This window comes from Micromonospora sp. NPDC049101 (assembly GCF_040648675.1).
Taxonomy (GTDB): domain Bacteria; phylum Actinomycetota; class Actinomycetes; order Mycobacteriales; family Micromonosporaceae; genus Micromonospora.
Genome location: NZ_JBEZED010000007.1, coordinates 1 through 56,450, shown reverse-complemented (window position 1 = coordinate 56,450; position 56,450 = coordinate 1). Strand labels below are relative to the sequence as shown.

53 protein-coding genes (1 of these 53 running past the window's edge) are annotated in these 56,450 nt (G+C 71.8%); 20 read left to right on the top strand and 33 right to left on the bottom strand.

The window, feature by feature from the left end:
* The 3 genes from AB0B57_RS11650 to AB0B57_RS11640 all read right to left on the bottom strand — a co-directional run.
* Nucleotides 1–56, bottom strand: partial view of a type III polyketide synthase gene (locus AB0B57_RS11650; protein ID WP_357067993.1) — the 5' end (the start) only. 994 nt of this gene lie to the left of the window's left edge; 56 of the gene's 1,050 nt are visible here — the first part of the coding sequence; it begins with the start codon at nt 54–56; the stop codon falls past the left edge of the window.
* Between the two features lie 94 nt (nt 57–150).
* Nucleotides 151–1,317 (bottom strand): acyl-CoA dehydrogenase family protein, encoded by a 1,167-nt coding sequence (locus tag AB0B57_RS11645; protein ID WP_357067991.1) that lies wholly within the window; start codon nt 1,315–1,317, stop codon nt 151–153.
* Nucleotides 1,318–1,359: 42 nt separating this feature from the next.
* A complete protein-coding gene (locus AB0B57_RS11640) occupies nt 1,360–2,130 on the bottom strand; it encodes a methyltransferase domain-containing protein (protein WP_357067989.1) in 771 nt (256 codons plus the stop codon).
* A 46-nt stretch (nt 2,131–2,176) separates the two neighbouring features.
* Here AB0B57_RS11640 and AB0B57_RS11635 point away from each other — a divergent pair, with 46 nt between their 5' ends.
* The 4 genes from AB0B57_RS11635 (at nt 2,177) to disA (ending at nt 6,817) form a co-directional block, all read left to right on the top strand.
* Complete coding sequence (locus AB0B57_RS11635) at nt 2,177–3,016, top strand: UbiA family prenyltransferase (RefSeq protein WP_357067987.1); 840 nt, start codon at nt 2,177–2,179, stop codon at nt 3,014–3,016.
* A gap of 140 nt (nt 3,017–3,156) precedes the next feature.
* Nucleotides 3,157–3,957 (top strand): hypothetical protein, encoded by an 801-nt coding sequence (locus AB0B57_RS11630; protein ID WP_357067985.1) that lies wholly within the window; start codon nt 3,157–3,159, stop codon nt 3,955–3,957.
* Between the two features lie 85 nt (nt 3,958–4,042).
* Nucleotides 4,043–5,500 (top strand): DNA repair protein RadA, encoded by a 1,458-nt coding sequence (gene radA / locus AB0B57_RS11625; protein ID WP_357067983.1) that lies wholly within the window; start codon nt 4,043–4,045, stop codon nt 5,498–5,500.
* A 132-nt stretch (nt 5,501–5,632) separates the two neighbouring features.
* Entirely contained in the window at nt 5,633–6,817 is a 1,185-nt protein-coding gene (disA, locus tag AB0B57_RS11620; RefSeq protein ID WP_124772010.1) for a DNA integrity scanning diadenylate cyclase DisA, read from the top strand.
* Nucleotides 6,818–6,823: 6 nt separating this feature from the next.
* Here disA and AB0B57_RS11615 read toward each other — a convergent pair whose 3' ends face one another.
* The 3 genes from AB0B57_RS11615 to AB0B57_RS11605 form a co-directional block, all read right to left on the bottom strand.
* Nucleotides 6,824–7,540 (bottom strand): hypothetical protein, encoded by a 717-nt coding sequence (locus AB0B57_RS11615; RefSeq protein WP_357067980.1) that lies wholly within the window; start codon nt 7,538–7,540, stop codon nt 6,824–6,826.
* 118 nt (nt 7,541–7,658) lie between these two features.
* Nucleotides 7,659–8,225 (bottom strand): peptide deformylase, encoded by a 567-nt coding sequence (locus tag AB0B57_RS11610; RefSeq protein WP_357068429.1) that lies wholly within the window; start codon nt 8,223–8,225, stop codon nt 7,659–7,661.
* A 14-nt stretch (nt 8,226–8,239) separates the two neighbouring features.
* A complete protein-coding gene (locus tag AB0B57_RS11605; protein WP_357067978.1) occupies nt 8,240–8,752 on the bottom strand; it encodes an ACT domain-containing protein in 513 nt (170 codons plus the stop codon).
* 96 nt (nt 8,753–8,848) lie between these two features.
* Between AB0B57_RS11605 and AB0B57_RS11600 the strand changes: the two genes are divergently transcribed.
* Entirely contained in the window at nt 8,849–9,760 is a 912-nt protein-coding gene (locus AB0B57_RS11600; protein ID WP_357067976.1) for an A/G-specific adenine glycosylase, read from the top strand.
* Nucleotides 9,761–10,516: 756 nt separating this feature from the next.
* On the opposite strand, the gene AB0B57_RS11595 is transcribed toward AB0B57_RS11600, so the two are convergent.
* The 3 genes from AB0B57_RS11595 to lysS all read right to left on the bottom strand — a co-directional run bounded on the left by AB0B57_RS11595 (nt 10,517) and on the right by lysS (nt 15,583).
* On the bottom strand, nt 10,517–13,060 hold the full coding sequence (locus AB0B57_RS11595; protein WP_357067974.1) for an ATP-dependent Clp protease ATP-binding subunit: 2,544 nt from the start codon (nt 13,058–13,060) through the stop codon (nt 10,517–10,519).
* 558 nt (nt 13,061–13,618) lie between these two features.
* A complete protein-coding gene (locus AB0B57_RS11590; protein ID WP_110563841.1) occupies nt 13,619–13,963 on the bottom strand; it encodes an Lsr2 family protein in 345 nt (114 codons plus the stop codon).
* 111 nt (nt 13,964–14,074) lie between these two features.
* Nucleotides 14,075–15,583, bottom strand: coding sequence for a lysine--tRNA ligase (gene lysS, locus AB0B57_RS11585; protein WP_357067971.1), 1,509 nt, complete (start codon nt 15,581–15,583; stop codon nt 14,075–14,077).
* 88 nt (nt 15,584–15,671) lie between these two features.
* Between lysS and AB0B57_RS11580 the strand changes: the two genes are divergently transcribed.
* Nucleotides 15,672–16,409 (top strand): class I SAM-dependent methyltransferase, encoded by a 738-nt coding sequence (locus AB0B57_RS11580; protein WP_357067969.1) that lies wholly within the window; start codon nt 15,672–15,674, stop codon nt 16,407–16,409.
* Between the two features lie 3 nt (nt 16,410–16,412).
* On the opposite strand, the gene AB0B57_RS11575 is transcribed toward AB0B57_RS11580, so the two are convergent.
* From AB0B57_RS11575 to AB0B57_RS11540, 8 genes are all read right to left on the bottom strand, one after another.
* The gene (locus AB0B57_RS11575; protein WP_357067967.1) at nt 16,413–17,171 is read right to left on the bottom strand and encodes a type III pantothenate kinase; all 759 of its coding nucleotides are present in this window, start codon (nt 17,169–17,171) and stop codon (nt 16,413–16,415) included.
* 62 nt (nt 17,172–17,233) lie between these two features.
* Complete coding sequence (nadC, locus tag AB0B57_RS11570) at nt 17,234–18,130, bottom strand: carboxylating nicotinate-nucleotide diphosphorylase (RefSeq protein WP_357067965.1); 897 nt, start codon at nt 18,128–18,130, stop codon at nt 17,234–17,236.
* Nucleotides 18,131–18,183: 53 nt separating this feature from the next.
* The gene (locus AB0B57_RS11565) at nt 18,184–19,881 is read right to left on the bottom strand and encodes an L-aspartate oxidase (protein ID WP_357067963.1); all 1,698 of its coding nucleotides are present in this window, start codon (nt 19,879–19,881) and stop codon (nt 18,184–18,186) included.
* Between the two features lie 99 nt (nt 19,882–19,980).
* On the bottom strand, nt 19,981–20,877 hold the full coding sequence (locus AB0B57_RS11560; protein WP_357067961.1) for a septum formation family protein: 897 nt from the start codon (nt 20,875–20,877) through the stop codon (nt 19,981–19,983).
* Between the two features lie 98 nt (nt 20,878–20,975).
* Nucleotides 20,976–21,404: an aspartate 1-decarboxylase gene (gene panD / locus AB0B57_RS11555; protein ID WP_357067958.1), complete on the bottom strand. Its 429-nt coding sequence runs from the start codon at nt 21,402–21,404 to the stop codon at nt 20,976–20,978.
* A gap of 41 nt (nt 21,405–21,445) precedes the next feature.
* A complete protein-coding gene (panC, locus tag AB0B57_RS11550; protein WP_357067956.1) occupies nt 21,446–22,294 on the bottom strand; it encodes a pantoate--beta-alanine ligase in 849 nt (282 codons plus the stop codon).
* On the bottom strand, nt 22,291–23,247 hold the full coding sequence (locus AB0B57_RS11545) for a Rossmann-like and DUF2520 domain-containing protein (protein ID WP_357067954.1): 957 nt from the start codon (nt 23,245–23,247) through the stop codon (nt 22,291–22,293). Before AB0B57_RS11545 ends, panC begins: the two co-directional genes overlap by 4 nt.
* Nucleotides 23,248–23,372: 125 nt before the next feature.
* Nucleotides 23,373–23,942, bottom strand: a complete 570-nt coding sequence (locus tag AB0B57_RS11540; protein ID WP_357067952.1) for a TetR family transcriptional regulator — start codon at nt 23,940–23,942, stop codon at nt 23,373–23,375.
* A gap of 120 nt (nt 23,943–24,062) precedes the next feature.
* Between AB0B57_RS11540 and AB0B57_RS11535 the strand changes: the two genes are divergently transcribed.
* The 3 genes from AB0B57_RS11535 (at nt 24,063) to AB0B57_RS11525 (ending at nt 27,601) form a co-directional block, all read left to right on the top strand.
* A complete protein-coding gene (locus tag AB0B57_RS11535; RefSeq protein WP_357067950.1) occupies nt 24,063–24,971 on the top strand; it encodes an SDR family oxidoreductase in 909 nt (302 codons plus the stop codon).
* 156 nt (nt 24,972–25,127) lie between these two features.
* Complete coding sequence (locus AB0B57_RS11530; protein ID WP_357067948.1) at nt 25,128–26,417, top strand: SAM-dependent methyltransferase; 1,290 nt, start codon at nt 25,128–25,130, stop codon at nt 26,415–26,417.
* Complete coding sequence (locus AB0B57_RS11525) at nt 26,414–27,601, top strand: NADH-quinone oxidoreductase subunit D (RefSeq protein ID WP_357067946.1); 1,188 nt, start codon at nt 26,414–26,416, stop codon at nt 27,599–27,601. The genes AB0B57_RS11530 and AB0B57_RS11525 overlap by 4 nt, the downstream gene beginning before the upstream one ends.
* Before the next feature lie 18 nt (nt 27,602–27,619).
* Here the strand turns inward: AB0B57_RS11525 and AB0B57_RS11520 are convergent, their stop codons facing one another.
* The 4 genes from AB0B57_RS11520 to AB0B57_RS11505 form a co-directional block, all read right to left on the bottom strand.
* A complete protein-coding gene (locus AB0B57_RS11520; protein WP_357067944.1) occupies nt 27,620–29,575 on the bottom strand; it encodes a hypothetical protein in 1,956 nt (651 codons plus the stop codon).
* Nucleotides 29,576–29,683: 108 nt separating this feature from the next.
* On the bottom strand, nt 29,684–30,688 hold the full coding sequence (locus tag AB0B57_RS11515; protein ID WP_357067942.1) for a glycine betaine ABC transporter substrate-binding protein: 1,005 nt from the start codon (nt 30,686–30,688) through the stop codon (nt 29,684–29,686).
* 201 nt (nt 30,689–30,889) lie between these two features.
* Nucleotides 30,890–31,630, bottom strand: coding sequence for an ABC transporter permease (locus tag AB0B57_RS11510; protein WP_357067940.1), 741 nt, complete (start codon nt 31,628–31,630; stop codon nt 30,890–30,892).
* On the bottom strand, nt 31,627–32,313 hold the full coding sequence (locus AB0B57_RS11505) for an ABC transporter permease (RefSeq protein ID WP_357067938.1): 687 nt from the start codon (nt 32,311–32,313) through the stop codon (nt 31,627–31,629). The genes AB0B57_RS11510 and AB0B57_RS11505 overlap by 4 nt, the downstream gene beginning before the upstream one ends.
* A gap of 29 nt (nt 32,314–32,342) precedes the next feature.
* Between AB0B57_RS11505 and AB0B57_RS11500 the strand changes: the two genes are divergently transcribed.
* A complete protein-coding gene (locus AB0B57_RS11500) occupies nt 32,343–33,320 on the top strand; it encodes an ATP-binding cassette domain-containing protein (RefSeq protein ID WP_357067936.1) in 978 nt (325 codons plus the stop codon).
* Between the two features lie 127 nt (nt 33,321–33,447).
* On the opposite strand, the gene AB0B57_RS11495 is transcribed toward AB0B57_RS11500, so the two are convergent.
* From AB0B57_RS11495 to folP, 7 genes are all read right to left on the bottom strand, one after another.
* Nucleotides 33,448–33,951: a hypothetical protein gene (locus AB0B57_RS11495; RefSeq protein ID WP_357067934.1), complete on the bottom strand. Its 504-nt coding sequence runs from the start codon at nt 33,949–33,951 to the stop codon at nt 33,448–33,450.
* A 53-nt stretch (nt 33,952–34,004) separates the two neighbouring features.
* Nucleotides 34,005–34,313 (bottom strand): hypothetical protein, encoded by a 309-nt coding sequence (locus AB0B57_RS11490; RefSeq protein ID WP_030489956.1) that lies wholly within the window; start codon nt 34,311–34,313, stop codon nt 34,005–34,007.
* Nucleotides 34,314–34,366: 53 nt separating this feature from the next.
* Nucleotides 34,367–35,581, bottom strand: coding sequence for an ABC transporter permease (locus tag AB0B57_RS11485; protein WP_357067931.1), 1,215 nt, complete (start codon nt 35,579–35,581; stop codon nt 34,367–34,369).
* Nucleotides 35,582–35,701: 120 nt separating this feature from the next.
* Nucleotides 35,702–36,241, bottom strand: coding sequence for a DUF3180 domain-containing protein (locus tag AB0B57_RS11480; RefSeq protein WP_357067929.1), 540 nt, complete (start codon nt 36,239–36,241; stop codon nt 35,702–35,704).
* 19 nt (nt 36,242–36,260) lie between these two features.
* The gene (gene folK, locus AB0B57_RS11475; protein WP_357067927.1) at nt 36,261–36,788 is read right to left on the bottom strand and encodes a 2-amino-4-hydroxy-6-hydroxymethyldihydropteridine diphosphokinase; all 528 of its coding nucleotides are present in this window, start codon (nt 36,786–36,788) and stop codon (nt 36,261–36,263) included.
* Nucleotides 36,785–37,153, bottom strand: coding sequence for a dihydroneopterin aldolase (folB, locus tag AB0B57_RS11470; RefSeq protein ID WP_357067925.1), 369 nt, complete (start codon nt 37,151–37,153; stop codon nt 36,785–36,787). Before folB ends, folK begins: the two co-directional genes overlap by 4 nt.
* Nucleotides 37,150–38,046, bottom strand: a complete 897-nt coding sequence (gene folP / locus AB0B57_RS11465) for a dihydropteroate synthase (RefSeq protein ID WP_357067923.1) — start codon at nt 38,044–38,046, stop codon at nt 37,150–37,152. Before folP ends, folB begins: the two co-directional genes overlap by 4 nt.
* 354 nt (nt 38,047–38,400) lie before the next feature.
* Here folP and AB0B57_RS11460 point away from each other — a divergent pair, with 354 nt between their 5' ends.
* The 7 genes from AB0B57_RS11460 (at nt 38,401) to AB0B57_RS11430 (ending at nt 47,077) form a co-directional block, all read left to right on the top strand.
* Nucleotides 38,401–38,715, top strand: a complete 315-nt coding sequence (locus AB0B57_RS11460) for a hypothetical protein (protein WP_074315118.1) — start codon at nt 38,401–38,403, stop codon at nt 38,713–38,715.
* 13 nt (nt 38,716–38,728) lie between these two features.
* Nucleotides 38,729–39,091 carry a hypothetical protein gene (locus AB0B57_RS11455; protein WP_007466101.1) on the top strand — a complete coding sequence of 121 codons (363 nt, stop codon included), beginning with the start codon at nt 38,729–38,731 and terminating at the stop codon, nt 39,089–39,091.
* Nucleotides 39,092–39,302: 211 nt separating this feature from the next.
* A complete protein-coding gene (locus AB0B57_RS11450) occupies nt 39,303–42,782 on the top strand; it encodes an ATP-binding protein (protein ID WP_357067921.1) in 3,480 nt (1,159 codons plus the stop codon).
* Nucleotide 42,783: 1 nt separating this feature from the next.
* Complete coding sequence (locus AB0B57_RS11445; protein WP_357067919.1) at nt 42,784–44,739, top strand: MFS transporter; 1,956 nt, start codon at nt 42,784–42,786, stop codon at nt 44,737–44,739.
* Nucleotides 44,740–44,743: 4 nt separating this feature from the next.
* The gene (locus tag AB0B57_RS11440; protein WP_357067917.1) at nt 44,744–45,292 is read left to right on the top strand and encodes a hypothetical protein; all 549 of its coding nucleotides are present in this window, start codon (nt 44,744–44,746) and stop codon (nt 45,290–45,292) included.
* A gap of 68 nt (nt 45,293–45,360) precedes the next feature.
* Nucleotides 45,361–46,464 carry a M23 family metallopeptidase gene (locus AB0B57_RS11435; protein WP_357067915.1) on the top strand — a complete coding sequence of 368 codons (1,104 nt, stop codon included), beginning with the start codon at nt 45,361–45,363 and terminating at the stop codon, nt 46,462–46,464.
* 13 nt (nt 46,465–46,477) lie between these two features.
* Complete coding sequence (locus tag AB0B57_RS11430) at nt 46,478–47,077, top strand: hypothetical protein (RefSeq protein WP_357067913.1); 600 nt, start codon at nt 46,478–46,480, stop codon at nt 47,075–47,077.
* Nucleotides 47,078–47,083: 6 nt separating this feature from the next.
* On the opposite strand, the gene AB0B57_RS11425 is transcribed toward AB0B57_RS11430, so the two are convergent.
* Complete coding sequence (locus AB0B57_RS11425; RefSeq protein WP_357068427.1) at nt 47,084–47,638, bottom strand: hypothetical protein; 555 nt, start codon at nt 47,636–47,638, stop codon at nt 47,084–47,086.
* 195 nt (nt 47,639–47,833) lie between these two features.
* Between AB0B57_RS11425 and AB0B57_RS11420 the strand changes: the two genes are divergently transcribed.
* Entirely contained in the window at nt 47,834–50,395 is a 2,562-nt protein-coding gene (locus AB0B57_RS11420) for an FtsK/SpoIIIE domain-containing protein (protein ID WP_357067911.1), read from the top strand.
* Between the two features lie 28 nt (nt 50,396–50,423).
* Entirely contained in the window at nt 50,424–51,143 is a 720-nt protein-coding gene (locus tag AB0B57_RS11415) for a hypothetical protein (RefSeq protein ID WP_357067909.1), read from the top strand.
* Between the two features lie 128 nt (nt 51,144–51,271).
* Here AB0B57_RS11415 and folE read toward each other — a convergent pair whose 3' ends face one another.
* From folE to AB0B57_RS11395, 4 genes are all read right to left on the bottom strand, one after another.
* Nucleotides 51,272–51,937, bottom strand: a complete 666-nt coding sequence (folE, locus tag AB0B57_RS11410; RefSeq protein ID WP_357068425.1) for a GTP cyclohydrolase I FolE — start codon at nt 51,935–51,937, stop codon at nt 51,272–51,274.
* A 35-nt stretch (nt 51,938–51,972) separates the two neighbouring features.
* On the bottom strand, nt 51,973–53,991 hold the full coding sequence (ftsH, locus tag AB0B57_RS11405) for an ATP-dependent zinc metalloprotease FtsH (RefSeq protein WP_357067907.1): 2,019 nt from the start codon (nt 53,989–53,991) through the stop codon (nt 51,973–51,975).
* A 475-nt stretch (nt 53,992–54,466) separates the two neighbouring features.
* Nucleotides 54,467–55,042, bottom strand: coding sequence for a hypoxanthine phosphoribosyltransferase (gene hpt / locus AB0B57_RS11400; RefSeq protein ID WP_179781302.1), 576 nt, complete (start codon nt 55,040–55,042; stop codon nt 54,467–54,469).
* A 100-nt stretch (nt 55,043–55,142) separates the two neighbouring features.
* Entirely contained in the window at nt 55,143–55,331 is a 189-nt protein-coding gene (locus AB0B57_RS11395) for a hypothetical protein (protein ID WP_357068465.1), read from the bottom strand.
* 99 nt (nt 55,332–55,430) lie between these two features.
* Between AB0B57_RS11395 and AB0B57_RS11390 the strand changes: the two genes are divergently transcribed.
* Nucleotides 55,431–56,393 carry a helix-turn-helix domain-containing protein gene (locus AB0B57_RS11390; RefSeq protein ID WP_357067905.1) on the top strand — a complete coding sequence of 321 codons (963 nt, stop codon included), beginning with the start codon at nt 55,431–55,433 and terminating at the stop codon, nt 56,391–56,393.
* Nucleotides 56,394–56,450 lie beyond the last annotated feature (57 nt).

Below are 56,450 nucleotides of genomic sequence, written 5' to 3'. Positions count from 1 at the left end.
TGCGAAGCGGACGGCGGCTGCGCAGTCCCGAGCCCCGCGATCACTGGTACGGACACGATCCCCACCTCTCGTCAGATGCTGTCCTCCCCCTGGCCGTCCCACCAGCCACCTCGGCTGGCCGTTCTTTCCTGCGTGCCGCGTGCGGTCGGCTCACCAACGCGGTGCCGATCCGTCACGATCCGGGTCGCCGCCCAACGCGGCGATGCCGAGCCAGTCGGCGCAGACATCCGACGTGGCCGGGTGCAGTGAGCCGCAGCGGGCATCCCGGTAGAGCCGCTCCAACGGGTGACCACGGCGGGTCGCCGAGGTGCCCGCCGCCTCCAGCACCGACGCGGCCACCTCCGCCGCCGTGGTGCCGGCGAGCAGCTTCGCCCGCCACACCCAGCGGTTGGTCTCCTCGTCGCCGGGCGCCTCGTCCACCCGACGGGCCGCCTCGGCGACCACCAGCTGGGCGGCAGCGGTCGTGGCGTCCGCTCGCCCCAGCCGGGCCCGCACCGCCGGCAGGCCGGCCAGGTTGCGGGCGTTGAGATGCTCCGCCGCCGCGTCGATCGCCGCGCGGGCGACCCCCACGTAGACGGCCGCGTAGCTGGCCACCAGCCAGTGCGGCATCAGCTGGGCGACCACCAGCGCCAACCCCTCCACGCCACCGAGCAGCCGGTCGGCCGGCACGCTGACGTCCAGGTGCAGGTCGTGTGAGGAGGTGGCCCGCATGCCGAGCGCGTCCCAGGTCGACTCCACGGTCAGCCCGTCGCCGGCCGGCACCAGGAACTGCGAGACCACCGACTGGTCGGCCGCGCTGCGCGCCGCCACCAGGTAGCCGTCGGCGTGCCCGGCACCGGAACAGAAGGTCTTGCTGCCCTTGAGATGCCAGCCCTCGTCGGTCGCCTCGTAGACAGTGCTCAGTTGGGACAGCCGGGCGCCGGCGCCACGCTCGCTCATCGCGACCGCGTACCAGGAGCCACCCGCGGCGGCGGTGAGCAGTCGGTCCCGGGCGGCCAGCGCCTCGTCCGGCACACCCAACGCCTCGGCCAACTCCTCGGTGACCGCACCCAGCGCGCCGGTCACCGAGGCGTGCATGTTGAACACCAGGGCGGTCGCCCCGTTGCCCCGGGCAAGCTCAGTGGCCACTGCGGTGTACTCGGCGAAGGTAGCTCCCATGCCTCCCAGCGCGCGGGGCACCAGCAACCCGAACAGGCCGGCCTCCCGCAGATCACGGAAGTCGTCCACCGGAAAGGAACCGTCCCGGTCGTGCTGGGCCGCCCGCGCGGCGAACCGGGGCGCCAACCGGCGGGCCGCCTCAAGCGCGTGCACCGTCATCTCGTCTCCTCCACTCCAGTGCCGTACCCCGCCACGGCCCGACTATCCGTTTCGGACTCCCCAGCCCTGGTAGAGCACGGCGGTGGACCTGGTGGGCACGATGCGCGGAACGGGGCCGGCTGGCGTCGCACCCGACCGGTTTGCCCGGGCGCGTCGCAGCAGCCAGGCGACCAGGCCGCCGGCCTGCGGGCGGATGCCGCGCACCCGCAGGTCGACGCCGTGTCGAGCACACTCGGCGACCAACGCCCGAGCATCCACGAACAACCGTGGATCGTGGATGCCGCGCGGCACCGTCGGCAGTCGCTCGGCGATCCGTACCGCGACGAGCCGGGCCAGCGCCGTGTCGTTCAGCGTGTCCAACACCAGCAGGCCGCCCGGACGCAGCAGCCGGCACGCCTCGGCCACCACGCGCGGCCAGGCCGGCACGTGCTCCAGCAACTCGCCAGCGGAGACCACGTCGGCACAGCCGTCCGGGAGCGGCACGGCTGTCGCGTCACCCTGGACGACGCGCACCCCGTGCTCGGCCGCCTGGACCAGCGCCGAGCGGGTCAGATCCACACCGACGTGGCGGTAACCCCTGCCGGTCAGGTGCGGCGCGAGCAGGCCGGCACCGCAGCCCAGGTCCACGAGCAACGCGCCGGGGCGGGTCGCCGGTGGCACCAGCGCCGCGCGGGCCGCGGCAAGCCAGTGCAGCATCGCGAACGCGCCATCCGGCCGCCACCACTCACCGGCCAGGTCGTCGTACTGGCGCGGGTCGTTACGCGGCAACACCCTCGGGCCGGCGGGCGCCGCGGCCGCAGCCACGTCTCGCATGGCACCGAGCGTGGCACGACTGCTCGGTAACGACCAGACTTCCCTTATGTCGTCGAGGGTGTTAGGGCTGGTCAGAGCGAGCCATCCAGAACCGGCCGCAGCGGTGACCACGGTCGCCGGTCTGCTGGCGTGGGGAGTGGGCCACCGGGCGTCCGGAATCGTCTCGGTGGTGCTCGCCGTGCTGGCCAGTCAGCTCGCCGTCGGGTGGACCAACGACGCCCTGGACGCCGAGCGGGACGCCACTGTGGGGCGTACCGACAAACCGGTCGCCGCCGGCGCGGTCGGCCGGCGCGCCACGGCCTGGGCGGCGGCGGTGGCCGCGGTCGCCTGCCCGCTGCTGGCGCTGACCACGAACCCGACGGCGGCGTTCTGGCTGACCGTCGCCCTGGTCTCCGCGCTGCTCTACGACTGGCCGCTCAAGGCCACCGCCTTCTCGGTGCTGCCGTACGCCGTCTCGTTCGGCGCCCTGCCCGCCTTCGTGGTGCTGGCGCTGCCCGGCCAGCCGACCCCACCGCTCTGGTTGGTGACGGCGGCGGCCTGCCTGGGAGCCGGGGCGCACTTCGCCAACGTGCTGCCCGACCTGGCCGACGACGCCCGGACCGGGGTGCGCGGCCTGCCCCACCGGCTGGGGGCCGCCGGCAGCCGGGCGGCGGCGGCCGGCCTGCTGCTCGCGGCGACCGCGACCCTGGTCCTCGGACCACCCGGGCCGCCGTCGGCCATCGGGCTGGCGGCGGTCGGCACGGCCGCCGTGGTGCCGGCACTGAGCTGGTACGCCGGACGCTCGGCGGTCCGGGCGGGCCGGCGGCCGGTGGCGGCCTTCCGGGCGGTGATGCTGGTGGCCCTGATCGACGTGGTCCTGCTGGTGGCGAGCGGTCGGGTGGTCTGAGCGGCACCCGGCCAGGTGGCATTGCCGGGTCCGCGTGCGGGCCTCGATCAGCCCCAACTACCCTGGAGCGCGGTCTGCGCGGGTATGGCCACCGTGCCCGGCATGCGGTCCGGGTGGGGATTGTGACGAGGAGGACCGACGTGACGCGCTCGATCAGGGGATCCCGGCGGGCGGCCCTGTTGCTGTCCGGGATTGCGGCAACCGGCCTGCTGGCGTCCGGATGCGGCACCGGTCAGATCGCCGAGACCGCGTTGAAGGAGCCGTCGGTCCAGGGCGCCAACCTCACGACCAGCAACGGTTTCTTCTCCGTCCGGGGCCTGCTGGTGAACTACCCGGGCGTCGAGGGCTACAAGGCCGGCCAGGACGCTCCGCTGAACGCCGTGATCTACAACGACTCCAAGGAGACGGTCACCGTCACCGTCACCACCGAGGGCGCTCGCGAGGTGCGGATCAGCGACGGCTCGGCGTCCGCGTCGGCCAGCGCGTCCGCGTCGGCCAGCGCGTCCCCGTCCGGCAGCGTGTTGCCGTCCGGCAGCGCGTCGCCGTCCGGCTCACAGAGCCCGTCGGTGTCCACGTCCCGCCCGGCGGCTACCCCGTCCGAGACCGGGTCGTCCTCGGCCACGCCGTCCGCTCCGGAGTCGGCGCGGGCGTCGGGCTCGGCCAGCCCCGCGGCCCCCGGCGAGCTGGCCCGCATCGAGCTGGCTCCGCTGAGCTACCTCCAGCTCAACTCCGAGGCCACCTCGCAGCTCCGGCTGATCGGCCTGACCGAGGCGCTGCGCTCCGGTCAGAACGTCTCGGTGACCTTCGACTTCGGCAACGGCATCAAGCTGACCGGCCAGGCGCCGATCGCGGTGCCGCTCACCCCGGCCGCACCCCCCTCGCCGATCATCGAGCGCGAGGGCGGCTACGAGGGCGACGAGGGCGGCACGACCCACGAGTGACACGACCTCCGCATCGACAGACGCCCCGGCGTGGTGACCACCACGCCGGGGTGTTTTCGTCGTACGCGAGGGCTAGCGTCCTGATGTGACCACCTCCCGATCGACCCCTCCGCGTGGCGGCACGACAAATGCCGCCCGTGGTCGGTCCACCGCCCGCGAGCCTCGTCCGGCCTACCAGTGCGACGCCTGTGGGCACCAGCCGCCCAAGTGGGTGGGGCGCTGCCCGGAGTGCGGCGAGTGGGGCGCGGTGGTCGAGAGCACGGTGACCGGCCCGACCGTCTCCGGTCGGGTGGTCAGCTCCCGGGTGCCGTCCGAGCCGGCCCGGCCGATCGCCACCATCAGCGCCGCCCCGGCCCGCGCCGTGCCCACCGGGGTGAGCGAGCTCGACCGGGTGCTCGGCGGCGGCCTGGTGCCCGGTGCCGTGGTGCTGCTCGCCGGCGAGCCCGGCGTGGGCAAGTCGACCCTGCTGCTGGATGTGGCCCAGCAGTGGGCGGTCAATGCCGGCAGCCCTTCGCTGGTGGTCAGTGGCGAGGAGTCGGTCAGTCAGGTGCGGTTGCGCGCCGAGCGGATGGGCACCCTGCACGACCGGCTCTACCTCGCGGCCGAGAGCGACCTGGCGTCGGTGCTCGGCCACCTCGACGCGGTCAAGCCGGGCCTGCTGGTGCTCGACTCGGTGCAGACCATCTCCACCACCGGCACCGAGGGGGTGCCCGGCGGGGTGACCCAGGTGCGCGCGGTCACCGCCGCGCTGGTCTCGGTCGCCAAGGAGCGCGGCATCGCCACCGTGCTGGTCGGGCACGTCACCAAGGACGGCCAGGTCGCCGGGCCGCGGGTGCTGGAGCACCTGGTCGACGTGGTGTTGCACTTCGAGGGTGACAAGCACTCCTCGCTGCGCCTGGTGCGCGGCGTGAAGAACCGGTTCGGCGCGGCCGACGAGGTCGGCTGTTTCGAGATGCACGAGGGCGGCATCAGCAGCCTGGCCGACCCGTCCGGGCTGTTCCTGACCCGCTACGCGGAGCCGGTTCCGGGCACCTGCGTGACGGTGGCCATGGAGGGGCGGCGGGCCCTGGTCACCGAGGTGCAGGCGCTGATCGGCGCGACGGTGGCCGGCTCTCCCCGGCGCACCGTCTCCGGCCTCGACTCGGCGCGCCTGGCGATGGTGCTCGCGGTGCTGCAACGGCGCACCGAGCGGCTGACCCTGCACGACCGGGAGGTCTTCGCCGCCACGGTGGGCGGCATCCGGGTGGTGGAGCCGGCCGCCGACCTCGCGGTCGCGTTGGCGGTCGCCTCCGGCGGGCTCAACCTGGCCATCGCCCCGCACCTGGTGGCGATCGGCGAGGTGGGTCTGACCGGCGAGGTGCGTCGGGTCGGTGCGGTGCCTCGCCGACTGGCCGAGGCGGCCCGGCTGGGGTTCAAGGTGGCCCTGGTGCCGCCCGGTTGCGGCCCGACCAGCGCGGGCGCCGGTCCCGAGCAGATGCGCGTGACCGAGGTCACGGATGTCCGTTCTGCACTGCACCATGCGGCTCGCGCGTCCGCTGAGTGACCCACCGTGCCGACGGAGACGGCGAAACCGGACAGCACGTCGCAACCAGGAAACGGGTTGGAAGGGCCGCATCGTGACACATCACAGTAACCACGACAGCACCCACCGCACGGCAGTCCGTAGACTGTCCCCGTGCCGATCGACCGCGATACCACCAAGCCAGCCGGCGCGCCGCCCCAGGCCCGCACCGGCGCCGTGGGCTCGCCCGCCCGCACGATCAGCGTGAGCGTGACCGCGGGAGCCACCGGGAGCGCCGGGGACCCACTGCGCGCCAACCTCGCCCTGATGGCCCCGGGCACCGCCCTGCGCGACGGTTTGGAGCGCATCCTGCGCGGCCGCACCGGCGCGCTGATCGTGCTCGGCTACGACAAGGTCGTCGAGGGCCTGTGCACCGGTGGCTTTCCACTGGACGTGGAGTTCTCCGCGACGCGGGTCCGGGAGCTGTGCAAAATGGACGGCGCCGTCGTGCTCTCCAGCGACGGCACCAGGATCGTCCGGGCGGCCGTGCACCTGATGCCCGACCCGTCCATCCCGACCGAAGAGTCCGGCACCCGGCACCGCACCGCCGAGCGGGTGGCCCGGCAGACCGGCTATCCGGTCATCTCGGTCAGCCAGTCGATGCGGATCATCAGCCTCTACGTCAACGGCCAGCGGCACGTGCTGGACGACTCGGCGGCGATCCTCTCCCGGGCCAACCAGGCGCTCGCCACCCTTGAGCGATACAAGCTCCGGCTGGACGAGGTCTCCGGCACGCTCTCCGCACTGGAGATCGAGGATCTCGTCACCGTCCGGGACGCGGTGGCCGTGGTGCAGCGACTGGAGATGGTTCGCCGGATCGCCGACGAGATCGCCGGCTACGTGGTGGAGCTGGGCACCGACGGCCGCCTGCTGGCCCTGCAGCTCGACGAGCTGATGGCCGGCGTGGACGCCGACCGGACGCTTGTCATCCGGGACTACCTCCCGGTCGGCCGCAAGTCGCGCACCCTGGACGAGGCACTTGTCGAGCTGGACCTGCTCGGCGCCACCGAGCTGATCGACCTGGTGTCGGTGGCCAAGGCCATCGGCTACCCGGCCGCGTCCGACGCACTGGACGCCGCGGTCAGCCCTCGCGGTTTCCGACTGCTGGCCAAGGTGCCGAGGCTGCCGGTGGCGGTGGTCGACCGTCTGGTGTTGCATTTCGGCAGCCTCCAACGGCTGCTCGGCGCGACAGTCGAGGATCTGCAGGCCGTCGAAGGGGTCGGCGACGCCCGGGCACGCGGCGTCCGTGAAGGGCTGTCTCGGCTCGCCGAGGCATCGATCCTGGAACGCTACGTCTGATCCGGCTCAGCCGGTGACGGTGAGCTTCACCGGCGCGCTGAGCTTCGTGCCGACCCGGGCGAACACCTCGTACGCGCCGGTCGGCGGGAACGGCCCGGCGGCCAGCCCGCTGCCGTCGCACCGGCTGGTGTCCCGCCCGTTCCACGCCACGGTGTAGGAGCGCTCCAGGTTCGGGGTGAAGGACTGCACGTCCGAGCCCTGGACCTTGCCGCAGGTGTCCGAGGACCAGACCTTCTCGGCACCGGACTTGATGAAGATCTCCTGTGCCTCGGCACCGACGTTCCGGCTGCACGTCCGGTCCGACGTGTTTTTGATCTTGAGGTGCAGATCAACGAGCGCCCCACGCTGGGCCGAGGTCGGACTCGCCACCGAGACCACCCGGATCTCCGCGTCGGTGCAGGTGCCGTCGTCCTCCGCACCGGCGGCCGCACCCGGTGGAGGCGTGTTGCTGGTGATCGCGGGGCTCGGGGTCGTCGCACCGGCATCGGCGGAAGCGGGCGGCGGCGGAGCCCCGGTCTGTGGCGTCAGCAGCGGCCCGCCGGGACCTGTCGTCCCGGTGGGCGTGGCCGTGGACGCCGCCCCCGTCTTCCGGTCGTCGTCGGAGCGACCCGAGCCGGTGCAGGAGTAGAGCAGGACAATCAGGAAGAGAAGCCCCGCTCCGAGTACGACGACGCGACGCCGCCAGTACACGGCGGGTGGCAGGGGGCCGACCGTCAGACGCATGATGCCCCCCACCGTAGCCGCGCTGCGCCCGCCAGTGGAGCGCGACGCGCCGGAGCCCTCCCGGGACACCCGCTCCACCCTCCACTGAGGACGGACAGTCCGATCGTCCGGCACCCGATCAGAGGTAGACCTTGCGCTGATAGACGGCGTGCGCACCCGCCACCCGATCCAGAAAGAGCAACCCCGCGCAGTGGTCGATCTCGTGCTGCAACGCCCGCGCCTCGAAGCCGTCGGTCACCAACCGGACCGGCGTACCGGTGCCCGGCAGGTCACCCTCCACCACCAGCCGGCTGGCTCGCTTCACGTCCCCGGTCAGGTCCGGCACCGACATGCAACCCTCCCGGCCCGGTTTCCACCGGGTCGCCTCGACCACGCGCGCATTGCACAACACGAAGGTCCCGTGCACCGTGACCGCCTTCGGATGCCCCGTCACGTCCACGGCGAAGACACGAGCACCCACCCCCACCTGCGGTGCCGCCAGCCCGACACAGCCCGGCGACACCCGCATCGTCGCCACCAGGTCGGCCGCGAGCTGGACTGTCTCGTCCGCCGTGGGATCGACCTCTCCGGCGGCCCGACTCAGCACCGGATGCGGAGCGGACAACACCGCCCGCACCACACCCGGCAGGGCCAACGCCTCGGGTGTCCAACCGCCCAGACCGGCGTACGCCTCGGCGTCCGGCACGCTCTCCGCGCCGGTCACAGCAGATCCGGGTCCGCCGGACGGAGCGTGACCTCCACGCCCAGCTCGGCAGCCGTCCGATGCAGCCGGTCGACGAGTGCGTCGGCCACACCGGCCGGCAACTCGACCTCGGCCAACACCACGTAGAGCGAACCCGCCAACCGGGTGCTCAGGTCGGTGACATTCCCGCCCGCGTCGACAAGCACCCGCGTCATCGCCGCCACGATGCCCATCCGGTCCGAACCGTGCACCGCCATCACGTACGGCTCACCCACCGCGGGCACCTCGCCGTCGGGAGTCACCGCGCGTACCGTCGCCAGCAGTTGACCCTCGGCGGCCAGCGGCGCCAGCGCGGCCTCGACCTCGGCGACGGCCGGTCCGGTGCAGATCAGGGTCATCGCGAAATGCCCCCGCAGCCGTGTCATCGTGCTGTCGGTGAGGTTCGCGCCCAGTCGGGCGAGCACCTCGGCGACGTCGGCCACGATGCCCGGCCGGTCCCGACCGATGACGGTGATCGCGAGCTCGTTCATCCGCGCATTCTCGCCGATCCGCCCGACTCCGTCCGGACACCCCGCCCGAGCCGCCCATCCAGCGGGACCGCACCACGTGACATCATCGACGGCGCCATGACTCAACCCGATTTCGCCACCCTGGTCAGCCGATGGTTCCAGCAGCACGCCCGCGACCTCCCGTGGCGTGCGCCGGGCACCAGCCCGTGGGCCATCCTGGTCAGCGAGGTCATGCTCCAGCAGACACCCGTGGTCCGCGTGGTGCCGGCCTGGCAGGCATGGCTGGCCCGCTGGCCGGAGCCGGCGGCGCTGGCCGCGGACACCCCCGCCGAGGCGATCCGGATGTGGGGACGCCTCGGTTACCCCCGTCGGGCGGTCCGGCTGCGGGAATGCGCGGTCGCGATCGTCGACCGGCACGGCGGCCAGGTGCCGGACCGCCTGGAACAACTGCTGGCCCTGCCCGGGGTCGGCACGTACACGGCGCGGGCGGTGGCAGCCTTCGCGTACGGGCAGCGGCACCCGGTGGTCGACACCAACGTGCGTCGGGTGGTCTGCCGGGCCGTAGCCGGCGAGCCGGACGCCGGACCGGTCACCCGACCAGCCGACCTGGTCGCCACCGAGGAGCTACTCCCGGCACAACCGGCCGCGGCCGCGCTGGCCAGCGCCGCGTTCATGGAGCTGGGCGCGGTCATCTGCACTGCCCGGTCACCGCGCTGCACGGCCTGCCCGGTCGAGTCGATCTGCGCGTGGCGGGCCTCCGGGCAGGAGGCCCCGGCCGGGCCAACCCGCCGACCCCAGCGGTACGCGGGCACCGACCGACAGGTACGCGGCCTGCTGCTCGGGGTGCTCCGGGAGACCACCGGACCGGTGCCACACGAACGGCTGGACCAGGTCTGGACCGACGACGTGCAGCGCGCCCGTGCCCTGGCCGGCCTGGTGCAGGACGGGCTTGTCGAACCGGCCGGCACCGACTCCTTCCGCCTCGTCGGCGACGGCCCGTCCCTCCCCACCGCCGACCTGACCACCTGACCCACCACAGTTGCGCTAACGGTCAGCTGAGTGGCGCGAAACTCGCGCCTCCGCACGTTCGTCACCCCAGGAACGCCCCAGCCTCGCCGATCTTGCACTTTCGGTCGCCGTTATGCCCTGAACACCCCCTTATGCCGCGACAGCAAGTGCAAGATCGCGGAGAAGGAGCATTTCGGTCTCGTCGATCATGGGGTTGTGGTGCCTGGTTTGATGCTATTAGGGCGATTTGTTGCCCACCACAACTGCATGATCGACGAGGAGTGCGGGTTGACGAGCAGCACCGCCGCCCCGGATCAGCCCCGCCGCCCCGATCAGGCCACAACATCAGGGAAAGTGTTGCCTCCGGATGCTTCGAGGCAACACTTTCCCTGATGTTGTGGGGATCTTGTGCCAGCCGGGCGCAGGCGCGAGCATCGCGGCACAAGGCGCGAGCATCGCGGCGCAGCACTCAGGCGCAGGACGCGGACACGGGACACGGGACACGGGACACGGGACACGGCACACGGCACACGGCACACGGCACACGGCACACGGGACACGGGACACGGGACACGGGACACGGGACACGGGCGCACCCGACTGGCGCGGCGGGCGCGGGCGCGGCCCACGGCGCGGGCCGAACGCGGCGGGCGCGGGCCGGTGCGGCGGGCACGGGCCGAACGCGGCGAGCGGGTGTGGCCTGTGGGCGTAGCGCAAAAAGGCGGGGCCCCGATGGCTTTCGCCACCGGGGCCCCGCCCCTTGCTGTGCTGGTTGTGCTACTCGTCCGCGCCTGCGGCGGCGGTGCCAGCGGCAGTGCCACCCAGGTCGGCCGGGACGGCGTCCGGAACTTCGACCGGCTTGTCCGCGCCGTGGAAGACCAGCTTGGACTTGTCGATGTCGTTCGGGTCGCCCTCACAGTCCACCACGACGATCTGACCCGGGGTCAGCTCGTTGAACAGGATCCGCTCGGAGAGGTTGTCCTCGATGTCGCGCTGGATCGTGCGACGAAGCGGACGGGCACCGAGCACCGGGTCGAAGCCCTTCGCCGCCAGGTACTTCTTGGCGTTGTCGGTCAGCTCCAGACCCATGTCCTTGTTGCGCAGCTGGCCCTCGATCCGCTGGATCATGATGTCCACGATCGAGAGGATCTCGCTCTGGCGCAGCTGGTGGAAGACGATGGTGTCGTCGATCCGGTTGAGGAACTCAGGCCGGAAGTGCTGCTTGAGCTCGTCGTTGACCTTCTGCTTCATCCGGTCGTAGTTGGACTCGGCGTCCTCCGACTGCTGGAAGCCCAGCGACACCGCCTTGGCGACGTCACGGGTGCCCAGGTTGGTGGTCAGGATGATGACCGTGTTCTTGAAGTCCACGATCCGACCCTGACCGTCGGTGAGCCGACCATCTTCGAGGATCTGGAGCAGCGTGTTGAACACGTCCGGGTGGGCCTTCTCGATCTCGTCGAAGAGGACCACCGAGAACGGCCGACGCCGCACCTTCTCGGTCAGCTGCCCGCCCTCGTCGTAACCGACGTAGCCGGGAGGGGCACCCACAAGCCGGGAGACCGTGTAGCGGTCGTGGAACTCGGACATGTCCAGCTGGATGAGGGCATCCTCGCTGCCGAAGAGGAACTCGGCGAGCGCCTTGGACAGCTCGGTCTTACCGACACCGGACGGGCCGGCGAAGATGAACGAGCCCGACGGGCGCTTCGGGTCCTTCAGGCCGGCCCGGGTACGCCGGATCGCCTTCGAGACCGCCTTGACCGCATCCTCCTGGCCGATGACGCGCTTGTGCAGCTCGTCCTCCATGCGCAGCAGGCGTGAGGTCTCCTCCTCGGTCAGCTTGTAGACCGGGATGCCGGTCCAGTTGCCGAGCACCTCGGCGATCTGCTCGTCGTCAACCTCGCTGACGACGTCCAGGTCACCGGCCTTCCACTCCTTCTCCCGCTGAGCCTTCTGGCCGAGCAGCTGCTTCTCCTTGTCGCGCAGCTGGGCGGCACGCTCGAAGTCCTGAGCGTCGATCGCGGACTCCTTGTCGCGCCGCACCTGGGCGATGCGCTCGTCGAAGTCACGCAGGTCTGGCGGCGCGGTCATCCGACGGATCCGCATCCGGGCACCGGCCTCGTCGATCAGGTCGATCGCCTTGTCCGGCAGGAAGCGGTCGGAGATGTACCGGTCGGCCAGCGTCGCCGCAGCCACGAGAGCGGCGTCGGTGATGCTCACCCGGTGGTGCGCCTCGTAACGGTCACGCAGGCCCTTGAGGATCTCGATGGTGTGCGCCAGCGAGGGCTCACCCACCTGGATCGGCTGGAACCGACGCTCGAGAGCGGCATCCTTTTCCAGGTGCTTGCGGTATTCGTCAAGCGTGGTGGCACCGATGGTCTGCAGCTCACCACGGGCCAACATCGGCTTGAGGATGCTCGCGGCGTCGATCGCGCCCTCGGCGGCACCCGCACCCACCAGGGTGTGGATCTCGTCGATGAACAGGATGATGTCGCCGCGGGTGCGGATCTCCTTGAGCACCTTCTTGAGGCGCTCCTCGAAGTCACCGCGGTAGCGGGAACCGGCGACCAGCGCACCCAGGTCGAGCGTGTAGAGCTGCTTGTCCTTCAGAGTCTCGGGCACCTCGCCCTTGATGATCTTCTGGGAAAGCCCCTCCACCACGGCGGTCTTACCGACGCCGGGCTCACCGATCAGGACCGGGTTGTTCTTGGTACGGCGGGAGAGCACCTGCATGACCCGCTCGATTTCCTTCTCGCGCCCGATGACCGGGTCGAGCTTGCCCTCGCGGGCGGCCTGGGTCAGGTTGCGGCCGAACTGGTCCAGCACCAGGCTGGTCGACGGCGCGGCCTCACCCGGCGCGGCGCCCGCCGCGGCAGGCTCCTTGCCCTGGTAGCCGGAGAGCAGCTGGATCACCTGCTGGCGGACCCGGTTGAGGTCGGCGCCGAGCTTGACCAGCACCTGGGCGGCGACGCCCTCGCCCTCACGGATCAGCCCGAGCAGGATGTGCTCCGTGCCGATGTAGTTGTGGCCGAGCTGCAGCGCCTCGCGCAGCGACAGCTCCAGCACCTTCTTGGCCCGCGGCGTGAACGGGATGTGCCCGCTCGGCGCCTGCTGACCCTGGCCGATGATCTCCTCGACCTGCTGGCGGACGCCCTCCAGGGAGATGCCGAGGCTCTCCAGGGCCTTCGCCGCGACGCCTTCACCTTCGTGGATCAGGCCCAGCAGGATGTGTTCCGTACCGATGTAGTTGTGGTTGAGCATCCGGGCCTCTTCTTGGGCCAGGACGACAACCCGTCGCGCTCGGTCGGTGAACCGCTCGAACATGCCCTCGTGCTCCTCACGTGCCGTGCGCCTTGATGGTCAAGATCTTGGCGGGGCCGGTGCACGAACGTCCGGGACGGGCGTCCGTGCCTCCTTACTCTATCGTCGCTGACCGACTCAGCTGAGGTCGTGTGTCTCCGGTCTGGGTCGGTTGCACGTCGTTTTGGACAACCGTCCGCGCTCAGGAGGTGTTCCGGTAGTCCTGTCGCTACGCGCAGAGCGAAATCCGACTGGGGCGACCGACGCCCGATCCGGGCTTCGGAGGCGTTCCGGAAGCCCTCGGGAGGGCGGACCGCCGGTCGCGGCAACGCCGCGCACCGAGCTTGGGGAAGCTTGTCCACAGGCTGTGGATAGTTGCTCCACTGGTTGTGGACAACGTCGGTGCACGCGGAATGCTTCCCGGCCCGCAGACACGGCGACGCCGGCCCGCAGACGGCCCGCAGACACGGCGACGCCGGCCCGCAGACGGCCCGCAGACACGGCGACGCCGGCCCGGAGAAACTCCTCCGGCCCGGCGTCGGTGTCGCCTACGGTGGCGACTGACCACCAACTGGTGCTGGATCAGCGCTTCGCGTGGTACTCGTCGACGATCTCCTGCGGGATACGACCCCGGTCCGAGATGTCCTTGCCGGCCTTCTTGGCCCACTCCCGGATCGCCTTGTTCTGTTCGCGATCGGCCGTCGCGCCGCCCCGACCACGGGCGGCCCGCCCACCGATCACCACGCCGCCCCGGCCGACCTTGGTGCCGGCGCCCACGTACGAGGCAAAAGCGTCGCGCAATTTAGCCGCGTTGGCACTCGACAGGTCGATCTCGTACTGAACGCCGTCGAGGGCGAACTTGACGGTCTCGTCCGCGTCCCCGCCGTCCAGGTCATCGACCAGCTTGTGAATGATCTGCTTGGCCACGTCCCACATTCCTTTCGAGCAGGGCACTCCTGCTAACGAGAGCACAATAACCCCCGCAGTGCTTGCCGCGTCAATAGGATGCCGTTACGGCACGGCGCGTGGCGGGCGAGACTACTCCGGGCGGACCAACGGGAAGAGGATCGTTTCCCGAATTCCGAGGCCGGTCAGGGCCATCAACAGCCGGTCGATTCCCATTCCCATACCGCCGGCCGGCGGCATTCCGTACTCCATCGCCCGGAGAAAGTCCTCGTCGAGGCGCATCGCCTCGTCGTCGCCACGGGCCGCGAGCTGCGCCTGGGCCACCAGCCGCTCCCGCTGCACGACCGGGTCGACCAGCTCGGAGTACCCGGTGCCCAGCTCGAAACCGAGCACGTAGAGGTCCCACTTCTCGGCCAGCCCCGGCTCGCCGCGGTGGGCCCGGGTGAGCGGGCTGGTCTCCTCCGGGTAGTCCCGCACGAAGGTGGGCGCCTCCAGGCTGGGGACGACCAGTTCCTCGAACAGTTCCTCGGCCAGCTTGCCCGGCCCCCACTTCGGGTCGACCGCCAATCCCACCTTGTCCGCGTACTCGACCAGGCGGGTCCGCTCGGTGCGGACCGTGACCTCCTCGCCGAGCGCTTCGGAAAGCACGCCGAACAGCGTGACCGACCGCCACTCGCCCCCCAGGTCGAACTCCCGCCCGTCGGCGTGGGTCACCACCGTCGAACCGCTGACCGCGATCGCCGCCTGTTGCACGAGATTACGGGTCAGGTCGGCGATCGTGTCGTAGTCGCCGTACGCCTGGTACGTCTCCAGCATCGCGAACTCGGGCGAGTGCGAAGAGTCGACACCCTCATTACGGAAGTTGCGGTTGATCTCGAAGACTCGGTCGACACCGCCGACCACCGCGCGCTTGAGAAACAGTTCCGGAGCGATTCGCAGATACAGATCAGTGCTCAACGCATTGCTGTGGGTCACGAACGGCCGGGCCGTCGCCCCGCCATGCAGCAGTTGCAACATCGGTGTTTCCACCTCGATGAAGCCCTGTCCGTGGAGTGAATCGCGCAGACTGCGTACGGCGGCGGCTCGGGTACGGACCATCTCCCGTGCCTGCGGCCGGACGATCAGGTCGACGTAACGTTGCCGGACGCGGGCCTCCTCGGAGAGCGGCTTGTGTGCCACCGGCAACGGCCGCAGCGCCTTGGCGGTCATCTCCCAGCGCTGCGCCAACACCGACAGCTCGCCCCGGCGGCTGGTGATCACCTCACCGGTGACGCCGACGTGGTCGCCGAGGTCGACCAGGCGCTTCCACGCCTCCAGCCGCTCCGGCCCGACCCGGTCCAGGGAGAGCATCGCCTGCAACTCGGTGCCGTCGCCGTCGCGCAGGGTGGCGAAGCACAGCTTGCCGGTGTTGCGTACGAAGATCACCCGGCCGGTGACCGCGACCTGGTCGCCGGTCGCGGTGTCGGTCGGCAGGTCGGCATAGCGGGCCCGGACCTGCGCCAGGGTGGTCGTCCGGGGAAAACCGACCGGGTAGGGCTGGACGCCCTCGGCGAGCATCCGGTCCCGCTTCTCCCGGCGGACCTTCATCTGCTCGGGAAGGTCGTCGGCGGGGTCCACTGGCACGGCGTTCTGCTCGCTCACGGCACGCTTCCTCGTCACGAAGATTCAGGGGGTCAGGGCCGAGCGTACTCAAGCCGTCCGGGGGCTGTTACCGGATAACCTGCCCGTCATGGTCGATCACACTCACGCCCTGTCCTTCGGTGCCGCGGCGAGTAGTTACGACCGGTTTCGACCGCACTATCCGGCAGCTGCCCTCCGGTGGGCACTCGACGGGTTGCGCCGCGCCCGGATCGTCGATCTCGGCGCGGGCACCGGCATCCTGACCCGGGACGTGCAGGCGCTGGGCCACGAGGTCGTACCCGTCGAACCCGATCCGGGGATGCGGGCGCAGCTCGCCGAGAGCACCCCGGGCACGACGGCGCTGGCGGGCAGCGCCGAGGCGGTGCCGCTGCCCGAAGCGGTGGCGGACGCGGTGCTGGTCGGGACGGCGTACCACTGGTTCGACCGGGAGCCGGCGCACGCCGAGATCGCCCGGGTGCTCCGCACCGGCGGCACCTTCGCCCCCATCTGGAACATCCGGGACGACAATGTCGACTGGGTGGCGGAGCTGGGCCGGATCGCCCACCTCGACGACAAGTCCGCCGGCCTGGTCGAGAGGAACACGGACTTCGGGCCCGCGTTCGGCGCGATCGAGGCGCGCGAGTTCGTACACCGCACGACCCTCACCCCGGACGAGGTGCTCGGCATGGTCCGTACCCGCTCGTACTGGCTCACCGCCTCCGGCGAGGATCAGCAACGGGTGGAGCGGGAGCTGACCGAACTCCTCGACACCCACCCCGACCTGGCCGGTCGGGAGACCGTCGAGCTGCCGTACCGGACGTTGGTGCTGCGCGCCCGGCGGCACTGACTGTCACAGGTTGCGTTCGTAGACCATCCGGAGGCCGATCAGCGTGATCATCGGCTCGTGGTGGGTGATGGTGCGGCACTCGTTGATCACCAGGGAGGCCAGGCCGCCGGTGGCGATCACCGCCTTCACCTCGCCCAACTCCTCGGTCATCCGCTCGACGATGCGGTCCACCTGCCCGGCGAACCCGAAGTAGAGGCCGGCCTGGAGGCACTCCACGGTGTTCTTGCCGATCACCGAACGGGGCTTGGTGGCCTCGACCTTGCGCAGTTGGGCGGCGCGGGCGGCCAACGCGTCGAAGGAGATCTCGATGCCCGGGGCGAACGCCCCGCCGAGGAACTCGCCCCGGCCGCTGATCACGTCGAAGTTGGTGGTGGTGCCGAAGTCCACCACGATCGACGGCCCGCCGTAGAGGGAGTACGCGGCAAGCGTGTTCACCACCCGGTCGGCGCCCACCTCCTTCGGATTGTCGATCGCCAGCTGCACCCCGGTCCGTACGCCTGGCTCGACGATCACGCTCGGCAGGTCCGCGTAGTAGCGGCCGAGCATGGTGCGCAGCGAGCGCAGCGCGGCAGGCACCGTCGAGCAGGCGGCCACGCCGGTGATCTCGACGTTGTCCCCGGCGAGCAGCCCCCGGAACATCAGGCCCAACTCGTCCGCCGTCGAGCGGGCATCGGTCTTGATCCGCCAGGAGTGCACCAGCTTGTCGCCGTCGAAGGTCGCCAGCACGGTGTTGGTGTTTCCGATGTCGATGCAGAGCAGCACGCACGCAGCCTAGACAACCGGAGCGTGCGTCCAGGCCACTGGCCGCCCGGCTCGACCGGGCTCTACCCGGTGCGCAGGTCCAGCGCGATGTCCAGGATCGGCGACGAGTGGGTCAACGCACCCACCGAGAGGAAGTCGACGCCGGTGGCCGCGTACCGCCCGGCCACCTCCAGGGTCAGCCCGCCGGTCGCCTCCAGCTCGGCCCGGTCACCCACCGCGGCCACCGCCTCGGCCAGCACCTCCGGCGTCATGTTGTCGCAGAGCAGGAAGTCCGCACCGGCCTCGACCGCCTCCACCGCCTCGTCGACGGTTGTCACCTCGACCTGCACCGGCACCTCCGGGAACGCCTCCCGGACCCGCCGGTAGGCCGGTGTGATGCCGCCGGCCGCCAACTTGTGGTTGTCCTTGATCATGGCCACGTCGTAGAGGCCCATCCGCTTGTTGGTGCCCCCGCCGGCGCGCACCGCGTACTTCTCCAGCGCCCGCAGGCCCGGCGTCGTCTTGCGGGTGTCCAGCACCATCGCCTTCGTGCCGGCCAGGGCGTCGGCCCAGGCCCGGGTGTGGGTGGCCACCCCGGACATCCGGCAGAGCAGGTTGAGCGCCGTCCGCTCGGCCGTCAGCAGCAGCCGGGTCGGGCCGGTCACCGTCGCCAGCACGTCGCCGCGGGCCACCCGCTCGCCGTCGCGGGCCGACACCGACACCTCGACGGTACGACCGAAGCCGGTCACCTCCCCCACCAGCTCGAACACGGCGGCGGCCACGGCCGTCCCGGCCAGCACACCATCCGCGCGGGCCACCAGGTCGGCGGTGTCGGTCTGCTCCGCCGGAATGGTGGCCACACTCGTGACGTCCAGGAAGTCCGGGCCCAGGTCCTCGACCAGCGCGGTCTCGATCACCTGCCGCACCTGTACCGGATCCAGCCCGGCCGCCCGCAACGCCGCCTCTGTCGACCCCGTCAATGCCGTCCCCGTTCGCGACTGCGGGGCTCGCAAAACCGGCTCACTCCTCGCGCTCACTGTGAGTTCCCCTCCCACTGTTGGCCCACCCGACCTCCTGCCCCGACCGACCCGACCAGGTGGCCCAGCCACCGCTCGTCGGCCGTCGGGAAGTCCTCCCGCCAGTGGCAACCCCGGGTCTCACCCCGCGCGTACGCGGCGGCGACAAGCGTCGACGCCACGGTGAGCAGGTTCGTCGCCTCCCAGTCGGCGGTCCGGGGCCGCCCCCGGGCGGCGCCCAACTCCCGCAGTGTCCCGGCCGTCTCGGCCAGCGTCGCCGCGGATCGGAGCACCCCGGCGCCCCGGCTCATCGCCCGTTGCAGGGTCGGCGTCGCCGCCGCGGGCAGCACCCAGCCCGCGCCCCCACGCCAGGCACCGGTGTCCGCCGGCTGCGCCTGCTCGGGCAGGCCGGCCGCGATGTCCTCGGCGATCCGCCGGGAGAAGACCAGGCCCTCCAGCAGCGAGTTGCTGGCCAGCCGGTTCGCGCCGTGCACACCCGTGCAGGCCACCTCGCCGCAGGCGTACAGGCCGGGGATCGAGGTGCGGCCGCGCAGATCGGTGCGGACGCCGCCGGAGGCGTAGTGGGCGGCCGGTGCCACCGGGATCAGGTCGGTCGCCGGGTCCACGCCGATCGCCAGGCAGGACGCCACGATCGTGGGGAACCGGCCGGCCAGGAAATCGCCGCCCAGGTGCCGTGCGTCGAGGTAGACGTGGTCCGCGCCGGTGGCCAGCAACACCCGGTGGATGCCCTTGGCCACCACGTCCCGGGGGGCCAGCTCGGCCAGCTCGTGCTGGCCCACCATGAACCGCTTGCCGTCGGCGTCCACCAGGTAGGCGCCCTCGCCGCGCAGCGCCTCGGAGACCAGCGGCTGCTGCGCGTGCCCGGCGCCGGGCACTCCCGCGCCGGGCGGGGTGATCAGGGCGGTCGGATGGAACTGGACGAACTCCACGTCGGTCACCGCCGCGCCGGCCCGCAGCGCCAGCGCCACCCCGTCGCCGGTGGAGACGGCCGGGTTGGTGGTGGCCGCGAAGACCTGGCCCATTCCGCCGGTGGCGAGCACCACCGCACGGGCCAGCAGTGCGCCGACGCCGTCCTCGCTGCCCTCGCCGAGCACGTGCAGGGTGATGCCGCAGGCCGGGCCGAGCCCGTCCGGGCCGTCGCCGGGCGCGCGCAGCAGGTCCAGGACCAGGGCGTGCTCGACCAGGCGGATCCACGGGTCGCGTTGCACCGCGGCGTGCAGGGCCCGCTGCACCTCCGCGCCGGTGGCGTCACCGCCCGCGTGCACGATCCGGTCCGCCCGGTGCCCGCCCTCGCGGGTCAGCATCAGGGAGCCGTCCGGATGGCGATCGAACTCGGCACCGACGCGCATCAGCTCCCGCAGCCGGGTCGGGCCCTCCTCGACGAGCACCCGGACCGCCGCCGGGTCGCAGAGCCCGACTCCGGCGATCTCGGTGTCGCGGGCATGTGCCGCCGGGGTGTCGGTGGGGTCGAGCACGGCGGCGATGCCGCCCTGCGCCCAGCGCGTCGAGCCGTCGTCGATGTTGACCTTGGTGACCACCGTGACGTGCAGGCCCGCCTCACGCAGGTGCAGTGCGGCGGTCAACCCGGCCACCCCGGAACCCACCACGATCACGTCGGTGGTCTCCACCCAGCCGGGCGCGGGCGCGGCCAACAACGCGGGCAGGGTCGGCAGGTCGACGGTCGGAACGTCCATCCCCTCAGTCAACCCGAACCATCCTCGCTCGGGGCGGCGGGGGCGGGACGAGTGTTCTGGGCTACCCCGTCCGGCGTCGTGCCGGCCGGCTGGCCATTGTCACTTCGTCCGGATGGGAAGACCAGCCGGGCCCGCGCCCTTCAGCGAGGCGGTCACCATACGGTCGCTGAGCCAGAGGTAGCAGCGGACACCCCGGTCGCCGACCCGCCAGCGCCCCGCACCCGGTGGGCGGGCCACCACACCGCTGCGCAAACGCAGCTTGGCGTCGTCCGGCACGCCCACGTACCGGCCGAGGATGCTGCGACAGCCGGTGTAGAGCCGCGCCCAGTCGGCGCCCCTGGTCGGGTACGCCATGTCCGGCGCGCGCCACACCCCGACGAACTCGGCGTCGTGCTGTTGCGCGCACTCCACCGGGACCAGTGTCTGCACGCCCGCACCGGCCCCCGTGCGGGTCTGCTGGCAACCGAGCCGCAGCCCAGCGGCCCCCTTCAACGCGTCCCGCAGGCTGCCCGACCGGACCACCACGGTGGCCGCGGACTCGACGGTGGTCAGCTCGGTGAGGTCGCACCGGAACCAACGGGAACCGGCCGTCCAGCCCGGCCCGGAGGGCAGCGCCACCGACAACCGCAGTCGGCCGGCCCGCCAGTCGTCGCCCACGTACCCCGTCGCCCGGGTGTCGCACTCGGTGAACGCGCCCCGCAGCTCCGCCGAGCCACCCGCCGGGGCGCTCGCCCGCTCGACCGGAAACGCCCCCACATGCACGGTCTCCACCCGGTGCGGGCCGGCGCAGTCCACCGGCTCGTAGGCGGCGAGGGTGACCACATCGGTGAAGTCGGCGGCCTGACAGACGCCGGCGGCCGGGGTGAACGCCGACGCCTGCGGCAGCGCCGCCCAGTCGTCGGTCAGGTCACCGTCCAGGCCGCCGGACCCGGCACAGCCCACCAGCAGCACTGCCGTCACGGCAGCGGCGAACAGGGTCGTCGTGGCACTGCGCATATAGCGGCCTCCCCCAGCCACCGACCGGCTTCCGCCAGCGCGCCAAGGGTAACCGGTAATGACCTTCCGGTGACAGACCGGAATTGCGTCGCGCGCGATCAGACTCCGGACACGGCGAACGGACTGGGCACCGGGTCGCCGGCCATGCCGGGTGCCACACCGGCCGGGTCCCCGCCCAACTCGATCACCCGGTTGTCGGCGTTCACGTGCACCACAAGTGGCCGGTACGACCGGGCCTCGGCGTCGTCCATCTGGCCGTACGAGATCAGAATGACCAGGTCACCGGGGTGCACCAGGTGCGCGGCGGCACCGTTGATGCCGATCACGCCGCTGCCCCGCACGCCGGGGATCACGTACGTCTCCAGCCGGGCACCGTTGGTGATGTCCACGATCGCCACCTGCTCGCCGGGGAGCAGGTCGGCGGCGTCGAGCAGATCCTCGTCCACTGTCACGGAACCGACGTAGTGCAGGTCGGCCTGAGTCACGGTGGCTCGGTGGATCTTCGACTTGAGCATGGTCCGGAACATCGGGGTGGCCTTTCGCGGATTGGTGGAGGGTGGCGGCCGGGTCAGGCGCGCGGGGCGAGGTGGACGGCCGCGTTGTCGATCAGGCGGGTGGCGCCCACCCAGGCGGCGATCACCAGCCGCGCCGGCCCGCTGACCGGCCCCGGCTCCAGCTCGGGATCGGTGAGCACCAGGTAGTCGAGGCGTGCTCCCGGCGTACCTGCGCCGAACGCGGTGTGCGCGGCGGTCAGCACCGCGCCCGCGTCCAGGCCGTCCTCGGCGGCCCGGGCACCGGCCCGCAACGCGGCGGACAGGCTCAGCGCGGCGGCCCGCTCCGACTCGCTCAGGTAGCGGTTACGGCTGGACAGCGCCAACCCGTCCGGCTCCCGGACGGTCGGCACGCCGACCACCTCGACCGGCACGTCCAGGTCCCGGGTCATCCGCCGGACCAGGGTGAGCTGCTGGTAGTCCTTCTCGCCGAAGAACGTCAGGTCCGGTCGGGTGAGCTGGAGCAGCTTCAGCACCACGGTGAGCACCCCGTGGAAGAAGCCGGGGCGGCTCGCGCCCTCCAACTCCGCACCGAGCGGGCCCGGGTCGAGGCGTACGCGGGGCTGACCGTCCGGGTACATGTCCGCCACCGACGGGGCGAAGACGAGGTCCGCCCCCGCCCGCCGGCACACCTCCAGGTCGGCGTCGAGGGTGCGCGGGTAACGGTCGAAGTCCTCGTTCGGCCCGAACTGCAACGGGTTCACGAAGATCGTCACCAGCACGTGGTCGGCCTGTTCCCGGGCCGCGCGCAGCAACGTCTCGTGCCCGGAGTGCAGCGCGCCCATCGTCATCACCACGCCGACCGTGCCCTTCAGCCCGGCCCGGGCCTCGGCCAGCTCGGCGCGCGAGTGTACGAGCTGTGTCATGCGGCCACCTCCCGGGCAGTGTCGGCGAGCACGCCGAGCAGCGACTGCGCGTCCACCGGCCGCAGTCGGCCGGCGGCGATCGCCCGGTCGGCGGTACGCCGGGCCAGGGCGAGATAGGCGGGGACGGACTCCGGAGCGGTGGCGGCCAACCGGGCCAGGTGCCGCTGGACGGTGCCCGCGTCGCCCCGGGAGACCGGGCCGGTCAACGCGTCGTCACCGAGCCGCAGCGCATTTTCCAGGGCGGCTCGCAGCAGCGGGGCCAGCACCTTCTCCGGTCGGGCCACCCCGGCGTCGCGCAGCCGGTCGGTCGCCTCGTTCACCAGGGTCACCAGGTGGTTCGCGCCGTGGGCCAGCGCGGCGTGGTACAGCGGGCGGTCCGACTCGGCCACCCATTCGGGCACGCCACCCAGGTCGGCGACCAACCGGGCGGCGAGGGGACGCAGCTCCGCCGGGGCGGTCACCCCGTACGAGATGCCGCCCAGCCGGGCCAGGTCGTCCGGCGTACCGGTGAAGGTCATGGCGGGGTGCAGGGCGAGCGGGCGGGCGCCGACCGCGGCGGCCGGCGACAGCACGGCCAGGCCGTGCGCGCCCGAGGTGTGCGCGACGATCTGGCCCGGACGCAGCGCGCCCCGCTCGGCGAGGTCGGCCACCACACCGGCCAACGAGTCGTCCGGCACCGCGATCAGCAGCAGGTCGGCGGCGGCGTGGGCGACGGCGGCGGCCGGGCGGCGGGGCACCTCGGGCAGCAGCAGGGCGAGGCGGGCCCGGCTGGCCCCGGAGTCGCCGGTGACGGCGACCACCCGGTGCCCGGCGGCGACGAGTGCGGCACCCAGGACGGCTCCGACCCGGCCGGCGCCAACGACACCGACGGTGAGCAGACGGGAGGTGGGAGGGGTGCCGGGAGCGGCGGGCCCGGACAGGGCGGCCGGACGCGGGCGCAGCGGTGCGCTCATGACGACGATCCAGTCCTCGAGAAGGGGTACCGGTCGATCGCAAGTATGCGCCCGCGTCACGGGGCCGAAACAGGAGTGTGAAAACGTTCACCACCGAAGAAGGGCCCGGTGGTGACCGGTCGGGCTCAGGCCGGGGCCGTCGTGAGCGTGCGTAGCTCGGTGGCCACCTCGGCGATCAGGTCGGCGAGCGAGCCGCCATCGCTCTCGGGTGCGACCCAGCGGGCGAGCGCCACCCGGAAGACCAGCACACCGGACTCGGTCGCCAGGGCGGCGGTCGTCTCGCTGAGGCCCTTGGCACGCAGAGCGGCGGCGACCGCGGCCGTCAGCGAGCTCGTCTTGCGCAGCTCACGCTCCTGCAACTCGGGACTACCGGCAATGATCGACTGGCGCATCCGGACCAGCTCGATGCGATCGGTGAAGATCTGCTCCGCCACCCGGCGGAAGGCGGCGACGACCGCCTCGAACGGCCCGGCGTCCGTCTCGGCCACCGCCTTGACCAGAACCTCCTCCAGCTGCTCGCCGCCGCTGAAGAGCGCCTCGCGCTTGTCGCCGAAGAGCCGGTAGAAGGTGCGCTTGTCGAGGCCCGCGCGGGCGGCGATGTCGGCGACCGTCGTCTGTTCGAAGCCGCGCTCGCGGAACAGCTCGAAGGCAGCCGCCTCCAGGCGGCCGCGCGCGTCCGGTTGCCAGCGGGCCATCCGCCGATGGTATCCGATGTCACGTTGCGACATTCTTTCCGGCCGAGCCATGTCACATCGCGACATCGTGGAGTACGGTGATGTCACAAGGCGACATGACCATCTCACAAAGGAACTGCCATGCGCGTATTCGTCACCGGCGCCTCCGGCCACCTCGGCTCCGCAGTCGTGCCGGCACTGCTCTCAGCCGGACATGACGTCGTCGGCCTGGCCCGCTCCGACACGTCCGCCGCCGCGATCGAGAAGCTCGGCGCTGAGGTACGCCGCGGCGACCTGTCCGACCTCGACGTGCTTCGCCAGGAAGCCGCCGCCTCCGACGGGGTGATCCACCTGGCGTTCCGCCACGACCTCATGATCAACGGCGACATGGCCGACGCAGCCGAAACCGACCTGGCCGCCCTCGGGGCACTCGCCGACGGCCTGGACGGCTCCGGCAAACCCCTGGTCGGCACCAGCGGGACAGCCATGCTCGCGATGGGCGGCATCGTCGGTCGCCCCGGCACCGAGCGCGACGCCTTCCCGAGCGGCTACCGGATCGACGCGGAGAACTTCGTAGTCGACCTCGCCGCCCGCGGTGTGCGCTCCTCCATCGTCCGGCTCGCGCCCACCGTGCACAGCACGCTCGACCACTACGGCTTCATCACCGCCATCATCGCTGCCGCCCGGCAGAACGGGTACGCCGCATACGTCGGCGAGGGCACCAACCGGTGGCCGGCCGTGCACACGCTCGACGCGGCCGAGCTCTACCGGCTCGCCCTGGAAAAGGCCCCGGCCGGTGCACGCCTGCATGCAGCCGCCGACGAAGGAGTCTCCTTCCGGCAGATCGCCACCGCCATCGGGCGCAACCTGGACATCCCGGTCCGAAGCACCAGCCCCGACGAGGCAGACAACTTCTTCGGCTTCCTCGGGTCGTTCGCGCAGATGGACAACCCGACGTCATCCGCGCTCACACGCGAGCTGCTGGGCTGGTCCCCTGTCCGCCCCGGCCTGATCGCGGACCTGGACGAAGGGCACTACTTCCAGGCCTGAACAAAGTTCCGGGGAGCCCACCTTGATCAAATGATGAAAAGTAGGTGCGGGGAGCTTTCCTGACCTACTTTTCAGCAACTGATCACCGCGCGCCCCTCCGCTGCCGAGCGGGACGGCGCGGATGATCGTGACGTGGGCCGGAATCGGAGTGGGTGGATGTCGATCACCTGGCGGGACGCCATGAGCAGAGCCCTCTACGGGCCGGGTGGCTTCTTCGTCGCCGGCACCGGGCCGGCCGACCACTTCCGCACCAGCGTGCACGCCGCACCGGCGTTCGCCACCGCCCTGCTACGGCTTCTCGAAAACGTGGACTCGGCCCTCGGCCATCCGCCACGGTTCGACGTGGTCGACGTGGGTGCCGGGCGGGGGGAGCTGCTGCAACGCCTGCTGGCGTCCGTCGGGGTTGCGGTGGGGGTTTCCGGGGCGCCCACCCGCTCCGGGCGATCAGGCTTGATCCCTGCGCGGGCGGGCTCCCCGGAAACCCCGACTCCCCCGGCGTCCGCCCGTCGGTCGCCGGACGAGCCGTCGTCGGTCACCGTCCGTCCGTCGCTTGCGGAGCGGGTCCGCTTCACAGCAGTCGAGTACGCCGACCGCCCGGAGAACCTGCCCAAAGAGATCGACTGGACAGCCGAGATCCCAACCAAGATCACCGGAGTACTGCTGGCCACCGAGTGGTTGGACAACGTCCCGCTGGACATAGCGGTACACACCGAGGACGGCTGGCGATATCTGCTGGTCGACCCCGAGAGCGGCACAGAGACGGTCGGTGACCCGGTCAGTCCCGCCGATCTCGAGTGGCTGACGAGGTGGTGGCTGCACCCCGCGAGCCCGCCCAGCACGGACAGTGACCCGAGTCGGGGGATGGCCGGGACAGACCCGACCAGCGGAAGCGAGTCGGGTTTCCGGGCAGCCCGGCCGGCGCAGGGATCAAGCCTGACCGCCCGGAGCCGGCCGGGCTGCCCCGAAACCCCCCACAGCGACTACCCACGAGCCGAGATCGGCCGAAGCAGGGATGAGGCCTGGGCCAACGCGGTCCGGAAGATCAGCCGGGGTCTGGCGCTGGCCGTCGACTACGGGCACGTGAGCGAGGCACGGCCGGTGTACGGGACGTTGACCGGTTACCGCGCTGGGCGGCAGGTGCCTCCGGTGCCGGACGGGTCGAGTGACGTGACCGCGCACGTCGCCATGGACTCGGTCGCCTCCGCCGGTGCGGCGGTCGCCCGGTGTGCGTACTCCCTGGTCTCGCAGGCCGAGGCGCTGCGGGCGCTCGGGGCCGACGGCGGCCGACCGCCGCTGAGCATGGCCGGCACCGACCCGGCGGGGTACGTGCGGGCGTTGGCCGCCGCGTCGGCGGTGGCCGAGCTGACCGACCCGGCCGGGCTCGGCGGGCACCTGTGGCTGCGCCAACCGGTCGGCATCCCGCTCGACCCGTCCGTGGCACGATGACGGGCATGACCACCGACGCCGGGGACCTTCGTGAACTGACCGTCGGCACCGGGGCCGGGCTGATCGCCGGCACCGGCGATCAGCAGCTCGGCACCGACATGGTGCTGAACATCGGCCCGCAGCACCCCTCCACGCACGGTGTGCTGCGGCTCAAGCTGGTGCTCGACGGCGAACGGGTGGTCGCCTGCGAACCGATCATCGGTTACATGCACCGGGGTGCGGAGAAGCTCTTCGAGGTACGCGACTACCGGCAGATCATCGTGCTGGCCAACCGGCACGACTGGCTCTCGGCGTTCTCCAACGAGCTGGGTGTGGTGCTCGCGGTGGAACGCCTGATGGGCATGGAGGTGCCGGAGCGGGCCACCTGGCTGCGGATGGCCCTCGCGGAGCTGAACCGGGTGCTCAACCACCTGATGTTCCTCGGCTCGTACCCGTTGGAGATCGGGGCGATCACACCGATCTTCTACGCCTTCCGGGAGCGGGAGACGATCCAGGCGGTCATGGAGGAAGTCTCCGGCGGCCGGATCCACTACATGTTCAACCGGGTGGGTGGCCTCAAGGAGGAGGTGCCGTACGGGTGGACCGGCCGGGCGCGCGCGGCGATCGGTGAGGTACGTCGGCGGTTGCCCGACCTGGACCACCTGATCCGGCGCAACGAGATCTTCCTGGCCCGGACGGTGGGCGTGGGCGTGCTGTCCGCCGCCGACGCTGCCGCGTTCGGCGCGTCCGGGCCGGTGGCCCGCGCCTCCGGGCTCGACCTGGACCTGCGCCGCGACGACCCCTACCTGGCCTACGACGAGCTGGACGTGCCGGTGGTGACGAAGACCGCCGGGGACTGCCACGCGCGCTTCGAGGTGCTGCTGGACCAGGTGTACGCGTCGCTGGACCTCGCCGAGCAGTGCCTGGACCGGGTGGACCGGCTGACCGGGCCGATCAACACCCGGCTGCCGAAGGTGCTCAAGGCGCCGGAGGGGCACACCTACGCGTGGACGGAGAACCCGCTCGGCATCAACGGCTACTACCTGGTGTCGCGGGGTGAGAAGACGCCGTGGCGGTTGAAGTTGCGCACCGCCTCGTACGCGAACGTGCAGGCGCTGGCCACCCTGCTTCCCGGCTGCCTGGTGCCGGATCTGATCGCCATCCTCGGTTCGATGTTCTTCGTGGTCGGCGACATCGACAAGTGAGCCGGGCCGTCTGAGGTGTCAGCGCCAGCGCTCCGCGGGCGGGGTGCCGCCGGCCCGCGGCACGTCGTCCTGCGGCGGATAGCCGTAGCGCTCGTCGACCCGGCGTCGGCCGGTCCGCTCGGGAGCGGGTTCCGCCTGGTGGCCGCGCTGGTGCGGAGGACGCCACTCGTCCGGCACCGGCACCCCGCCCACCGGTAGCGCCGGCCGGCCCGCCGGCTCGGCCCGCCGGCCACCGTCGCGATCGTGCCGACGCGCCGGCTCGTCCCGCTGGTACGACTCGCGCTGCTCGTGCCGGCGCGGCTCCTCGTGCCGGCGCGGCTCCTCGTGCCGGCGCGGCTCCTCGTGCCGGCGCGGCTCCTCGTGCCCACGCGGCTCGTCATGCCCACGGGGCTCCTCATGACGACGGGGCTCCTCGCGCCGACGCGGCTCCTCGCGCCGACGCGGCTCCTCGCGCCGGACGGCGGCCCAGCGGTCGGCCATCCGGTACTCGGTGCCGGTGGCGTCGGTGCGCACCTCGGCCCGGCGTTCGCCGACCCGCAGCTCGTGGCCGTCCTCGTCGTCACGGACCGCGGCCCACCGGTCACCGGCCCGCAACTGCGACCAGTACTCGCCCGTGTCGTCGGCCCGCAGGGCCGGCCCGGGCTGCGGAGCGGCAGCGCTCGCCCGGTCGCGCCGCTCCGACCAACCGCGATCGTCCGGGTTGTCCCAGGAGCCCGAGGTCGGCCTCTGCGGCGCCTGGTGCGGCCTGGCGGCCGGGCCGGGCTCGTCGTACGTGTCGCGAGAGTCGGTCCACTCCGGCTCGTCGCGGCGACCCGTCCAGCCCGGCTCGTGCCCGTCCGGGTCCGACTCGTTCCGGTCCGGGCCCCAACCCGACGCTTCCCGCGCGCCGCTCCACTCGGGCTCGCCACCGGCCGAGGGCTGCGGCCCTCGCACCCGGTTGTCACCGGGGCGAGCCCGGTCGTCGCCGTACCCGGCTCGGGGGCGCTCCCCCGGCTCGCCCGCCGGCCGGCCGGCCGCGCGGGCACGCTCATCCACGCCACCACCCCGGGTCCACTCCTGCGCCGGCGGGGTCCACCGGCCCGAATGTTCGCCGCCGTAGTGCCCACCCGGCTCGGCGCCGTAGCGTCCACCCGGCTCGGCGCCGTAGCGTCCACCCGGCTCGGCCCCGTAGTGCCCACCTGGCTCGGCGGGCCCGCCGTCCACCACCGTGTGCCGGGTGGTGACGTGCACGGTTTCGGTGTGCCGGACCACGCCGAGGGGTCGGTGCGCCGGCTCGGGGCGGTCGTGTTCCTGGCGGCGGGCTGAGCCGTACGTGGCGTCGGCCGGCCGTTGCGCGCCGTACGTCCCCGCCGTCGCCCGCGGCTCGGCGGCCTCCCGTGGGTGGGCCGGCCCGTCGTCCGGAGGTGCGGGCTGACCCCACCGGGACGCGTCGTCCGGGCCGGACACCCGGGCGCGGCCCGGCGGTGCGTCCTCCGGCACCGAAACGCGGCTACGGGCCACCGGCGCGTTGTCCCCCGGCGGCTCGACACTCGGCACCCGCGCCCGGCCGGCACCCGCCGGCTCCGCCACCGGAGCGGCGGCGGCAGCGACGGGTGCGGCACCGGCGAGAGTGGCACCGCTGGCGTCGAGACGGCGGCGGACCGCGGCGATCCCCTCCTGTGCCCGGTGCGCCTGGTCGAGGGCCTGGCTACCGCGCTGAGCGGCGGTCGCGATCTGGGTACGCAGCTCCTCGATCTCATCCTGCAGCTCGTCGGCCCGGGCCGAGGCACCGGCATCGTCGGCCCGCAGCGCGATGGAGAGGCCGATCAGCACCACGGAGACGATGGCGAGCACCGCGGCGAAGCGCAGCGGGCCGTTGCCGTCGGCGACCAGCAGGATCAGCGCCGCCACCGGCGCGAGAGCCACCCCCGCCCAGAAGAGCACGGTCAGCAGCGATGGTCGACGCCGGGTGTCAGAGGTGACCGGGGCTGGCATGGATGTGCAGCCTACCGACGAGGTTCGCCGGAGGGAACGGGGTCCCCGGACGCGCGGACGCCCCCGCCCGGTCGGGGCGGGGGCGTCCGCGGCACGCCCGGCGACGGCTCAGCTGGTGGCGAACGCGCCGTCCGAGGAGAAGATCAGGCCCACGCTGATCGAGCCGTCACGCAGACCGCTCTTGGTCAGCGGCCCGCCCTGGTCCAGTGAGGAGAACGAGCCGACCTTCAGCCCGTACGTCTTCTCCAGACCCGGCTTGCAGAACGGACGCTGCTCGCACTCCGGCGGGCCGCCCAACTTCGTCGCGCTGCCCGAGCACTTCGCGGCGAGCTCGGAGAGGGTCCGCACGCCGTACTTGTCGGCGAAGGCCTGGGTGACGGCGAAGGCGTTCTGGTCCTGTGCGGCGGCCGGGGCGCCGAAGGTGATGCCCGCCTTGTCGCCCTCGGCCTTGAGCGCGGTCACCGTGGTGTTGATGTCGGGCGAGGAGATCGGCGGAGGGGTGCCGCCCTTGGCCTTGGTGTTGAGGAACTCGGCCATCGTCGCCGCGTACTCCGGGACGACCTGGATCTCGCCCTTCACCAGCGCCGGCTCGTACAGCTCGCGGTTGCCGATCTGCTGCACCTTGACCTGGTAGCCGGCGGCGGTGAGCGCGATCCGGTACAGCTCGCCCAGGATCTGACTCTCGGCGAAGTTGGCGGCACCCACCACGATGTCGCCGCCCGACCCCTTGGCGATGCCCGCGGTGACGTTGTTGGCGCTGGCGAACTCCTCGGCCGCCACCTTGGCGGTCTTGCGGTCCTCGTTGACGGCCTTGTTGAGCTGGATCAGCTTCGGGGTGTCGAGGGACGCGGAGACCTTGTCCAGTGCGGCGATCAGCTGCGGGTTGGCCGCCTTGCTGTTGACCGCGGGAATGACGTTGTCGGAGTTCTGGAGCTTCTTGTCGTCCTGCAGAGCGATGAGCTGCTTGCCGGCGACCGGGGCGCACCCGGCGCCGGAGGCGCTCTGCTGGGGTGCGTCGGTGCCGGACGAGCCGGCGTCACCGCAACCGGTGAGAAGTGCTGCCCCGGCGACGGCGCCGATGGCGCCGATCGCCAGACGTGTACGTGCGCGCATGTGCCCGCCTTCCGTGTCCCGGCGCGGCCCGTCCCGGGCCGGCCGCGTGTCCGACGGGCGATCCTGACTGTCGGTCGCCCGCGAATGTCCACCCAACATGCTCCGCAACCGACCGACAACCTGGGATGGACTTCGTCACCTCATCGTCACCGATCGGACCAGCGTCGGTGGCCGGCTTGACGCGGGGCTCACCCGGACGGGTCAGGCGCGCCCGGTGGCGTCCGCGGCTCGGGGCCGCCCCAGCCGCTGCCGCCCGCGCCGCAGCGGACGCGGGGTGACCAGGCGTTCGACCCCGCCGAGAATCACCTCGGCCAGCAGCGCCAGACCCGCCACCAGCACACCGCCGGCGACGATCTGCCCGCCGCCGGCCGCGATACCGATGCCGAAGCCGGTCCGGATGATCTGACCCAGGCCGCCGCCGTTGACGAACGAGGCCAGCGCGGCGGTCGCGATCACCTGCACCGCGGCGGTCCGGAAACCGGCGGCCAGGTAGGGCACCGCGAGCGGCAACTCGACGCGGCGCAGCAACTGCCCGCCGGACAGGCCCATCCCCCGGGCCGCGTCGCGGGCCTCCGGGTCCACCTGCCGCACCCCGGTGTACGCGTTGGCCAGCAGCGGCGGCACGGCGAAGACGGCAAGCGCCACCACGACCGGCGTCCGCCCGAAGCCGCTGGCGAAGGCCACCGGCAGGATGGTGAGCAGCGCCAGGGTGGGGATGGCCAGGGTGGCGTTGGACACCAGCACCACCAGGCCACCGCCCCGGCCGAGGTGCCCCAGCCAGAGCCCCAGCGGCCACGCCACCAGGCAGCCGAGCGCCACCGCCAGGGCCGAGATGGTCAGGTGCTCACCGAGCCGGTCCAGCATGCCGCCGGGGTTGGTCCAGTTGAGTGGGTCGTTGATCCAGGTGATCCCCTGGCCGATCGGATTTTCCGCGACGGTCACCGTGCCCTCCGGGCGGACCAGGGGGTCACCAGCCGGGCGACCAGGACGAGCAGGAGGTCGAGCACGAGCGCGAGCGCCACGCAGAGCAGCGCGGCGGTCATGATCTCGGCCTTGTAGAGGTTGTTCTGGAAGCCCGCGAAGATCAACTGCCCGAGGCCGCCGTGCCCGACCAGGACGCCGACTGTGACCAACGCCACGGTCGAGACGGTCGCCAGGCGTACGCCGGTCACGATGCCCGGAAGGGCCAACGGCAGGTCGATCCGGAACAGCCGACCCCACCGGCCGTAGCCCATCCCCTCGGCCGCCTCGCCGACCTCCGGGGGCACCTGGTTGAGCCCGGCCACCACGTTGCGCACGATCAGCAGCAGCGCGTAGAGGACCAGCCCGACCAGCACGGTGGTCGTCCCGGTGCCCAGGTAGGGCGCGATGAACGCGAAGAGCGCCAACGACGGGATGGTGTAGACGATCCCGCTGACCGCGAGGATCGGCCCGGCGAGCGGCCGGAACCAGTACGCCAGCACGGACAACGGCAACGCGATCAACACGGCGAGCAGCACCGCCCGCCCGGTGAGGGTGGCGTGTTCACGCACGGCGGCAAGGATCGTGTCAGAGTTGTCCCGCACGTACTGCCAGGAGAACCAGGGGTTACCCGGGTCGGCCCGGTAGCTCAGGCGGAAGGACATACGTGGACGTTACCCCGGAGGCTGCCGACGTGGCCTCATCCCCTCGCGCGGCGTCGATCTCCCTACAGGGCATCCAGAAGCGCTACCCGAACGGCACCGAGGCGGTCCGGGACCTCAGCCTGGACGTCCGGGCCGGCGAGCTGGTGGTGCTGATCGGCCCCTCCGGCTGCGGCAAGTCGACGGTGCTGCGCATGATCAATCGTCTGATCGAGCCGTCCGCCGGCCGGATCACGCTCGGCGACGAGGACGTGACGGATGCCGACCCGGTGCGCCTGCGCCGCCGCATCGGGTACGTGATCCAGAACGTCGGCCTGTTTCCACACCAGACGGTCCGGGCCAACGTGGCCACCGTGCCGGGCCTGCTCCGGTGGCCCAAACGCCAGACCCGGGCCCGGGTCGACGAGTTGCTCGACCTGGTCGGCCTGGACCCGGCCCAGTTCGGCGGCCGCTATCCGCACGAGCTCTCCGGTGGCCAGCGGCAGCGGGTCGGGGTGGCCCGCGCGCTCGCCGCCGACCCGGTGGTGCTGCTGATGGACGAGCCGTTCTCGGCCGTCGACCCGATCGTCCGGACCCGCCTCCAGGAGGAGTTCCTCCGGCTTCAGGCCGAGGTCCGCAAGACGATCGTCCTGGTCACCCACGACCTCGACGAGGCGGTCCGGCTCGGCGACCGGATCGCGGTGCTCTCCGAGGGCGGGCACCTGGAGCAGTACGACACACCGGCCGCGCTGCTCGGCGCCCCCGCCACCCCGTTCGTCCGCGAGTTCGTCGGGGCCGACCGGGGCATCCGCCGGCTGGCGGTGACCCCACTCGACCGGGAGGACCTGGAACCCGTACCCGGCGACGCCGCGGCGGACCTGCCCACCGTGGCACTGGACGGCACCGCGTACGACGCGCTGGCGGTGCTGCTCACCTCGGGACGGGACCAGCTCGTGGTGACCGACGCCGGCCGACCGGTGGGTGCGCTCAGTCGACACCGCCTGCTCGACCTGGGCCGCGCACCGAACTGACCGGACGACGACCGGGCTGCCGCGTCGGCGGCCCGGTCCCGGCCACCCCAACTCAGGCGCGACCGCGCCGGGCCAGCTCAGGCGCGACCGCGCCGGGCCAGCTCAGGCGCGACCGCGCCGGGCCAGCTCAGGCGCGACCGCCCAGGCTGGCGGTGCCGATGATCCAGCCGGTGAGGAAGCCGTAGCCGGCGCCGGCGCTGGCGTCCTGCAGGGCAACCAGCAGTGACGGATCCGGGCCGAGCAGCGCCGACAACACGGCGGCGAGCCCGCCGGCGAGCACGTACGCGGCCCAGCCGGAGAGGAACTGGCTGACCGAGCCGGGCACCCGGGCCACCTGCGCGGCGGGCAGCAGGTAGAGCAGGGCCACCGCGAGGACCACCAGCAGCACGGCTCGCAGGTCGGCGGCGAACAGGCCGCCGGCCTGACCGTCCGCGTGGAGCCGCCAGGCCGGCCACGCGAGCAGGCGCAGGTAGAAGGCGCCGGCCGAGTCCGGGTCGGTCTGGGCGGCGGCCCAACCGGTGTACGCCGGACTGCCGCAGATCCCGACAAGCAACAACACGGCGAGCGCGCCGGTGCCGGCCGCCGTGCCGTAACGGCTGACCGGGCCGGAGCGGTGGAAGAGTGACACCATCCGCCCAGGCCCCGAACCTGTCGTTCGGGCGGACCTGGGCTGCCCCGCGCGGCTCAGTGCTTCAGCAGGTAGTCGATGAAGGCGGCCCGCAGCAGCGGCGCGGACTCCTCGTAACCGTGACCGGTCAGCTCCCGCCACAGCGCGTTGGCCTCGTCGATGGTCGGGCCGATCGAGTTCGGTGCGCCGTCCAGCACCGTGGCCTCGTCCGCGTTCGGCAGGTGCCGCAGCACCGACCAGTAGAACTTGACGTCGCGACGCTCCCGGGCCAGGGCGAACGCCCGCTCCCGCAGCTCCTCGGTGGACAGCGCGTCAAGCTCGGCGAACGAGGTTCCGCCGGGGGCGGCGGCAGGTGTGTCGGTCATGTCGCCGAGCCTAACGGTCGAGATCAGCTCCGGCTCGGCGGACGCCACCGTGGTCACCGCTCGTCGACGTCCCACCGACGCGGGCCGTCCTCCCAGCGCGGATCCCGCCACGGGTCGACCGGTTGCGGCGCGGCCGGCGTCGGCAGCGTCGGAGGCCAGTTGTCGACCGACTGCGACTGCGGCATGGTCCAACCCGTGCTGATCGTGCCGTCGGTGACCGGTTCGGGTTTGTCGGTGCTGCCGGGTCGGGGCCGACCAAACGTCTCGACGAGCCGGGTGACCAGCAGCCCGGCGCCCAACACGGCGCCGCCGACCGCCCAGGTGCTCAGCGTCCAGCCCCGCTCCGGCGCGTACGCCCGAAAGACGGTGACCAGGCTGACCGCCAGCACCACGCCGAACACGCCGCCCCGGCGGCCGTACGCGCTGGTGCCGGCGAGCAGGGTCACCCCGATCGCCAGGACCGTCCAGTCCAGCCCCGAGGTGGGTGCCACCGGCCCGGGGTCGTTGGCGGCGATCAGCACACCGGCGAGGGCGGCCAGCACGGTGGAGCCGACGAGCGCGGCCCCGGCGACCACGGCGGCGGCGGCGCCCCGCCGACGGGCCGGGTCGGCGACCGGCCGATACCGGCTGACCAGCCGGCGAATCGCCCGGATCGCGCCGAACAGCCCGCCGAGGACGGCCACCGCCGCGAAGCCGGCGAAGAGGTATCCGGCGCTGCGCCCCGGGTCGTAGTCGCCCTGCACCAGCACGGGCGCCGAACGGCGTTCGATGAACACCACCACACCCGCCGCGCCGGCCAGGCTGGCGGCCCACGCCGGCACGTGCAGCACCACCACGACCAACGCCAGCGCGAGCCCACCCAGCGCGGCGACCGCCACGGCCGGGCCGACCGACGCCGGCAGACCCCGGTCACCCTGCTCGGCGTAGTGCAGGGCGGTGGCGACCGCGACCGGCCCGACGGCCAGGTTCGGTGCCGCGGTACGCAGACTCAGCCCGGCGGCCAGGGCGAGCAACCCCAACCCGACCGCGTCGACGAGCAACGCGCGCAGGTTGTCGGCGCGCAGGGCGGCCTGATCCTCCCGCCAGAGCAGCCAGCCCAGAGCGGCCAGCCCGGCCAGCAGCACGAACTCCCAGCCCAGCTGCACGCCGATCCGGTCCCGGCCGGGCTCACCGTGGGTGGGGTCGTCGAAGACGTTCTCCAGAACGGCGGCGGGCACCCCGGACGAGGGCTCGGCCGAGCGCTCCCGGCCCGCTTCTTCGTACCCCATGACGCCGCCTCCCCAGTGGCCCGGCCGTCCCCGGTCCGGCGCGCGGACGGACCGTGGGCGGCCCTTGCTCTCCGATCGCAGGCACCGTACCCGCGCCCGGAGCCGGGCGTAACCCCCTGCTCAGCGCTGGCCGGGACGGCTCTCCCGTGGGTCCTGCTCGCGTTCGTCGTCCGGGCGTTCCGGCACCCGGCAGGAGCGCTCCAACCACAGCGCGGCACCCACCAGAGCCAGCGAGGCGAGCAGGCCCCCGCCGGCGGCCGGACGATCGTCCAGGGCGGCGCGGGTGGTTTCCATGAAGAGCCAGCCGGCAAGCCCCGCGTAGAAGCCGGCGAAGATGGCCGCGGCCAGCGCCGACGCCTTGGCCAACACCACGAAACGGGCGACCAGCAGTGGGTTGACCGCGTCCCGACCGGGCTTGCGCTCGATCCGGCCCCGGGTGTTGATCGCGGCGTACGCCTCCAGCACGGCCAGCCCGGCCAGCGTCACCACCGGCAGCCAGGGCAGCCGGGGGATGCCGCTGTAGTAGAGGGAGCTGATCAGCAGCCAGGCCACCGCCGCCGCGGCCAGGGCGGCCACGACCAGTGTCGAGATCCGGGTGGGGCCCATCCGGGACCGATCCGGGTCGGACCCGCCCGGTGGTGGGGACTTCGCCTGCGTCATGCCGGCCGACTCCGCTCGGTCATGACGTCGACTCTAACGCCAACTCCGGCCGGGGACGCAGTTCCAGCGCGTCGGCCGCCGCGGGGCCGGTGGTGAGCAGGTCAGTCAACCAGCCGTGACCGGGCAGCCGACCGTACGGCTGGATGTCGATCCACGGCCGCAGCACGAAGGCGCGCAGGTGCGCCCGGGGGTGCGGCAGGGTCAGCTCGTCGTCGTCGCTGAGCACCGGCTCGTCGTCGTCGCCCCAGACCGCGATCACGTCCACGTCGAGGGTGCGCGGCCCGAACCGCCGCTGCGGGTCACGCACCCGGCCGGCCGCGCGCTCCGCGGCGCGGGCCCGCTCCAGCCAGTCGCGCGGGGTCGCCGTCGCGTCCTGGGCGAGCAGCACCGCGTTGAGGTACGCGGGCTGGTCGGCGTCGCCCCACGGTGGAGTCTCGTACACCCCGGAGAGCACGAGTACGGCGTCGCCGAACGACGTGACCGCCGTGCGCAGGTGGCCCAGCCGGTCGCCCAGGTTGCTGCCGAGCGACAGCACCGCCCTGGTCACTGGGCCCGCGTCCGGGTCATGGTGACGGCCACGTCGGTGAACGTGTGCGGCACCGGGGCCTCCGGCTTGTGCACGGTGATCGTGGCGGTGCCCACCCGCCCGTCGGCCAGGCAGACCGCGAGGAGTCGATCGGCCAGCGTCTCGATCAGGTTCACCGGCTCGCCGGTCACCACCGCGACCAGGCGTTCGGCCAACTCGCCGTAGTGGACGGTGTCGGTGACGTCGTCGCTGGCCGCCGCCGGAGCCAGGTCCATTTCGAGGACGGCGTCGACCACGAAGTCCTGTCCCTGGGCCCGCTCGAAGTCGTACACCCCGTGTCGGCCGTGGGCCCGCAGGCCGGTCAGCTGGATCCGGTCGGTCGTCATCGCCGTACCTCCTGCTCGTGATCGTGTCGTGCCCGCTCCTTGTCGTGCGGCGGCACGGCCAGGCGCGGGCTGCCGGTCGCGACCCAGACCGCCAGGGCGTCGGCGGTGGCCCGCACGTCGTGCACGCGGACGCCCCAGGCTCCCGCGGCGACCGCGAGCACGCTGGTGGCCACCGTGGCCGCCTCCCGCTGGGCGGTCGGTCGTGGGGTGCCGTCCGGGGCCGCGAGCAACCCGCCGAGGTACGACTTGCGGCTGGCCCCGAAGAGCAGCGGGCAACCGAGGTCCAGCAGCTCCGGCAGACGGGCGCTGAGTTCCCAGTTGTGCGCGGCGGTCTTGGCGAAACCGAGCCCCGGGTCGACGATGATCCGATCAGCGGAAACCCCGGCGGCCAGCGCCGCGTCGATCCGTTGGGCCAGCTCGGCCCGAACGTCGGCCACCACGTCGGTGTAGTGGGCCAGCTCGCGCATCGCGCGGGAGTGGCCACGCCAGTGCATCAACACCCAGGGGCAGTGCGCGTCGCGGACCACGCGGGCCATGTCCGGGTCGGCCAACCCACCGGAGACGTCGTTGACCACCGCCGCCCCGGCGGTCAGGGCGGCCTCCGCCACCCGGGCGCGGCTGGTGTCGATGCTGACCGCCACCCCGGCGGCGGTCAGCTCGCGGATGACCGGCAATACCCGGGCCACCTCGGTCGCGGCGTCGATGCGCTCGGCACCCGGCCGGGTCGACTCACCGCCGATGTCGACCAGGTGTGCACCGGCGTCGCGCAGACGGACGCCGTGTCCGACGGCCGAGTCGAGGTCGGCGTACCGTCCGCCGTCGGAGAAGGAGTCCGGTGTGACGTTGAGGACGCCCATCACCACCGGGCCCGAGGCCCGCACCAGATCGGTCACGACTAGACGGTACCGGTCGCGGCGGCGGCGCCAATCGACCCGGGTCGGCTCCCCCGACCAACCCTGACGTGCTGATTAGAACAGGTGTACGATCGGTCATCCGGGCAGCATCGGGCAGCCTCTTCGCGGCTTGTCGCAATCCGGGGCGGCCCGTACGCTTTGGAATTGGCCAGCATCGAGATGGCGAAGCTTGGAGGGAGGGCCGAAGCGGGAAAAATCCGCCCAAACCTCGCCACGCTACGTGGTGAGTAACGAACGCAGGGTCAAGAACGCTGCGCCCTGTGGAGCAGATTTCCGCCAGGCTCGCCTTTTGCACCGCCGCGGCACCGCCGGCCGCGCTATGGGGAGGTTCCAGTGATCGCCTTCGAGCTCATGGAGACGGCGTCGTCCGGCGTCGCCCACGCGCTCTCCACCCTGGCGTCGACTCCGCTCGCCGAGCCGGCACCGAAGGGGATCGACACCAACAGTGTGGTCACCTTCTTCGCCAGCAAGATCGCGCCGATCCTGCTGGCCGTCCTGGGCGTCATCTTCATCGGCCGGGCCAGCCGGGGCGAGATCTCCAAGGTGCTGACCAGCTCCGCGATCGCGATCGTCGGGCTCGCCTTCATCGCCGGCGCGGCAACACTCTTCTTCGTCGGCGATTACCTGATCGACCTGATCTTCGAATAGGCGCGTTCACCAGATGCGGCTGCGCACCGACGACGACATCTACCGGGCCCGCCTGGTCTACCTCGGGCCGCCCGGTTACACCCTTCCGGTCCACCTGCCCTACGCCCAGTACGGGCTCTTCATGCTCCTGGTTCCCCTCTACATGTTCATCCACTGGCTGTTCACGTTGACGGTCGAGCTCTTCCCGGCCTGGGAGATCGCGCTCGCCATCGTGACCACGTCGTTCATCTTCCGGCACGTCGACCCCGACCGGCCGGCGCGGGTGGTCATCCGCACCGCGCTGACCGACTGGCGACGCACTCGGGAGCCGGCGATCGAGCAGCGCGACCCGCGCCTGGTCGGCAGCCGGATCAGGATCCGGGAGGAGCTGGCATGACCGGGCGTACGCCGATCGGTCCGTGGCACGACGCGGGCAGGGCCTGTTTCACAAGGGCGGTCGAGCCGAGGCGGAGCCCGGGCGGCGATCCGGCAAGGCGCGGTTTCGTCTGGATACCGGTGTCGTATCCGGGCGAAACCGCAACGCCGCCGGTCGTCGTTCGGGCCCGCCGCAGGCTGGCCAGCCTTCCGCCGGTTTCGAGGGCTGTCGTATGAGTCGCTCGTCCACGCCGGGTCCCCCGGCCGGCCACTCGGCCGTGCCGGCCGGTCACCGTGCGCAATCGTTCGACTACGCCGAAGACGAGGACGAGGTGGCGCTCGATCCCGCGCTGGTGACGTCGCCCGGCCACGGCGCGGTGGGTGTGTTCCAGGCACCCCGGCCGGTCCCCCGCCGGACACCACCCGCCGAGCCCAGTGCGGTCTCGGCCGGCGAGAACGCCGACATCGACTCCCCCTTCCTGGACCTGTTCGGCGGGGCACGACCCAACGCCGCGCGAGCCCTGCCGGCCGGCCCGGGCACCCGGGAGCAGCCGGCGATCCCGGCCCAGCCGCCGACGGCCAGCCCGGCACCGGCCCGCCCGGTTCCCGAGCTCGAACCACCGTGGACGCCCGACGACCAGCCCCGCAGCGGCCGCCGGTCCGTCGAGCCACGACACGGCGGCGGCCACCCGGCCAGCGAGTCCCGGGTGCCGCACCAGGCCGGCGATCGGCTGCCGATGCTCCGTCCGTCGGATGAGCCCGACCCCGCCCCCACCACACCACCGGCGAGCACCGGTCCGGTCAGACCACCGGCGAGCACCGGTCCGGTCAGACCACCGGCGGGCACCGGTCCGGGCAGCGGCCCGGCGAGCACCACGCCGGGCAGCCGCTCCACGGCCGCGCCACTCAGCCGGCCAGCACCCCAGTCCGGCCGACCGGCAGCTCAACCGGCCCCGGCCGAGCAGCCGCCCAGCGCCGGCCGCACGGACCGGCCGGCGCTGGAGGGCACGGGACGCCGCGCCACCGACTCGGACCGACCCGAGGACTCCGGCACCGAGCCGAGCGGGCGGGAGATCGCCCCGCCCCGGCAGCGCGCCGCCAGCCGACCGGACCGACCCACCAAGCCAACCCGGGTCCGCGCCCCGAAGATCAAGTTCGGGGATCGGGACCCGTCGGTCGAGCTGGCGATCACCGAGATCGCCGGCCACCTGACCTTCACCCCCAACACCGTCACCGCCTGGTATTGGCTGCCCGAGGTCCGCTGGGCATTCCGGCCGGACGCCGAGCGGGAAGCGCTGCTGTCGGCCATCTCCGAGCAGTACGCCGGCCTGGCGGGCTTCCGGCTGCACCTGCGCCGCACCACCCGGCCGTTCCCCGCCGACGAGTGGGCGCGCACCATCGACGCACACACCCACGCACCCCTCGCCGACGTGCCCGGCACCACCAGTTGGGCCGATCACCTGGTCGCCGCCCAGCGGCACCTGATGGCTGTCAACCACGCCGAGGGGCAGACCTACCTGGGCGTCACCTTCGCCCGGCGCTCCCTCGGCGACTCGCTCACCGAACGCCTGCTACGCACCTTCGGCCGGGGCACCGCCGAGGGCGAACGCCGCAAGCTGGGCCGCACCGTGGAGCAGTTCGACGAGGTGCTCGGCGCGTTCGGCATGCGCGGCCGGCGGGTCACCGCCCAGGAGTTGGAGTGGCTCCTCTACCGCTCGGTGGCGCTGTGCATGGCACCGCCCGGCACGCTCTCCCCGGTCACCGACGGGCGCTGGGAGCGCGGTGACCTGCTCGCCCTCACCGAACAGGTCGAGCGCTACCGCACCCCGTACGGCTCGACGGTGAAACTCGTCAACCGGATGACCGGCGAGGAACGGCACGTCGCCGTGCTCGCCGTGGGCCGGATGGAGCCACTGGAGATTCCCGAGCGGCACGAGCCCTGGCTGCACTTCCACGAGCGGCTGCCCTGGCCGATGGAGATCTCCACCCGCGTCGACATCCTCGGCTCCGGCGACTCCTTCCGCAATCTCGAACACCGGCTGCGGATGATCCGCTCGCAGCAACTCGACTACGCCGAGCACGGCATCGACGCACCCCCGGAGCTGGAGCGGCTGGCCAAGCGCGCGCTGGTGATCGGCGACGAGATGACCACCGGCCTGCCCGTCGACTCGGCCCGTGCACACGGCTGGCACCGCATCGCCGTCGGCGGCCGGACCAGGGAAGAGTGTCTGGAGCGCGCCCGCCGGCTCATCCAGCTCTACTCCCGGGAGCTGCGCATCTCCCTGCAGCACCCGAAGAACCAGGACTGGCTGGCCCGCGAGTTCATCCCCGGCGAGCCGATCGCCAACACCGGCTACGTCCGCCGCATGCCGGTGCCGTTGCTCGCCGCCGCGCTTCCCCAGGCCGCCTCGAACGTGGGCGACCGCCGGGGTGACCTGATCGGCCGGACCGCCGGCACCTGCCGTCGCCCGGTCTTTCTCGACCTGCACTTCCCCATGGAGGTCCGGGAACGCTCCGGGCTCGCGGTCTTCGTCGCCGAACCGGGCGGTGGCAAGTCGACCCTGCTCGGCGCACTGGGCTACCTGGCCGCCCGCCGAGGTGTCCAGGTGACCCTGCTCGACCCGTCCGGGCCGCTGGCCCGACTGTGCGCGATGCCCGAGCTGCGACCGTACTCCCGGGTGTTGAACCTGACCGGCTCGGAACACGGCACCCTGGCCCCCTACTCGCTTATCCCGACGCCGCTGCGCAGCGAGTTCGGCACCGGGGCCTCCGGTGACCGCGAGTTCGAGATCGCCGTCTCCAACGCCCGAGCCGAGCGGCGGATGCTGGTCCAGGACATCTGCATGATGCTCGTGCCGCCGCAGGTGGCCCGCGAAGCGTCAACCGCCACCCTGTTCCGGCACGCGGTCCGTCAGGTTCCCGCCGAGGAGACGTCCACCCTGGACGACGTGGTGAGCTGCCTCGGCCGTCTCGACGACGACGCCGGCAAGGAGCTGGCCAACCTCCTGCTGGACACCGCCGAGATGCCCCTGGCGATGCTGTTCTTCGGCCGGCCACCGGAGGGGCTGCTCGGCGCCGACGCCGCACTCACCGTGATCACCATGGCCGGCCTGCGGTTGCCCGACCTGAAGATCGAACGGGAGTACTGGTCGGCCGAGGAGGCCCTGGCGCTGCCGATGCTGCACACCGCACACCGGCTCGCCGTCCGCCGCTGCTACGGCGGGTCGATGTCGTCGCGCAAACTCGTCGGCCTGGACGAGGCCCACTTCATGGAGGGCTGGCGATCCGGGCGTTCCTTCCTGGTCCGGCTCGCCCGAGACTCCCGCAAATGGAACCTCGCCGCGCTGGTCGCCTCGCAGAACCCCCGCGACATCCTCGGCCTCGACGTGCAAAACCTGGTCTCCACCGTCTTCGTCGGCCGGATCGCCGAGGACGCCGAGATCGCCTCCGAAGCGCTGCGGCTGCTGCGGGTGCCGGTCAACGACGGGTACGAAGCCACCCTCGCCGCACTCTCCGCCGCCGACACCAGCTCGTCCAGCCGCCTCGGCTTCCGCGAGTTCGTGATGCGTGACGTCGACGGCCGAGTGCAGAAGGTCCGCGTCGACGTCTCGTACGTCGAAGGGCTGCTGGACCACCTCGACACGACGCCCGCCGCGATCGCCGCAGCGGCCGGAGTGCTGCCGAGCATTCCCCTGCCAGACCTGGAGGCGTGACATGGCGAGGGCTTGGGCAAGGATCGCGTCGTTCCTGCTCGCCCTCGGCGTACTGGCCGGGGCCACCGTCACCTGGCCGCTGCTCGGCGGGGGGACCGCAGTCGCCGCACCGCCCGTCGCCCAGGCCCGCGCCGACCTCTGCACGACCGCCGAATGGCAGGCCGACTTCCGCGCCTGCGTGGGCAAGTTGAAGCAGGTCAGCCAGGGTGAGATCGAGTGCCTCAAGCCCCCTGTACCCTCCGCCCCCGATTCGGGCCTCGCCGGCTGGTTCGCCTCCCGCCCGGACTCATCCAAGTTGCCCGGCCCCAAGGGCATCTACAGCGATTACGGCTACGGCGGCTACAGCTACAACACCTATGACGTTGACGGCGGCTGCGCTTCCACCGTCCTCCATCCGGACTACAAGTTCACCACCACGGTTGCCAACGGTGAGCTCATGATGGCCACAGCGGTCGTCGGTGCTTCAAACGCGCTGCGCGAACGGGCATGGGACCCACGCACGATGTGGAATTGGGCCGACCCGCTAGTAGAGAAGGCCACCAAGGCCATCTATCAGAAAGTGTTCAGCGTCTTCGGCATCGTCACGCTTTGCGTGGTGGGTCTCTACCTACTCTGGCGCTCCCGCCAGTCAGACATGAGTAACGCGATGACGACGGCAGGGTGGGCTCTACTAGTGATGGTGGCGGTCACCGCGTTGGCCGCCTGGCCGGTCAAGTCGGCGAACATTGCCGATGGCACCCTGATCACCTCTCTCGGCGTCGTGCACGACGCTCTAGGCCCGGCGTCCAGGGACATTCCTGCCGACAAGTGTGTGCTCCCCAATCCGGATGCTTGTGTCGACAAGCGGCCGCCGGCCGTACGGGCCAGCGACACCGCTACTGAGGCGATGCTCTACCGCAACTGGCTGCGCGGTGTACTCGGCTCGGCCGACAGCGAGACCGCCAAGAAGTACGGCAGGGCACTATACGACGCCAAGTCGCTGAGCTGGGGTGAGGCGGAATCAACCCGCTCTAATCCCGCTACTCGTGATTTGGTCACAAAGACCAAGCAGCAGCAGTGGATGACGGTCGCGGCGCAGATCAAGACCGAGGACCCGGAGGCGTACGAGTTTCTGACGGGAGCCCGCGACATGGACCGAATCGGCTCCGGATTCATCGCGATGCTCGCGGCCGTACTCTTCGCGATGTTCGATCTGACGGCGTCGGTGCTGGTGTTGCTGGGCTTCCTGATCTTCCGGTGGGCGGTGATCGCGGCACCCATTCTGGGCACCATCGGTCTGCTGCGGCCGGCCAGCGCAGGCCTGCGCCGGTTGGCGAACGCCGTGGTCGCTGCGGTGTTCAACATCGCCATCTTCGGCACCGGGGCCGCCATCTATCTCTTCGCCGTCGACCTGATCATGAGCACCCCCACGCTGCCGGGATGGCTTCAGGTGGTGCTGGTCTGGCTCTGCGGAGTGGTCGGCTGGCTGCTGCTGCGGCCGTACCGGCGGATCACTCAACTGGGGGGCAAGGACAGCAGCGAAGCGATCGGCTCGGCCGGGTCCTGGCACCGTCGGTTCTTCCGCGACATGCGGACCGCCGCACGGCTGGACGTGGCAGAGCCGGGCGGCACGGCCGAGCCAGTGGGCGGACGTCGACGGTCGCCCGACGCCGAGCAGACCCGACTGCGCCCAGAGGCCCGGCGGGAGGATGCTGCCCCGGTACCAGCTGCGGCAACCGAGGGCCGACGAGCAGACGCCGCGCGCCCCGACGGTCGAGAACGGGCCGACGAGGCACCGCCGGAGGAGACGACGGGTGGGGGCCGCCCGGTCGCCCCGCAACCCCGGCGACGACAGCCGGCAACCTGGACCGAGCCCGATGTACCTGCGGAGAGCCCGTCGTTCGTGGTCTACCGACCGGGCTCTACCGAACGTGTGCCGGATCGCACCGCACCTCGGGTGCGCTCAGAAGCGAGGTGAGATCATGCGACGGGCGTTGGAGTTCCTCTTCACCCGGGCGCTGCGGTCGCGGCTGGGCATTGCGCTGGCAATCGGACTGGTCGTCGTCGGCGTACTCGGGGGGGCCCGACTGATCTCCCACCCGGTTGACTCGGCGGACGGGTTAAGCAGCCGACCGGATGGGCCGATCACGACCGTGGACCCGACAACTGGCGACGACGGCCTGCTCAACAGTGGGGCTCTGCCATCACCCGTGACGTCGCCGGGTGCCCGCACTCCCGAACAGACCGCCGACCGCTTCGCGGCGGCCTGGCTGGGCCGCCCCGGGATGACCGCCGATCAGTGGCAAGCTGGCCTACAGCCGCTCTCCACGCCGGCGCTGAGGGAGAAGCTGACAGGCGCTGAGCCCGAGAGCGTGCCCGCCGAGAAGGTCACCGGCCCTCCAACCATGCAGGAACGGACCGAGACCTTCGTCGAGATGTTGCTCCCTCTTGATTCCGGCCGGCTCCGGCTGGAGCTGGTCACCTCCGATGGGGGTTGGCTGGTCGATGCGTTGGACTGGGAGCGGCCGTGAACAATGTTGGCAACCCGTCCCGCAGCCGACCTGTTCGGCTCGGTGTGATCGCCGCGGCGCTTACCGGAATGCTGCTTCTGCTCTGTTGCGCCGGCGGCACCGCCGCGTTCTTCCTCACCGGGCTTGGCGGTGACGACGCCGAACCCGGGGACACCTTGGCAGGCTTGGCGTGCGGGCCGGTCCGAGCGGTGGACATGACGGGCAAGCTACCGCGATTCACCGAGTACGGCGACACCCAGATCCGCAATGCCGCGATCATCATCAAGGTCGGCCAAGACATGGGCGTTCCCCCGCGAGGCTGGGTGGTTGCTGTCGCCACAGCGATGCAGGAGTCAGCCCTTCGCAACCTGGCGAACAGCAGGGTCCCTGCATCCCTGGCTCTGGCGCACGAGGGCGTCGGTGCGGACCACGACTCGCTGGGCCTGTTCCAGCAGCGACCGGGGTGGGGCACGGTAGCCGAACGATTGACCCCTGCATACGCGGCACGGAAGTTCTACGAGAAGCTTGTCAAGGTGGGAAGTTGGCAGCGCCAACCGCTGAGCGTAGCCGCGCAGCGGGTGCAGATCAGCGCGTACCCGGACGCGTACGCCAAACACGAGGAACTCGCCAGCCGGATCGTAGACGCGCTGTCCGGCGGCGCTGCCCGCACTGTCGAAGTCAACAGTAAGGCGGTCTGCGACGCGGCCGAGCACGGCCAGATCGCGGCCTCCGGCTGGACCGCACCGATTCCTGGCAAGGTCGGCTCCGGGTTCCGCACCGCGAGCCGACCCGGCCACGACGGCGTCGACATCGGCGCGGCCAAGGGCACCGAGATCCGGGCCGCTGCGGCTGGTCGTGTGCTGGTCTCCACCTGCGATGAGGACTACCGTGGCCGGCAGGACTGCGACGTGGACGGGTTCCCTGGCAAGAAGGGCTGTGGCTGGTACGTCGACCTGCTGCACGCCGGTGGCTACATCACCCGGTACTGCCACATGGTGGTTCAGCCCTTCGTCGACCTAGATCAGATGGTGGCGGCCGGCGAGGTGATCGGAAAGGTCGGCAGCAGCGGCAATTCCTCCGGCCCGCACCTGCATTTCGAAGTACACCTGCGCAACAACCGCCACGCCTCAGGCGCGGTGAACCCGGTCCCGTTCATGCGCCAGCGTGGCGCCCCGCTGCGCGGCGCTGAGTAAGGCCACCACGGGCATGACCGGACCGTTGCCGGACCCGTTCGCCGACCAGCCGGACTGGGCGCCCCGGCCACCTCGGCCGTTGGCCATCGTTCCCGCGACAGAGCGGGTCGAGTTGCGCGGACATCGGGTGCTGGTCGGGCTGCCGGGGTTGGGCTGGCGTGGCGACCTGCGCGCGGACGACCGGGTGGTCCAGAGCGCCCGGACCTATGTGCCCGTGATCCCCGAGTACGAGTGGTACCGGGCCGAAGCCGACCAGGTCGAGGTGTTCGCGCCATTGGTGCCCGTGGAGCGGGTCTGGGTGGAATCGGTCGGCGACCGGAAAGCCGAGGACAGCCCTCGGGACAGCGGCATCCGGTTGGTTTCGCTGGACGGGCCGGCACATCGGGCCCCCACACCCGTCTTCGAGGCGGACGCGGTCACCGGGCGGCGCGTGGTGCACGTCGAAGGCGGTCTTGAGCGCCGTGATCTCCGAGCGGTCACCGAGATCTATTCTGGCGCCGAGGGGGACATCTGCGTGCGGATCACTCCCGAGGTGGAGTGGTACCGCTGGGCCTGGCGCGGGCAGCCACCCACTACTTTGGAAGTACCGGTCCATCTCCTGTGGATTGAATGAGGCCGCCTAAGCTCGCTCCGCTTTGCACACACGCCAGCCATCTTGGTGGCGAGTCTCAAATCGCCATCGTTGGCGATCGCTCTGCGATATCCCGTCGACGAAGGCCGAGAGAATGAGGTCAACCTCGACGTTGGCGAGATCACCCTGCCGCTGAATATTGATGTCCTCCCAACTCGTTGAGATCGTCGCGTTAAAGCGCTGTTCACGCGTTAACAGATCTTCCCGTAGAAGGCGCAAATCATCTAAATCTGCATCAGTCTCACAAAGGAGCTCGCTTGCCCTCGCGTCGTTACGGTCCGCCAGGAATGATTGGATGAAGCCGGCCACCGCCACGTCCGGTGTACTACGGTCCGGGGCGGATGCGCGGTGGTAGAGAACGAGGCCCGTGACGAGCCCGCCGAGGCAGAGCAGCGCGAGCACCCCGGCGACGACCGTGAGCACCGTGCGCATTCGGCGGCGCGGCGGCTGCGACTCTGGCGGCCCTGGGGCGGGCGGCAGCTGCTCGGGTGGTGTCCGCTGGGCCGGTACGCGGGAGACCTGGGAACCGGCGGGGGGCTGCACTGATTCCACCTCCTGACGTTATCGGCTGGACGGCCCGGAGCCAATGCCTCAGATCCAGCGGATCGTGACGGACCCCTACCCATCGGTGAGATCCACGACATCACCGGCGCAGCGCCGTGGCACCTCCCGGAGGAGCAGCCTCGACTGGGATACCGTCTCTGCTCGGGGAGGGGTTGCCAACCTCGGGCAGAGGGGGTGGACGCGGTGGCCGGTCCGAAGTCACGCACGAACCGCGCCGCGGCTCTGCATCGCCGGGCGGCGGCTGTCGCGACCGCTGCCGCCGGGATCCTGGACGAGACGCGGCCGGCCCCTGCCGACCAGCGCCGCCAGTACGAGCTTGCCGATCGCCTTCGGGCGGTCGCCGCGCGGTTGGCCCCGGGCTGGTCGGGCGCCGCGTTGGATTCCCTCACCGTGGACTCGCCGGCGGGTGACGGCCCGCCGCCGTTCGTCCGGGTCGGCACGGCGGCACCGTTGGACGACGCCCGCTTTCCCGCGTTGGTGCCACTTGTCGGCACGGGTCACCTGAGTGTGGACGCCGACGCTCGGGAGCCACGGGTGGCCGGCTTGCTCCGATCCGTACTCCTCCGGTTGTTGGCCGCGACGCCGGCGGGCGCGTTGTTGATTCGCGCGGTGGATGCCACGGGTGCCGCGCTGACCCCGTTCGGAGCGCTCGCTGATGCTGGCCTGCTGCCGCCGCCGGCGGTGGATGTGGCGGGTCTGCGTGCGGTGCTGACGGAGGCGGAGCAGTGGATCACGCCGGGGGCGAGTGGGCGACGCCGCCACGACCGCACGCTGTTGCTCGTGTTCGCCGCTCTGCCGGAGTCGACCGGCCCGACCGATCTGGCGCGGATCGAGGCGCTGGCCGAGCAGGGGCCTGCCGCCGGCCTGCACCTGATGGTGGCGGGCTGGCCTCCGGCCGGTCCGCACGCGGTTCGGGCACCGCTGCCGCACAGCACACCGCTGGCGCTGCGCAACTCGTACGCGCTGCTCGGTGACCCGCCGTCGGCGTCCTTTGCCGGTCCGGGGGCGGATCCGCCGGGCGGATTGAACTCACCGGTCTTCGTGGAGTCGGACCCGCCGGCTGACCTGGTCGACGCGGTCTGTCGGCGGCTTGCCGAGCAGGTGGAGGCCGGCTCGCGGTTGGGGTTGGCGGCGTTGCTGCCGCCGACGGGCGACCGGCTGTGGGAGTCGGACTCCACGGACGGGCTGACCACCACGGTTGGTGATGCCGGCGGGCGGTCGGTGCCGCTGGGCTTCACCGAGCTGACCCCGCACTGGCTGGTCAGTGGGCGGTCCGCGGCGGGTCGCGCGGCGTTCCTGACCACCGCGATGCTTGGACTCGCCGCCCGTTACGGCCCGGACGAGCTGATGCTCTACCTGGTGGATCTCGGCGACGGTGAGTCGTTCGTGGAGTTTCTGCAGACCGAGCGGGACCGGTCGTGGATTCCGCAGGTGCGTGCGGCGGCGATGGCCGCCGATCGGGAGTACGTGCGGGACCTGCTCGACGAGTTGACAGCCGAGGTGCAGCGCAGGGCGGAGGCTGGGGCGCGGGCCGGCGGCCAACGCTTCGCCGAGCTGCGTCAGCATCAGCCGCTGCCCCGGATCGTATGCGTGTTGGATAATGTGCCGCTGCTCTTCGCCGAGCGGGACCGGCTGGCCGCCGAGGTGGCCGCCCAGTTGGACGGGCTGGCTCGGGCCGGACGGGCATACGGCGTGCACCTGGTGTTGGCCGGTGCGGGCGAGCTGGGGTTGAGTGCCCGCGCGGAGAAGGGGCATCGGGATTCGGTGCTCGGGCAGTTTCCGGTGCGGGTGGCGCTGCCGGGCGGCAGTCCGGTGCTGGAGCCGACGAACGACTCGGCCGCGGGCCTGCCGGTGGGCAGTGCGGTGGTGAACACTGCCGGCGGGCTCGGCGGCCCCCGGGGCGCGATCCGAGGTCACGAACGGCTGATCCGGCACCCCGATCCGCAGGATCACCCGCAGGTGGTGGAAGGGCTTCGGCACGAGCTGTGGGAGGCCCGTCCGGCCGGGTCGGTGCCGCCGGTCGTCTTCGCCGGGTACGCCCGCCCTCTGCTCGGCAACGATCCGCGGCACCGGGCCGCGTTGGCGGGGCAGTCGCACGGGCCGGCCGCCCTGCTGGGCCGCGCAGTGGACGTGGCCCGTTCGACGGTCGCCGTACCGTTGGGGCCGGCCGCGGGCCGCAATCTCGCGGTGCTCGGATCGGGTGCGGCGGCGGGCGGGCTGTTGGCGACGGCAGCTCGCAGCACCGCGGACCATCATGCGCCGGGCACCGCCCGTTTCCTGGTGGCGGCACCCGACCCGGGCGCCCGGGCACTGGCGGAGGCGTTGACCGCGGAGCTGGCGACCCGGCATTCGGCGGAGCTGGTGGATGTGCCGACGCTGCTCGCGGATCCGGCCGACGACCTGCCGACGTATTTGGTGGTCTTCGGTCTGGACCGGCCGGGCCCGCGGGAGTTGCCGGTGGACCGGCTTCGTGCGCTGCTGCGGGACGGGCCGCCGACTGGCCGGCACCTGCTGGGCTGGTGGCGTGCGGTGCCGCCGTTCGCCGCACTGCTCGAACCAGCTGGCGAGATCGACAAGCTGGCCGCCGTGGTCGTGCTGGACGTGCCGGTCGCGCAGCTCACCGCGGTCTTCGGGCGGGCGGTGGAGTGGCGGGGCCGGCCCGACCGGGCGGTGCTCTGGGACGGTCCGGACGAGCGGGGCACGGTCCTGGTGCCGTTCGCCGACGAGGCCGGGTGATCCGGTGGCGCGGGCAGGGGGTGTCGAGATGGGTCCGAAGGCGACGGTGACCGGGCCGGGGCGGCAGCGGGTCCCCGCGGCGAACGAGGACGCCACGCAGGCGACGGTCGAGCCCAGCTCGGCCTGGGCGGAATACCTGGCCGCGGCCCGCCAACTGGACGGGGTACGCCGCAGTGCGGCTGCCGCCGCCGGCGAGCAGGCCCGGTCGGCGGAGACCGCCCGGGAGGAGTTGACGGTGGTCCGTACCGGGCTGGCGAGCCAGCAGGAACGGCTGCGTGAGCTGGGCGTACCAGCGATTTCCCTGGTGCCGTCGCCGCCGGAGCTGAGCGAGGCGTCCCGGTCGATGGCGGGCGGCCCGGCGGCCGTGCTGGCGGCGCTGCGGGTCGCGCGGGGCCGGGCCGAGGCGGCCGACGCGGCCCTGGCCGCGCGGCGCCGGTTCCGACCGGGGTCCTGGCCCGCGCGGCTGCGCAACCTGCTGGTGTACGGGCCGTTCGCGCTGGTGGTGCCGCTGATCCAGATCGCGGTGTACGCGGCGACAGGAGTGGGAGCGGCAAGTGTGTCCGCGTTGATCTGTGGGTTGCCGATGCCGGCTGTCGCGTTCGTCGCCGGCTGGGTGGGCATTGGGCGGTTGTTCCGCGTGAGCCCCGCCGAGCGACTGGACCGGACGGTGCGCTTCGGCGCGCTGGTGTGCCTGGTGCCGGCGGTGCTGGTAACGGCAGGCCTGCTGCTGGTCCTGCTCGCCGGCTGATCCGCCGGCTCGCCGGGGACAGGCCGGCTGGCCGGGGACGGCAGGCGGATGCATCCGCCGGGGACGGGTCGGAACGCAGTGGCCGGCCGCCCCTGGAAGGGGTCGGCCGGCCGTCGTGCATCGGAACGTCAGCGGGGAATGATCAACGCCATCGCCTCGGCACGGGACTTGGAGTCCGACTGCAGGACGCCGCGCACCGCTGACGTGATGGTCTGGGCACCGGATTTCTGGATGCCGCGCATCGCCATGCACATGTGCTCGCACTGGAGCACGACGACGACGCCGCGTGGGGCGAGTTTGTCCATCAGCAGGTCGGCGACCTGCGAGGTGAGCCGCTCCTGCACCTGGGGCCGGCGGGCGAAGACCTCGACCAACCGGGCCAGCTTGGACAGGCCGGTGATCCGCCCGTCCGGGCCCGGGATGTAGCCGATGTGCGCGCTGCCGCGGAACGGCAGCAGGTGGTGCTCGCAGAGGCTCATCACGTCGATGTCCCGGACGATCACCAGCTCTTCGTGGTTGGCCTCGAAGGTGGTCTTGAGCACCTGGGCCGGGTCGACGCGCAGGCCGGCGAAGAGTTCGGCGTACGCGCGGGCGACCCGGGCCGGGGTCTGCTGGAGCCCGTCGCGGTCCGGGTCCTCGCCGACCGCGATGAGGATCTCCCGGACGGCCTTCTCGATGCGGCCCAGGTCGACGGCGTCCTCGACGGGACGGCCGGTCAACCGGCCGCTGATCAACCGGGCGGCAACGTAGTCCAGCCCGTCGTCGCCGTCGGGCTCGGTCGCGGAGACGGCCAGCTCCCGGTGGGGGGAGCTGGCCGTCGAGTCGTCGCTCAGTGCGTACCGTCCGAGTTGTTGGACGGCGCCCCGCCACCGACGGACGCCTGCGCGCCGTCGGCCTGGGCCTGCGCCTTGAGCTTGTCCTTCTCCGCAGGGGTGAGCACGGGCGGCTCGGTGGAGGGCTGGCGCTTACCGAAGCCGTTGTACGGCGCCAGCGGCGGGCGCTTGACCACCCGGGAGCAGATCCGCGCCATGTCGGCCGTGGAGAGGGTTTCCTTCTCCATCAGCTCGAGCACGATGTTGTCCAGGACGTCCCGGTATTCGACCAAGATCTCCCAGGCCTCGTCGTGCGCCAGCTCGACAAGTGCCCGCATCTCGCCGTCGATCTCGGCGGCCACCGAGTCGGAGTAGTCCCGCTCGTGGCCCATGTTGCGGCCGAGGAATGGCTCGTCTCCGCTGGTGCCGTACTTGATCGCGCCGAGCTTGGAGCTCATGCCGTACTGGGTGATCATCGCGCGGGCCAGTTGGGTGGCCTTCTCGATGTCGTTGCCGGCACCGGTGGTGGGCTCGTGGAAGACCAGCTCCTCGGCGGCCCGGCCGCCCAGCGCGTACGCCAGGGTGTCGATCATCTCGGCGCGGGTCTGGGTGTACTTGTCTTCGGTCGGGAGCACCAGGGTGTGGCCCAGCGAGCGACCACGGGACAGGATCGTCACCTTGTGCACCGGTGCGGCGTGCGGCAGCGCCCAGGCGACAAGCGCGTGGCCACCCTCGTGGTACGCGGTGATCTTCTTTTCCTGGTCGCTCATGACGCGGGTCCGACGCTGCGGACCGGCGACCACCCGGTCGATCGACTCTTCGAGCGAGTCGTTGCTGATCGCCCGCTGGTCCTTGCGAGCGGTGAGCAAAGCGGACTCGTTGATCACGTTGGCCAGGTCGGCGCCGCTGAAGCCCGGGGTGCGCCGTGCCACCGCGTCGAGGTCGACGTCGGGGGTGAACGGCTTGCCCTTGGCGTGCACCCGCAGGACGGCCTTGCGGCCCTCCATGTCGGGGGCGTCCACCGGGATCTGCCGGTCGAACCGGCCCGGGCGCAGCAGCGCGGGGTCGAGGATGTCCGGCCGGTTGGTGGCCGCGATCAGGATGACCCCGCCCTTGGTGTCGAAGCCGTCCATCTCGACGAGCAGTTGGTTGAGCGTCTGCTCGCGCTCGTCGTGACCGCCGCCCATGCCGGCGCCACGGTGCCGGCCGACGGCGTCGATCTCGTCGACGAAGACGATCGCCGGGGCGTTGGTCTTGGCCTGCTCGAAGAGGTCGCGGACTCGGCTGGCGCCGACACCGACGAACATCTCCACGAAGTCGGAGCCGGAGATCGAGTAGAACGGCACCCCGGCCTCGCCGGCGACCGCGCGGGCCAGCAGCGTCTTGCCGGTGCCGGGTGGGCCGAACAGCAGCACACCCTTCGGGATCTTGGCGCCCAGAGCCTGGTACTTCGCGGGGTTCTGGAGGAAGTCCTTGATCTCGTGCAGCTCCTCCACGGCCTCATCGGCACCCGCGACGTCCGCGAAGGTCGTCTTCGGAGTGTCCTTGGTGATCATCTTCGCCTTGGACTTGCCGAAGTTGAGCACCCGGGAGCCGCCGCCCTGCATCTGCGACATGAAGAACAGCAGCAGGAGGACGAGCAACGCGATCGGCAGCAGGTTGACCAGCAGGCTCACCCAGATGCTGTCCGAGGAGACCTTGGCGTCGGCCGGACCGGTGACGCGGTTGGCCGCCTTGGCGTCCAGCACCTCGTTCCAGATCTCGTCGCCGACCTGGTACGGGAACTGAGCCTCGATCTTGTTGGTCTCGGTCTTGCCGAACTTGGTCTTCTGGGCCAGGTCCAGTTGGAGCGTCTGCTCCTTGTCCTGGAAGACCACCTTGTTGATCTTGGCGGTGTGGAGCTGATCGAGCGCAACGGAAGTGTCCACGCGGTGGTAGCTGGGACCAGCGGTGAACAGCTGACTGAGCACAACTGCGCCGAGGATGACCAGGATGATCCAGACCACCGGTCGGCGGAAGAAACGCGTACGTTCCATACTGTTGTCGAGCGCCGGAGCGCCCGCATCCTCCTGATCGACGTCCTGACCATCTGATTGGTGTCGCCGCGGTGAGCGGCGGCCGGAGCTGCCATGCGGGGCGGCCTCGACCCCCGAGGCGCGAAAACTGCCGCGCCGCGGTCATTCGACGGTACACCGTGTACGCGAGGAGCGAGCTCGCGAGCCCCGCACTGGGCGCACCTTTGATATCGATGGCACGCACCGTGGGCAGGCCCACCAGCCCCGCGACCCGCGTACGGCGGGTCCGGCTGAAACCGGCGTGGCGGGGAGTCCGGCCCGGCCGCCTGGCGGCCCGGTCGAGCGGCCGAGAGGGGTCGGGCGCGGAGTAACCTCCGGGCCACCGGGTCCACGGTAGTCGCAACAGCTGAGAGCGCGCTGAACGTCGGCTTGATGGGTGCCGATGCGAGTCGACCTCACGCTCCCCCGGGCCCCGCCCGGAGGGTCGCGGCGGGCGTCAGGAGCGGGCGTAGACCTCGGGCTTGAGCACCCCGACGTAGGGCAGCTCCCGGTAGCGCTCACCGAAGTCCAGGCCGTAGCCGACGACGAACTCGGTGGGGATGTCGAAGCCGACGTACTTGACCGGGACCGGCACCTTGACCGCGTCCGGCTTGCGGAACAGCGCGACGACCTCGACGCTCGCCGCGGAGCGGGACTCCAGGTAGCGCAGCAGCCAGGAGAGCGTGAGCCCGGAGTCGACGATGTCCTCGACGACCACCACGTGCCGACCGGCGATGTCCCGGTCCAGGTCCTTGAGGATGCGGACCACCCCGGACGAGGTGGTGCCCTGGCCGTACGAGGAGATGGCCATGAAGTCGAGCTCGGCCGGGGGGCCGTTGCGGCCCAGCGCCCGGGCGAAGTCGGCCATGAACATCACCGCGCCCTTGAGTACGCAGACCAGCAGCAGGCCGTCAGTCACGTGGGAGTAGTCGGCGGAGACCTGCTTGGCCAGCTCCGCCGTCTTCTCGCGGATCTGCGCCTCCGAAATGATCACGTGGTCGATGTCGGCGTCGTACCAGGAGCCGTCAGCCATGACTCCTAGCCTGCCGTACGTCGGATGGCCTCCGTCGGCGGGGCCGCACCTTTTGGCGCGGTCCCGCCCGGGATTTTCTGGGCAAATGATGCTAATCGCATCAGTTGGTGCGTGACCGCCAGCGGCGACCGCCGTCGCTGGGCTTCCAGTCGGCCGAATCGTGACTGTCGGCGGTGAGGCCGGCCGCCGAGGCGGCGACGAGCAGGACGAGGAACAGGAGGAAGAACAGGAACTCCATGGCGGCGCTCGCTTTCGCATGATTGCTGTCGGTTTCGCCGCCGGTGCGCACCGGACTGACACCAGTCTCCGACCACTCGACCCGATCGGACAGTGGCAGTGATGCCACTAAGCATCGATTTACTGCCACCACTGGGGTTACCCTCGTCACATGCTCCGATCCGTTGCCGTTCTCGCCCTCGACCAGGTCGCCCCCTTCGAGCTCGGCGTGCTCGCCGAGGTGTTCGGCACCGACCGGACCGCCGACGGTTTTCCCGGCTACCGCTTCCAGGTGTGCAGCCCGGGCGGCGCTCCGGTGCGTACCTCGTCCGGCTTCCACCTCACCCCGCACGCCGACCTCGGCCCGGTGGACGAGGCCGACCTGGTGGCCATTCCCGCGCACAGCCAGGGCACCAGCGTCCCCAGCCCGGTGCTCGACGCGCTACGGCGGGCCGACGCCCGCGGAGCGCACCTGTTCAGCGTCTGCTCCGGAGCCTTCCTGCTCGGCGAGGCCGGGCTGCTCGACGACCGGGAGTGCACGACCCACTGGCGGTACGTGGACGAGTTGCAACGCCGGCACCCACGCGCCCGGGTGCGCTGCAACTCGCTCTACGTCCAGGACGGCCGGCTGCTCACCAGCGCCGGCACGGCCGCCGGCATCGACGCCTGCCTGCACCTGATCCGCCAGGAACACGGCTCGGCCACCGCGACCCGGCTGGCCCGGCGGATGGTGGTCCCACCGCACCGCGACGGCGGCCAGTCCCAGTACGTCGAGGCACCCATCCCGAAGGCGCCCGAGGCCCCCACCCTGGAGCCGGTGCTGGAGTGGCTGATGGGGCACCTGGACCGAACGACCACCGTGGAGGAGTTGGCCGCCCGCGTCGGCATGGCACCACGCACGTTCGCCCGCCGGTTCCGCGCCGAGACCGGCACCACCCCACACGACTGGCTCACCAACCAACGGGTGCTGCTCGCCCGGCGGCTGCTCGAAGAGACCCCGTTGAGCGTGGAGGCCGTCGCCGACCAGTGCGGCTTCGGCGACGCCGCGGCGCTACGCCACCACTTCACCCGCCGGGTGGGCGCCACCCCGCACAGCTACCGGACCACCTTCCGGGACCGGGCGCACAGCGGCTGAGGCCCTCGGCACCGGCTCGTACCGCTGGATGACCCGGGCAGGCGGCCGACCGATGCA

Excerpts from the sequence above, each read along its gene's own strand:
- AB0B57_RS11645 (WP_357067991.1), bottom strand. The coding sequence starts at position 1,317 with ATGACGGTGCACGCGCTTGAGGCGGCCCGCCGGTTGGCGCCCCGGTTC.
- AB0B57_RS11640 (WP_357067989.1), bottom strand. The coding sequence starts at position 2,130 with ATGCGAGACGTGGCTGCGGCCGCGGCGCCCGCCGGCCCGAGGGTGTTG.
- AB0B57_RS11635 (WP_357067987.1), top strand. The coding sequence starts at position 2,177 with ATGTCGTCGAGGGTGTTAGGGCTGGTCAGAGCGAGCCATCCAGAACCG.
- AB0B57_RS11615 (WP_357067980.1), bottom strand. The coding sequence starts at position 7,540 with ATGCGTCTGACGGTCGGCCCCCTGCCACCCGCCGTGTACTGGCGGCGT.
- AB0B57_RS11605 (WP_357067978.1), bottom strand. The coding sequence starts at position 8,752 with ATGAACGAGCTCGCGATCACCGTCATCGGTCGGGACCGGCCGGGCATC.
- AB0B57_RS11600 (WP_357067976.1), top strand. The coding sequence starts at position 8,849 with ATGACTCAACCCGATTTCGCCACCCTGGTCAGCCGATGGTTCCAGCAG.
- AB0B57_RS11595 (WP_357067974.1), bottom strand. The coding sequence starts at position 13,060 with ATGTTCGAGCGGTTCACCGACCGAGCGCGACGGGTTGTCGTCCTGGCC.
- AB0B57_RS11580 (WP_357067969.1), top strand. The coding sequence starts at position 15,672 with ATGGTCGATCACACTCACGCCCTGTCCTTCGGTGCCGCGGCGAGTAGT.
- AB0B57_RS11565 (WP_357067963.1), bottom strand. The coding sequence starts at position 19,881 with ATGGACGTTCCGACCGTCGACCTGCCGACCCTGCCCGCGTTGTTGGCC.
- AB0B57_RS11560 (WP_357067961.1), bottom strand. The coding sequence starts at position 20,877 with ATGCGCAGTGCCACGACGACCCTGTTCGCCGCTGCCGTGACGGCAGTG.
- panD (WP_357067958.1), bottom strand. The coding sequence starts at position 21,404 with ATGTTCCGGACCATGCTCAAGTCGAAGATCCACCGAGCCACCGTGACT.
- panC (WP_357067956.1), bottom strand. The coding sequence starts at position 22,294 with ATGACACAGCTCGTACACTCGCGCGCCGAGCTGGCCGAGGCCCGGGCC.
- AB0B57_RS11545 (WP_357067954.1), bottom strand. The coding sequence starts at position 23,247 with ATGAGCGCACCGCTGCGCCCGCGTCCGGCCGCCCTGTCCGGGCCCGCC.
- AB0B57_RS11540 (WP_357067952.1), bottom strand. The coding sequence starts at position 23,942 with ATGGCCCGCTGGCAACCGGACGCGCGCGGCCGCCTGGAGGCGGCTGCC.
- AB0B57_RS11535 (WP_357067950.1), top strand. The coding sequence starts at position 24,063 with ATGCGCGTATTCGTCACCGGCGCCTCCGGCCACCTCGGCTCCGCAGTC.
- AB0B57_RS11530 (WP_357067948.1), top strand. The coding sequence starts at position 25,128 with ATGTCGATCACCTGGCGGGACGCCATGAGCAGAGCCCTCTACGGGCCG.
- AB0B57_RS11525 (WP_357067946.1), top strand. The coding sequence starts at position 26,414 with ATGACGGGCATGACCACCGACGCCGGGGACCTTCGTGAACTGACCGTC.
- AB0B57_RS11520 (WP_357067944.1), bottom strand. The coding sequence starts at position 29,575 with ATGCCAGCCCCGGTCACCTCTGACACCCGGCGTCGACCATCGCTGCTG.
- AB0B57_RS11515 (WP_357067942.1), bottom strand. The coding sequence starts at position 30,688 with ATGCGCGCACGTACACGTCTGGCGATCGGCGCCATCGGCGCCGTCGCC.
- AB0B57_RS11505 (WP_357067938.1), bottom strand. The coding sequence starts at position 32,313 with ATGTCCTTCCGCCTGAGCTACCGGGCCGACCCGGGTAACCCCTGGTTC.
- AB0B57_RS11495 (WP_357067934.1), bottom strand. The coding sequence starts at position 33,951 with ATGGTGTCACTCTTCCACCGCTCCGGCCCGGTCAGCCGTTACGGCACG.
- AB0B57_RS11490 (WP_030489956.1), bottom strand. The coding sequence starts at position 34,313 with ATGACCGACACACCTGCCGCCGCCCCCGGCGGAACCTCGTTCGCCGAG.
- AB0B57_RS11485 (WP_357067931.1), bottom strand. The coding sequence starts at position 35,581 with ATGGGGTACGAAGAAGCGGGCCGGGAGCGCTCGGCCGAGCCCTCGTCC.
- AB0B57_RS11480 (WP_357067929.1), bottom strand. The coding sequence starts at position 36,241 with ATGACGCAGGCGAAGTCCCCACCACCGGGCGGGTCCGACCCGGATCGG.
- folB (WP_357067925.1), bottom strand. The coding sequence starts at position 37,153 with ATGACGACCGACCGGATCCAGCTGACCGGCCTGCGGGCCCACGGCCGA.
- AB0B57_RS11455 (WP_007466101.1), top strand. The coding sequence starts at position 38,729 with ATGCGGCTGCGCACCGACGACGACATCTACCGGGCCCGCCTGGTCTAC.
- AB0B57_RS11450 (WP_357067921.1), top strand. The coding sequence starts at position 39,303 with ATGAGTCGCTCGTCCACGCCGGGTCCCCCGGCCGGCCACTCGGCCGTG.
- AB0B57_RS11445 (WP_357067919.1), top strand. The coding sequence starts at position 42,784 with ATGGCGAGGGCTTGGGCAAGGATCGCGTCGTTCCTGCTCGCCCTCGGC.
- AB0B57_RS11440 (WP_357067917.1), top strand. The coding sequence starts at position 44,744 with ATGCGACGGGCGTTGGAGTTCCTCTTCACCCGGGCGCTGCGGTCGCGG.
- AB0B57_RS11435 (WP_357067915.1), top strand. The coding sequence starts at position 45,361 with ATGCTGCTTCTGCTCTGTTGCGCCGGCGGCACCGCCGCGTTCTTCCTC.
- AB0B57_RS11430 (WP_357067913.1), top strand. The coding sequence starts at position 46,478 with ATGACCGGACCGTTGCCGGACCCGTTCGCCGACCAGCCGGACTGGGCG.
- AB0B57_RS11415 (WP_357067909.1), top strand. The coding sequence starts at position 50,424 with ATGGGTCCGAAGGCGACGGTGACCGGGCCGGGGCGGCAGCGGGTCCCC.
- ftsH (WP_357067907.1), bottom strand. The coding sequence starts at position 53,991 with ATGGAACGTACGCGTTTCTTCCGCCGACCGGTGGTCTGGATCATCCTG.
- hpt (WP_179781302.1), bottom strand. The coding sequence starts at position 55,042 with ATGGCTGACGGCTCCTGGTACGACGCCGACATCGACCACGTGATCATT.
- AB0B57_RS11390 (WP_357067905.1), top strand. The coding sequence starts at position 55,431 with ATGCTCCGATCCGTTGCCGTTCTCGCCCTCGACCAGGTCGCCCCCTTC.